Source organism: Bacteroides intestinalis DSM 17393, from assembly GCF_000172175.1.
Lineage (GTDB): Bacteria > Bacteroidota > Bacteroidia > Bacteroidales > Bacteroidaceae > Bacteroides > Bacteroides intestinalis.
Window position 1 is genome coordinate 230,687 of sequence record NZ_ABJL02000007.1, and the last position, 57,671, is coordinate 288,357.

37 protein-coding genes and 1 pseudogene (2 of these 38 running past the window's edge) are annotated in these 57,671 nt (G+C 41.5%); 5 read left to right on the top strand and 33 right to left on the bottom strand.

Going from position 1 to position 57,671, the window contains the following annotated elements:
• The 9 genes from BACINT_RS04950 to BACINT_RS04990 all read right to left on the bottom strand — a co-directional run.
• Window positions 1–2,161, bottom strand: partial view of a glycoside hydrolase family 31 protein gene (locus BACINT_RS04950; RefSeq protein WP_007661071.1) — the 5' portion only. Its footprint begins 461 nt before the window's first position; the window shows 2,161 of its 2,622 coding nt (coding positions 1–2,161); its start codon is at window positions 2,159–2,161; the stop codon falls past the left edge of the window.
• Window positions 2,162–2,176: 15 nt separating this feature from the next.
• Complete coding sequence (locus tag BACINT_RS04955) at window positions 2,177–3,538, bottom strand: glycoside hydrolase family 43 protein (RefSeq protein WP_007661072.1); 1,362 nt, start codon at window positions 3,536–3,538, stop codon at window positions 2,177–2,179.
• A gap of 18 nt (window positions 3,539–3,556) precedes the next feature.
• Window positions 3,557–5,497, bottom strand: a complete 1,941-nt coding sequence (locus BACINT_RS04960; protein WP_044154786.1) for a glycoside hydrolase family 97 protein — start codon at window positions 5,495–5,497, stop codon at window positions 3,557–3,559.
• Between the two features lie 253 nt (window positions 5,498–5,750).
• On the bottom strand, window positions 5,751–7,352 hold the full coding sequence (locus BACINT_RS04965) for a glycoside hydrolase family 43 protein (protein ID WP_007661074.1): 1,602 nt from the start codon (window positions 7,350–7,352) through the stop codon (window positions 5,751–5,753).
• A gap of 53 nt (window positions 7,353–7,405) precedes the next feature.
• Window positions 7,406–8,791, bottom strand: coding sequence for a glycoside hydrolase family 43 protein (locus BACINT_RS04970; protein ID WP_007661075.1), 1,386 nt, complete (start codon window positions 8,789–8,791; stop codon window positions 7,406–7,408).
• Window positions 8,792–8,829: 38 nt separating this feature from the next.
• Complete coding sequence (locus BACINT_RS04975; protein ID WP_007661076.1) at window positions 8,830–11,274, bottom strand: glycoside hydrolase family 31 protein; 2,445 nt, start codon at window positions 11,272–11,274, stop codon at window positions 8,830–8,832.
• Between the two features lie 131 nt (window positions 11,275–11,405).
• Complete coding sequence (locus BACINT_RS04980; RefSeq protein WP_044154870.1) at window positions 11,406–14,501, bottom strand: glycoside hydrolase family 2 TIM barrel-domain containing protein; 3,096 nt, start codon at window positions 14,499–14,501, stop codon at window positions 11,406–11,408.
• A 5-nt stretch (window positions 14,502–14,506) separates the two neighbouring features.
• Window positions 14,507–16,405, bottom strand: coding sequence for a glycoside hydrolase family 97 protein (locus tag BACINT_RS04985; protein ID WP_007661078.1), 1,899 nt, complete (start codon window positions 16,403–16,405; stop codon window positions 14,507–14,509).
• Window positions 16,406–16,732: 327 nt separating this feature from the next.
• Window positions 16,733–19,150, bottom strand: a complete 2,418-nt coding sequence (locus BACINT_RS04990; RefSeq protein WP_007661079.1) for a glycoside hydrolase family 127 protein — start codon at window positions 19,148–19,150, stop codon at window positions 16,733–16,735.
• Window positions 19,151–19,406: 256 nt separating this feature from the next.
• Here BACINT_RS04990 and BACINT_RS04995 point away from each other — a divergent pair, with 256 nt between their 5' ends.
• The 3 genes from BACINT_RS04995 (at window position 19,407) to BACINT_RS05005 (ending at window position 26,118) form a co-directional block, all read left to right on the top strand.
• Window positions 19,407–21,326 carry an alpha/beta hydrolase-fold protein gene (locus tag BACINT_RS04995; protein ID WP_044154872.1) on the top strand — a complete coding sequence of 640 codons (1,920 nt, stop codon included), beginning with the start codon at window positions 19,407–19,409 and terminating at the stop codon, window positions 21,324–21,326.
• 194 nt (window positions 21,327–21,520) lie between these two features.
• Window positions 21,521–23,605 (top strand): hypothetical protein, encoded by a 2,085-nt coding sequence (locus BACINT_RS05000; RefSeq protein ID WP_007661081.1) that lies wholly within the window; start codon window positions 21,521–21,523, stop codon window positions 23,603–23,605.
• 140 nt (window positions 23,606–23,745) lie between these two features.
• Entirely contained in the window at window positions 23,746–26,118 is a 2,373-nt protein-coding gene (locus tag BACINT_RS05005; protein WP_007661086.1) for a glycoside hydrolase family 127 protein, read from the top strand.
• 8 nt (window positions 26,119–26,126) lie between these two features.
• On the opposite strand, the gene BACINT_RS05010 is transcribed toward BACINT_RS05005, so the two are convergent.
• The 16 genes from BACINT_RS05010 to BACINT_RS05100 form a co-directional block, all read right to left on the bottom strand.
• Window positions 26,127–28,034 carry a glycoside hydrolase family 97 protein gene (locus BACINT_RS05010; RefSeq protein WP_007661092.1) on the bottom strand — a complete coding sequence of 636 codons (1,908 nt, stop codon included), beginning with the start codon at window positions 28,032–28,034 and terminating at the stop codon, window positions 26,127–26,129.
• Window positions 28,035–28,051: 17 nt separating this feature from the next.
• Window positions 28,052–31,159: a glycoside hydrolase family 2 TIM barrel-domain containing protein gene (locus BACINT_RS05015; protein WP_007661093.1), complete on the bottom strand. Its 3,108-nt coding sequence runs from the start codon at window positions 31,157–31,159 to the stop codon at window positions 28,052–28,054.
• Between the two features lie 692 nt (window positions 31,160–31,851).
• Complete coding sequence (locus BACINT_RS05020; protein ID WP_007661095.1) at window positions 31,852–32,826, bottom strand: DUF2059 domain-containing protein; 975 nt, start codon at window positions 32,824–32,826, stop codon at window positions 31,852–31,854.
• Window positions 32,827–33,239: 413 nt separating this feature from the next.
• Complete coding sequence (locus BACINT_RS05030; RefSeq protein ID WP_157448645.1) at window positions 33,240–33,644, bottom strand: TlpA family protein disulfide reductase; 405 nt, start codon at window positions 33,642–33,644, stop codon at window positions 33,240–33,242.
• Between the two features lie 32 nt (window positions 33,645–33,676).
• On the bottom strand, window positions 33,677–34,282 hold the full coding sequence (locus BACINT_RS05035; RefSeq protein ID WP_007661098.1) for a DUF4369 domain-containing protein: 606 nt from the start codon (window positions 34,280–34,282) through the stop codon (window positions 33,677–33,679).
• Between the two features lie 33 nt (window positions 34,283–34,315).
• Window positions 34,316–34,684, bottom strand: a complete 369-nt coding sequence (locus tag BACINT_RS05040; protein ID WP_007661099.1) for a hypothetical protein — start codon at window positions 34,682–34,684, stop codon at window positions 34,316–34,318.
• A 1-nt stretch (window position 34,685) separates the two neighbouring features.
• Complete coding sequence (locus tag BACINT_RS05045; RefSeq protein ID WP_007661102.1) at window positions 34,686–34,988, bottom strand: hypothetical protein; 303 nt, start codon at window positions 34,986–34,988, stop codon at window positions 34,686–34,688.
• Between the two features lie 574 nt (window positions 34,989–35,562).
• Window positions 35,563–35,850, bottom strand: a complete 288-nt coding sequence (locus BACINT_RS05060; RefSeq protein ID WP_007661107.1) for a hypothetical protein — start codon at window positions 35,848–35,850, stop codon at window positions 35,563–35,565.
• A 101-nt stretch (window positions 35,851–35,951) separates the two neighbouring features.
• Entirely contained in the window at window positions 35,952–36,701 is a 750-nt protein-coding gene (lepB, locus tag BACINT_RS05065; RefSeq protein ID WP_224321201.1) for a signal peptidase I, read from the bottom strand.
• The gene (locus BACINT_RS23580) at window positions 36,688–37,263 is read right to left on the bottom strand and encodes a hypothetical protein (RefSeq protein WP_007661109.1); all 576 of its coding nucleotides are present in this window, start codon (window positions 37,261–37,263) and stop codon (window positions 36,688–36,690) included. The genes lepB and BACINT_RS23580 overlap by 14 nt, the downstream gene beginning before the upstream one ends.
• Window positions 37,247–38,494, bottom strand: coding sequence for a 6-bladed beta-propeller (locus tag BACINT_RS05075; protein ID WP_007661110.1), 1,248 nt, complete (start codon window positions 38,492–38,494; stop codon window positions 37,247–37,249). Before BACINT_RS05075 ends, BACINT_RS23580 begins: the two co-directional genes overlap by 17 nt.
• Window positions 38,494–38,862, bottom strand: a complete 369-nt coding sequence (locus tag BACINT_RS05080) for a hypothetical protein (protein ID WP_007661111.1) — start codon at window positions 38,860–38,862, stop codon at window positions 38,494–38,496. The genes BACINT_RS05075 and BACINT_RS05080 overlap by 1 nt, the downstream gene beginning before the upstream one ends.
• Window positions 38,863–38,884: 22 nt before the next feature.
• On the bottom strand, window positions 38,885–40,660 hold the full coding sequence (locus BACINT_RS05085; RefSeq protein ID WP_021968015.1) for an O-antigen ligase family protein: 1,776 nt from the start codon (window positions 40,658–40,660) through the stop codon (window positions 38,885–38,887).
• 175 nt (window positions 40,661–40,835) lie between these two features.
• Complete coding sequence (locus BACINT_RS05090; RefSeq protein ID WP_007661113.1) at window positions 40,836–41,177, bottom strand: helix-turn-helix transcriptional regulator; 342 nt, start codon at window positions 41,175–41,177, stop codon at window positions 40,836–40,838.
• 101 nt (window positions 41,178–41,278) lie between these two features.
• Window positions 41,279–43,213 (bottom strand): hypothetical protein, encoded by a 1,935-nt coding sequence (locus BACINT_RS05095; protein WP_118307877.1) that lies wholly within the window; start codon window positions 43,211–43,213, stop codon window positions 41,279–41,281.
• Window positions 43,214–43,232: 19 nt separating this feature from the next.
• On the bottom strand, window positions 43,233–44,966 hold the full coding sequence (locus tag BACINT_RS05100) for a family 43 glycosylhydrolase (RefSeq protein WP_007661117.1): 1,734 nt from the start codon (window positions 44,964–44,966) through the stop codon (window positions 43,233–43,235).
• 161 nt (window positions 44,967–45,127) lie between these two features.
• Between BACINT_RS05100 and BACINT_RS24820 the strand changes: the two are divergent.
• Window positions 45,128–45,250 (top strand): annotated as a pseudogene (locus tag BACINT_RS24820) (MmcQ/YjbR family DNA-binding protein); the annotation flags it as partial.
• Between the two features lie 120 nt (window positions 45,251–45,370).
• Here BACINT_RS24820 and BACINT_RS05105 read toward each other — a convergent pair.
• Genes BACINT_RS05105 through BACINT_RS05115 form a run of 3 tightly spaced genes read right to left on the bottom strand, consistent with a single transcriptional unit; the run spans window position 45,371 to window position 47,432 of the window.
• Window positions 45,371–46,453 (bottom strand): hypothetical protein, encoded by a 1,083-nt coding sequence (locus BACINT_RS05105; RefSeq protein WP_007661121.1) that lies wholly within the window; start codon window positions 46,451–46,453, stop codon window positions 45,371–45,373.
• 11 nt (window positions 46,454–46,464) lie between these two features.
• A complete protein-coding gene (locus BACINT_RS05110) occupies window positions 46,465–46,872 on the bottom strand; it encodes a hypothetical protein (protein WP_007661122.1) in 408 nt (135 codons plus the stop codon).
• On the bottom strand, window positions 46,869–47,432 hold the full coding sequence (locus BACINT_RS05115; RefSeq protein ID WP_007661124.1) for an RNA polymerase sigma factor: 564 nt from the start codon (window positions 47,430–47,432) through the stop codon (window positions 46,869–46,871). Before BACINT_RS05115 ends, BACINT_RS05110 begins: the two co-directional genes overlap by 4 nt.
• A 570-nt stretch (window positions 47,433–48,002) precedes the next feature.
• On the opposite strand from BACINT_RS05115, the gene BACINT_RS05120 reads away from it, so the two are divergent.
• Entirely contained in the window at window positions 48,003–48,383 is a 381-nt protein-coding gene (locus BACINT_RS05120; protein ID WP_007661126.1) for an MmcQ/YjbR family DNA-binding protein, read from the top strand.
• A 32-nt stretch (window positions 48,384–48,415) separates the two neighbouring features.
• On the opposite strand, the gene BACINT_RS05125 is transcribed toward BACINT_RS05120, so the two are convergent.
• The 5 genes from BACINT_RS05125 to BACINT_RS05145 form a co-directional block, all read right to left on the bottom strand.
• A complete protein-coding gene (locus BACINT_RS05125) occupies window positions 48,416–48,871 on the bottom strand; it encodes a hypothetical protein (protein WP_007661128.1) in 456 nt (151 codons plus the stop codon).
• The gene (locus tag BACINT_RS05130; protein ID WP_021968013.1) at window positions 48,826–49,224 is read right to left on the bottom strand and encodes a hypothetical protein; all 399 of its coding nucleotides are present in this window, start codon (window positions 49,222–49,224) and stop codon (window positions 48,826–48,828) included. Before BACINT_RS05130 ends, BACINT_RS05125 begins: the two co-directional genes overlap by 46 nt.
• An 8-nt stretch (window positions 49,225–49,232) precedes the next feature.
• The gene (locus BACINT_RS05135; protein ID WP_021968012.1) at window positions 49,233–51,695 is read right to left on the bottom strand and encodes a TlpA family protein disulfide reductase; all 2,463 of its coding nucleotides are present in this window, start codon (window positions 51,693–51,695) and stop codon (window positions 49,233–49,235) included.
• A 331-nt stretch (window positions 51,696–52,026) separates the two neighbouring features.
• On the bottom strand, window positions 52,027–55,644 hold the full coding sequence (locus BACINT_RS05140) for a family 43 glycosylhydrolase (RefSeq protein ID WP_007661134.1): 3,618 nt from the start codon (window positions 55,642–55,644) through the stop codon (window positions 52,027–52,029).
• A gap of 29 nt (window positions 55,645–55,673) precedes the next feature.
• Window positions 55,674–57,671, bottom strand: partial view of an MG2 domain-containing protein gene (locus tag BACINT_RS05145; protein WP_007661135.1) — the 3' portion only. It continues 678 nt past the right edge of the window; the window shows 1,998 of its 2,676 coding nt (coding positions 679–2,676); its start codon lies off the right edge, out of view — the gene reads right to left on this strand; it ends in the stop codon at window positions 55,674–55,676.

Consider the following 57,671-nt stretch of genomic DNA (forward strand, 5'->3'; position numbering starts at 1 on the left):
GATAAACTTTCATTCGGTTAACACCGCTTTCTACCACCGGAGCCACCAGTATAGAAGGTCCGAACATGAACTGATAGTTTTGTTCCAGTGCAAAACGGTCTTCAGGGAAATCCATCACCAACGGACGCATCAAAGTAGAACCATTGAATGAAACCGCAGCATTTTGTGAATAGATATAAGGAAGAAGTCTATAACGTAAATCCAGATATCGGGCAATGATATGTTCCACCTTTTCTCCATATCGCCACGGCTCGGTATTACTCATATAGCCATGCACACGCATCAGTGGGAAAAATGTTCCTGCCTGTATCCAGCGGATCAACTGTTCATGATATCCGGTATTTGTATACTGGTCGCCTGGACGGAAAAAACCACCTGCATCATAAGTCCACCAAGGCAGCCCTGTCGCCATCTGCCCCAATCCCCCTACGATTTGCCGACGTAAGGTTTCCCAGTCATGTCCTACGTCTCCCGACCATGTGGCGGCTGCATAACGTTGCATTCCTGAAAATCCACTGCGAGTAAAAATCATAGCTCGCCTGTCTGAATCATCCTGACGTAAACCTTCATAGATTGTCTTGCTGACATACATCGGATATACATTCCGGTAAACCTCTCCCGGAGTTTGTTCACGATTGATGCGACGGTTCTGCAAATCATCATTCTCCGGTTCAGTGGCATCCTGCCACCAGGCATCAATACCATATTTCAATAATCCGGTACGGAAATTCTGCCAATAGAAAGCCGCTGCGTCCGGATTGAAAAAGTCAATCCAGTCACTGCCCGGTATGTAATATCCCTTTTCCTTGGCTTGTTTTCCCACTTCGGACTGAGCATCAATTTTAGACCATACAGAGATCATCAGACGCACATCCATCTCATGAAGTTCCTTCATCATACTTCCCGGATCAGGATATCTGTCTTCATCAAACTTCATGGCATTCCAGCCATATTTTCCCCAATATTGCCAGTCCTGTACAATTATATCGATAGGCAATTTCCGTTCCCGGAACTCACGGGCATTCTCCAGCAATTCCGCCTGAGTATTATAACGTTCCCGGCAATGTATATATCCCAGACTCCACAAAGGCATCATGGGGGCAGGTCCGGTCAGTTCCCGATAGCTGGCGATCACTTCATCTCCGTTACCAGCGAAAACCGTATAATCTAACATTTGGGCAACCGGGGAACGGAATACAGTCTCTTCTGAAACAGGACGCCAATATAACACAGGTTTATCATTACGTTCACCTTGCACTTCTATATCGTGCTTACCGGCTGTCAGCTCCACAATGGCAGAAGTAGTGGGAGGCAACCATAAATTATTGACATCCATAATCTTTTGTCCGTCAATAACCAGATAATACTTCCGTGCCATTCGTTGTCCCACATCCAGCAACAAAGAATAGCTACCGGAACGAGGTACTTCCACCGAAGCTGTAAACGAATAGGTTTGTCTGGTTTCCCTTACATTTCCACTCGTACCGGTGGTATTTACCGTAACAGCCTCTCCACTTGCATTAGCGGGAGTCAACTCCACAAATTGGTCTGCCGGATTAAAATCTGTCAATCCATAGTTATTCCACAGCAGCCCATAGCCTTTACTTGAAAGAATAAAAGGAATAGAAATCTGCGTATTTACCTGCGTCAAGCGCCGTGTCAATCCTCGGATATTTAGATAACCGTCCTGAAACTGACCTGTACCGTATATATATTCATCTTTCGGAGAAACAAAATGCTGTTCCACCTGATAGGTAGGTTCATTCTGTACAGAAGAAGCTTTCATGAAACGCCCATCAACTTTCTCTTGAAGAATGATGCGCTTATTCGCATCTTTAAAAGTCAAAACTTCCGTACCTTTGTCGAATTCCACTGAAATTTCATCCAGAGATAGAACCAGCGATTGCTTATCTTCTGTAACTTCATATTCAGGAACAGGAAGTTTTTCTGTATAGATAAGCTCTTCCATAGGCGCCGAACCCGGTTGGGAAAACTGTACCCGGACAGCATTTTGATTTAATGGTATCAGCGAAAGCACTCCCTGGTTCAGTTCAAGAACGACTTTCTCTTTTTGCTTTGAAACACATGCCGTATTCAACAAAGCAACACAGAACAACAGGATGATTCCTGTTGTTCTGATATACTTCCTTTTATTCCTCATAGTATTTAGTACAAGTTATTTAGAAAACATCCAATAATCAAAATACATAAGATTGGTAGCAGGCCGCCCCTTTACTATAAAATATAAATCATGTACTCCGGTCACTTTTGTAATGTCAATAGTCCGTAAGTCCCAACGATCACTTCCTCCTGTACGCGGTACCTTCATTGTCCCTATCAATTGCCCGTCGACACCATCCAGACGGATTTCCAGATTTACAGGATCATTATGCGTAGTTCCTATTCTGGCACTGAACTTCGTTGCACCGGTTGCCTTGAAATCTACACCGCGAACACAAGTATAACTACCATTCTTCATTGCCGTAACAAAAACACCCACCTGATCATTTTTGAAAGACTTGAATCCTTCGGAAAAAGCAATAGTCTCCGCTTCCGTTTTTACATACGGATTCAGTGTCGTAATCCCTTTGATAATACCCTCTGTCATCTTCAGTTGAGGAATAGATCCGTCTTTGTTGAATTTAAGCTCTTCCACACATACCGAACGATTGAATCCACCACCTCCGGGCAACTGTCCGTTATGATAGAAAAAGTAAGTTTTACCCTTGAAATCAATAACTCCCGGGTGGATGGTAAACGCTCCGCCACCGGCAGGCATCACTACTCCACCGTATTTCCACGGACCTGTAGGAGTATCGCTGGTTGAGTATCCGATATGCTCGGGCAGCGGACCTCCCGGCCAGAATAAATAATATTTCTTATCCCGTTTATAAAGCCAGGGGCCTTCTTCATACAGAGTGGCTCTCTGGGCATCGCCTTCGCGTTTACCAAACGATTCTGCTACCAAAGGTACACGTACAATATCCCCGCTGTAGGAAATCATATCTTCATTCAATTTCACATAATACAAATTCGGGTTTCCCCAATACATATAAGCTTGTCCATCGTCATCAATAAAAACCGTCGGGTCAATATCTCCCCATTCACTCTGAACCAATGGCTTTCCAAGCGGATCATAGAAGGGGCCGTAAGGACTATCAGCCACTGCCACTCCAATAGCACCTCTGTTATTGATTCTCGAAATCACAGGCACATACATATAGAACTTCCCACCTCTTTCGATACATTGCGGAGCCCAGGCATCCCCTTTGGCCCAACTGAAATCGGTATATGACAGAACAGCCCCATGATCGGTCCAGTTCACCATATCACTCGTGGTATACAATCGCCAGTCGTTCATCGTAAACCAGGTGGAATTATCCTCATCATGGGTAGTATAAAGATATACTTTATCGTTATATACCATCGGAGCCGGATCGGCCGTATAATTTGTCTGAATGATCGGGTTCTGTGCCAGTCCCGAAGTAGCCACCACCGTCAATAGCGATGAGAAGAATAAAGACTTCATTTTATCCATATTGCTTTTTTAGTTTGATTATTCTACAATTAATATTCCACCATTGCAAGGCATTGTCAATTGCAACTCCTGTTTCTTATTTACCTTTACTTGTTTTACATTTCCTTGCAATTCTTCATTATCACTGAATACCCGTACCTGATTGCCAGGCATAAACATCGGCAAGGCAATCTTCAGTTTTACAGTTTCTTTCTGGGCATTAACCCCTGCAATATACCATTTATCTCCATGCCTGCGAGCCATAACTACGTATTTTCCGGGATAGCCATCAATAAAGCGTACTTCATCCCATGTGGTAGGAACTTCTTTCATGAAGCCTATCGCCCATTCCGGAGCATCCGTCAGGTTATTCGGAGCCAAGGCAAAATGTTGCACCGGACTTTGGAACAATACTGCAGTAGCCAAAGCAAACACGTCAGAAGTCATACGCCGGCTTCCGCGCGGAGCATTATCCGAATTATAATATTTATTCAGTGCACTGCCGCCAAAGTCCATACTACCCACCGTATTACGGATAAACGGATGCAGGCAGGCATTGAATGCCTCAGCGTCACAGCTTCCCTGAGAGAAATGCAGGTTTTCACTCGCCAATACTGCTTCACTCGACGCATAGTTAGGATACATACGTTCCCAGCCGCGAGGCAAAGTACATCCGTGGAAAATCACCAGCAACCCGTATTCATTGGCATCAGCAAGAATATCTTCATAGAGTTGCATGGTAACTTGCTTGTCACCGCCAAAGAAGTCAACCTTTATGCCACGTATTCCAATACTTTGCATCCATTTCATTTCTTTACGACGGGCTATCGCATTGTCCATAATGCCACGGGGTGATTGTGGAGCATCATTCCAGTATCCGTTAGAGTTATACCACAGATAGAGACCTACCCCTTTCTGCGCTCCATATTTAGCCAGCTGCTCAATCTTATCATATCCAATCTGCGTATCCCACAATGCATCTACCAATACAGACTGATAACCCATTGCCGCCGAGAAATCAATATAGCGCAACTGCTCTTCATAATTCGTGCTTCCATCCATACCGATAATCCAACTCCAGGAACCTCTGCCGTACTCATATTTGCCGGACGCTGCATATAGTGGCTTTACCACATCAAAAGAAACCGTTGTTTCAACAATCGGAGCTAAAGTTTCGCCCAAAGTAATCGTCCGCCAGGGAGTTTCTCCCGGCAATGCAAGTCCGGGTGCAGTTGTACCGTTTCCGTTCATTTCACCTTCTTGAGGAAAACCGATTGTATACAGGCCATTTTCATGTCCCAGCAAACGGCTTCCGCAGTATTTGCTATCCACACCCGTTTCTGAAATAAGTATCCATCCTTTGTCACCATTACGGAACAGGCAAGGGAAAGTATATCCTTCACCCCATCCATTTTTACCCATGGAATCATCCGCTTTATAGGGAGTTTCGTAGCTGGGCGAAGTGCGGGCAAATCCTCCCATAGGTTTACTCTGCGGACACAGGAAAGTCGTACTCCCCTCAGGAAGCACAAAACCGGTCATTTCCTCTTTCACAACGCAGGACAAGGCCTTCTTCTGAGGATACATTTTATATCTGAAAGCAACATCCCGGTCACTTACGCGAAATATAACATCAAAAGCAACCTTATCTTGCTGGCTAAACTGGTATACAGCTTCTGTAGCCACATAGTGCACATTGCTCTGCTTTATATTAGGCAATGTATAGGTCTCGTCAATTTTGTTCGACCGGACATTCTGTCCCAAAGACATATCCCGGGAAAAATCACCGACATTAGTCACAAGCCCCAAAGGCGAAGAATGAATGAAAGGAGTACCATTATAGCTGACGCTATATGAAGGTTGCCCATTTTTATCGGAGATGGTTACCAATATTTTCCCATCGGGACTTGTAATTTGTTTCTCTTCCGCTTTGATTGCACCGCAAATTAATAGCGCCGCCATAACTAAAAAATGTTTCATAAGTATTAAGTTTTGAGGGAAAGTAGGCAAAAACCGCCACGTCCCGGATATACTTTTGTAAATAGATTTAAAAAACGCCATACGCTCTGTTTTCTAAGTTAGACATGCCCTACAGAGCATTCTGAAAGGGGATTGAGACTTGTGCTAAGTGTCGGGCATACTTGTGCTAAGTGTCAGGGATACTTGTGCTAAGTGTCAACGACACTCTTTAAGAGCTTCCCCTCTTCAGAACATCTGTCATTATTTATGCAAATCAGGAGGTAGAGAAGTCAAAGTAATCAACGTCGATATAACCTCCCAGCGACTTTGTTGCATAGTTGAAGATAGCAAACTTGCTTCCCATAAAGAGCCTTGTATAATCAAAGCGCATTTTGAAATCCGTTCCTATCTTTTTCCATTCCTTATTATCCAGGCTATAATAGAAAGTAGCAATATCGCGTTTCGGCATGAAGTCGCCTTCTATACGCAGATAAATGACGTCCTGATTAAAATCGACTTGTTCTTTTTCTTCTATATCCACACTGGCTATTGCCTTATTGGGAGTATTATCAAAGTTGACAACATTGGTAGACATAACCAGACGCTTTGCATCCCCTTCCTTCACCACTGACAAAAGCCCGGAATGTCCGTTGAATGCGCTGAATCCGGCTACATCCCCATCTTTCATATGAGAAACATCAAGAGAAATGGTAGCACTGCACTTCGGCCCTTCCATACGTTGCGTAATCGTATTCGGAGCTAAATACAGGTTATCAACCACCCGGCTGGTCTTCAATCGCAGATAACCCGGACGTTCCGTCAAAGACCACTTATCATCTACCGGATTATGATTCCATTGCCAGTAGAGTGAAAGCTTCTCATCGCTGAAGTCATCACTTCCAAGTATTCCTTTGGTATTTTCAGTCGGATATATCTCTTTTTCCATCGTCAAGGGTACATGACCGTTTTCATCTCCCAGCATCGGCCATCCATCCACCCAGCGGCAGGGCATCAGAGTAGGCACCCGGCCTATTCCTCCGCGGTCCTGAAAAATAACCCCATACCAGTCTCCTTCTTCCGAGTCAATAATACAACCTTGGCCTACTCCTCCGTAACCGTCAAAATCATGTTCCAGGATAACCTTTTTCTCATAAGGTCCTGTAATCGTGTCAGCACGGTAACATACTTCCCTGCGCACCCGACCGGGAATGCTCCAGTCCATGGAGATCATCAACAAATAGTACTTGCCGTTATACTTCACAACCTGGCTTCCTTCCAATAGCCCCTGTTCGTCAGCATCCCGCTCGAATATCTTCATACTGACTCCATCGGGCTTCACATCCGACAAGTCACTCTTCAATTCCTTCAGCTCACCGGTTCCATAGAATACATATACCCGTCCGTCATCATCAAAAAACAAAGAGGCATCATGAAAATGCTGCGTTCTCGACAATAGTTCCCACTTTCCGGCAGGATCGTCCGCCGTGAATATATACGACCGGTAGGGTACATCGTTTGGTGAGAACAATACATAGAACTTACCGTTATGATAGCGTATGGACGATGCCCATTGTCCGCGCCCATAAACAGTTCCACCAATCAAATCATACTTTGAGTTATCAGTCAACTTATCGAAAACATAACTCACTGTTTCCCAATTTACCAGATCTTTTGATCTCATAACAGGCCCGCCGGGCATCAGGTGCATGGTGGTACTTATCATGTAGTAGTATTCTCCCGCACGTGTAATGGATATGTCCGGTATATCGGCATAAACCACCGGATTACGAAACGTTCCCTTCACCGGCATTTCCGAACCAGAACACCCCATTAGTAATGAAGCAACAGTCAGCCATGCCAACATCATCTTTTTCATGATACAGATATATATTTATTTACGATTTATTTCTAACGCGGTTTCCCGGCCATCTACTTGAATCTCCAATAGTCCATGTTGAACATCTCTCCGTCTCCTCCTCTAAAAACGAGGTACAGATCGTGAACTCCACCCACCTTTTCCACATCGGTAACAAAGGTTTTCCACGTATTCCAGCCACCGGTATTACTGATATCGCACACCCCCAGCAATGTACCGTCAAGGTCATCCAAGCGGATTTCAATCTTTCCTTTGGTTATCGTGGCTGCACGGACTTCAAATGTCTTTGCCCCTTTGCCGAAGTCAACCGCTTTCACTTGAAGGAAGTCCCTGTTATGAATGGAAGTAACATACATCCCGCTTTTATCGTCCTTGGCGGTCTTAAGTCCCTGACTCCAAGCCATTGTTTCCGCCTCAGTCCGCTTATAAGGATTCAATGTGCCGACAGGCTCAACTGCAACACCGTCATCCCACCAGGGCAGTTCCTTGATTGTGCCATCGGGATTATACTCCAACTCGGCCACACATATGGAACGGCGTTCATGATGCTTGTCGGTTATCATGAAGTTCAAACGGTAGTTAAACCCGAACACATAAGATTTACCTTTATAATCAATGATGCCCGGATGGTTTCCGGAGGACTTTCTGTTAGGTTTCATTATATAACCCTTGAATTCCCAGGGGCCTACCGGGCTGGGACCCATTGCATAACCGATACCTTCCGGACAGCATGTACTTGCATAAGCCATATAATAGTGCCCATTCTTCTTGTATGCCCAAGGACCCTCCTGAAAATGATAAGGGTCTTTCTGATTTTCTATCTTCCGGATTAATTTATCTTTCGTGATTTCCCCCGCACAGGATATCATATCTTCATTCAGTTTCACATACCAGAGATTAGGATTTCCCCAATATAGATATGCCTGTCCATCATCGTCTATCAACACACTCGGGTCAATACTGTCATACTCGGCACCGATCAAGGGTTTTCCAAGGGGGTCGGTAAAAGGGCCAAAGGGATTATCGGCAACCAGCACACCGATGCCTCGTCCCTGCACGGGACAATACAAATAAAACTTTCCATTACGCTCGATGCACTGAGGAGCCCAGGCACCATTCTCAAATCCTCCCCAACCTGATACGGCAGGATCTGCCCACTTGAAATTATATAAATTGGCTATGGTTCCATGATCAGTCCAGTTCACCATATCGGTACTGGTGTACAGCAACCATTCTTTCATGCGGAAACCTGCCATTCCTTCGGGAGCATAATCCTCGTCATGGGTAGTATAAAGGTATACCATACCCTTATGTACCATGGGGGCAGGGTCGGCAGTGAATTTTGTCTGTATAATAGGGGTCTGGGCATTCAAATGTCCCAGAGGAGAAGCTATAAACAGTATAGCTACCGTCAATCCGGATAAAATAAGTTTCTTCATTACTTCTGGTATTTAAAAATCGATGTTTCCCAATAGTACTAGAATTTCACACTAACTCTTTTTCCGTTGTAGTTAACCACTTTCTGAGTTCCGTCTTGAAGTACGATTGTGAACTTTCTATTATTCAACATTCCCTTATATGCACCTTTTCGAGCCCCTATGGTTAACTGGCGTGATGTATTATTCCATACGACAGGAATCTCTGTATATGCTCCCAGTTCATAATTATAGTTATCAAATTCATCCTCATAAAGAACAAAAGAACCATCGGCACCGGCATATACTCTCAATTCAAGGTTATCCCACGGTTTTTCCGTTGCATACTGCACTTTAGGACCTATTGGAATAATACTGCCTGCCTTGACATACAAAGGAATGACATCGATAGTCGTTTCCTTTTCTATTTCCTGTCCACCGTCATGCTTTTCATTCGTCCAGAAATCATACCAGGTAGCACCCTCTGGCAAATATACCTTTGCGGACTTAGCCTGCATAAAGTCTACCGGAGCTTTATCCTCAAACTTCTGAGCATTATTTCTATTCCAACCATCATTCTCATTTACCTTCACTACCTTTTCCTGAGTGTACTGCGCACTGACTACCGGCGCTACAAGAATGGATTTGCCAAACATATACTGGTCTTTTATATCCCATACATTCTTATCACCGGCAAAATCCATTACCAAAGCACGCATAAAGCTCGATTGACGTTCAGTCACTTCCCAAGAAGTGGAATATATATAAGGCAACAAAGAATAACGCAGATTAATCATCTTTTCAATAGCATCATATACAGGTTCGCCTTTTTTCCCAAATTGATAAATTTCTCTCGGCGTATCAGCTCCATGCGAACGCATCATCGGAGTAAATGTCCCGAATTGTAGCCAACGTACATATAATTCCTGAAACATTGGATTCTTAGGTGCACTCCCGTCATTCCAACTCTTGTTATAATGTCCGGCAAAGAAACCACCTATATCAGTATTGAAATTAGGATTTCCGGTAAGGGTAAAGTTTAAGCCTGCCGGAATCTGATTACGCAGTGATTCCCAGGAAGATCCGATATCTCCCGACCATACATTGGCTCCGTAACGCTGCTGCCCGGCAAATACGGAACGGGTAAGAATAAACACACGTTTATCGGAAGTTACTGCACGTTGGTTATCATATACTCCACCTACTGTCAACAGCGGATAAGCATTGCGTACTTTACGGAACGAACCCAGATAAGTCTTCGTATTAAAGTCTTCCGGTTTCCAGTCTAAATGGTCAGGTTCTGTAGAATCCATCCACCATCCATCCATGCCTAATTTAAAAATGCCTTCATTCAGATATTTCCAGTAGATATCACGAGCTTTTGGATTATAAGCATCGTATACACGTACTCCGGAGGGATATTCCATATCGGGTGGCCAAGTTTCAAGTCCCGACTGAGGCCATGTAGAGAAGTTAAACAGCATACCTTTCTTATCCAGTTCTCTATAAGGTTTGGTCATTGGTCCAAACGAAGACCAGATAGAAATCAGCATGTGCGCATTCATTCCATGTACATCATTAATCATCTTTTGAGGTTCGTTGAACAACGGATTTTTGAAATCCATAGCATTCCACAAATAATTGTGTCCCCAGTATTGCCAATCCTGAATAATTCCGTCAAGAGGAACACCTAATTCACGATATTTTCTCACCACTCCTACTGTTTCTTCCTGACTTTTATAGCGTTCCTTGCTTTGGAAATAACCGTAAGTCCACAAAGGAAACATGGGTACTTGTCCGGTCAAAGCACGCATTTGTGCAACTACACCATCAGCATTTCCACCATACATGAAGTAATAGTCTATACAATCTCCTACTTCAGATTGAAAAGACGTCCCTTCCGCTTTATCAGCAAAGTTAGTTGGTGAATAATTATCCCAGAAAAGACCATATCCTTTCACTGACTGTACAAATGGAACCACGTCCTCCACATTGCCCTGTACAAGGTGTTTGGTTTGATTACGTTGTGACATTTTTCCATTCTGGAGGATTCCTAATCCATAAAGAGGTTCATCTTTATCTAAAATAAACGATTGCTTGATTGCAAACGTTTTGGTTCCCGCATCATCAAAATCGGTAAACTCGGGCTTTCCTTTTTCACTAAGCAACGGCTCTCCTTTCGCATTAAAGAAAGACACAACACCAGACTCCAAGTTAAGAGTAACCCCCATTTCACTACTTTTCAGTCTTACAATATTGCCTTCCTGAGTAACGGCAGTCTTCACCTTCTGAGGAGTTTCTATTACAGAAAGGCTCTCCTTTGTATACTTCCACCCATTAGGAGATTTTAGTATTCTTACAATTGACGGAGTATAGAATTGCAATTCTACATCTACAGAATTAACGGTCGCCTTAATTCCCTCAGGAATTTGCTGATAATCTTGCCCCGCAAGTGGGATACAACAACACAGCGCCATTAATATTAATACAATTTTAATTGATTTCATGGTATTTATTACATTTAATGATTAAAATTCGCATTCCATAATTTTGTACGATACAAAAATAGCTGCATATCACTATACACCTTTTTCAATATTAGATATTTGACTTTCAATATTAGATAAATTGATGGCTATCAATCATAATATTCCATCAAATAACCATAATAATAAGCTTGATTGCCATCCATTGTATATTCATCCAATGTTCTTGCCCCCCAAGAATCAGCACCTCCTACGCCATGAATATTCAAATCAATATTCACATTCACATAATCGCGTCCGGGTAGTTCATAAGCATGTCTGCTCTTTTCCAAATCTTCCTCACCATACGGCCACACACGAAAGCAGAGCGGTTGCAAGCCTGTCACTTTTATAGTCCGGTTCTCCTTATCATTCAGTGAAAACCAACGGACATCACACCTGTTTGCATTATCCTGTGGAAAAGCATAATCCGTAACAAAACTATTGAGATCCGTTGTATAATAACCGACTAAAGCAGCCGTTTTCCTATCCGGATAGTTCTCAAACTCACCACGACCATACCATTTGACATAATCCATGGAAGAGGGTAAACGCATCCTCATTCCAAACTTAGGCATCAATGGGATCTTTTCTTTTTTTGGTTTATAGAGAGCTTCAACTTGTATCTTTCCGCTCCCATTTACAGTATAGCGCAATTGATAAGCAGCACCTACCACAGGCAACGACATACTAACCTCCACTACAGCCAGCCCATTCTTCACAGAATAATCCACACCTTCGACTACACGTTCACCAGCAGCGTTTCTCCATATTCCTAAACGGTTATTATAACCATTATTCATCTGATTACTGTTCGCCGGTTTCCAGAAATAAGGTTCTAAAGGAGCATATAGAATTTCCGTTCCATCATTTTTCCAACTTGTCAAAGCACCGGATTTCACATCTACGATGAAACAATTCAATCCAGCCATTATCTCAATAGTAGCCTGTGATGCATTCACTTCAACACTTCCCCCTTCCGAAACAATAGACTCCGGTTTGGCCATATTCACCAAAAATTGTTCCTTACTAATAATAAAACCTTTTTCAGCCCAGCATGTACTCTGTTTCAGCTTGGCAAATACATTCAGGAAAAGCTCACCCGATCCCGTGAAAGAGGGAATATCCAAATGATCTCCAGCTACAAGCGGTACTTCTCCCGACTTTACAAGTTCACCATTCTGCAACCATTCATACTCATAATCGAACTCATCCAAAGCCGTAAATTCATACTTATTGGTAAGACGCACCTTATTCGGACCTTCAAGTGAAAAACCAATATTCTGATACACTTTCTGAACCTGATAGTAGTGTGGATGAGGAACACGGTCAGCCCCAATTAAACCATTAAAACAGAAATCCCCATTATTAGGAAAATCACCGAAATCTCCTCCATAAGCCCAAAATTCACCTTCCTTCAATAGCAAAGAACCTGAATTTTCCACTCCTTTCTTATATCCCGGATTTATCTTCTTTGCAATTCCCTGATCGACCCAATCCCAAATAGCCGCACCTGAAACGTGATCATTAGCCTCAATGACATCCCAATACTCCTGCAAATTGCCTACTGAATTTCCCATGGCATGAGCATACTCACGCATAAAGATAGGTTTATCACGTTTTTCCCGGGCATATTCCTTAAATTTTCCGGGAGTATAATAAGAAGGATCATTAAAAGCCGATACAGAAAGATCGGTATCGCTAAAAATAATACGTGAAGCATCTATGGCCTGTATTGTATCTGCCATGGTCTGCATATTGCGTCCGGCACCTCCTTCATTACCCAAAGACCAAAAGACCACACAAGGGTGATTCTTATCTCGTTGTACCAATGCAAGTGCCCTGTCTACATGCGCTAACGTCCATTCCGGGTTATCACCAAGTATTTTATTACCTAAACCATAATCATGACTTTCCTGATTAGCCTCATCCATCACATAGAAACCATATCTGTCACACAATTCATAAAACAACGGGGAATTAGGATAGTGTGCAGTACGGATCATATTAATATTGGCTTGTTTCATCAGTCTCAAATCCTTTTCCATAGTCTCACTGTCCACAAGTCGGCCGGTGCGTGGATGATGTTCATGGCGATTCACTCCCTTCAATTTAACAGGCTGTCCATTAAACTTAAATACATTTCCATCAATCTCGCATTTCCATATTCCTATATGTGATTGAAACTCCTCAACCACCTTCTTACCATCGTAAAGCCTAATTTCAACATCATACAAGTTTGGCTTTTCCGCCGACCATAGCTTCGGATTTTCCACAACAGATGACAAAGTATAGCAGCCTGTGGATGTTGCCGGCAAATTCTTTACAGGAGTGATTAACCGTTTCACAAATCTTTCCTCATTCCGATTCTTCCCTTTTAACAGAACCTCAAGACTCAGTTTTCCCGATTTACTGTCCGACAAGTTTCTTAACCAGACTTTTGCCTTAAAACCGGCAGACGAAAAATCATCTGCCAGATCGGTAGTCAGTGAATAGTCTTTTATATGGATTTTAGGGCGTACCCATAACTCTACCGGGCGATAAATCCCACTAAAACGCCACATATCCTGATCTTCCAGATAGCTGCCATCCGACCAACGGTATACCTCTACCGCCAGACGGTTTTGCCCCTCATTTACATATCCGGTAATATCAAACTCCGCCGGAGCCATAGAATTCTGGCTATATCCTACTTTTTCCCCGTTAATCCATACATACATAGCCGACTTAACTCCTTCGAAGTGCAGATACAATTGCTTATCTTTCATATCCTCCGAAACATCGAAAGTTGTCACATAAGCCCCCACCGGATTTCGATTCTCATAACTAAAAAAATGCTTGGGAGGTTCTCCCGTCACTTTCGGCTGGTCTTTCTTAAAAGGATATGTCCAATTGGTATAAATAGGTTTTCCATAGCCTTGTAACTGCCATGTCCCCGGTACAGAAATGTTATCCCAGCCACTCACATCAAAATTATTTTTATAAAAGTCCGACGGCCGACTTTGCGGATCGGGAGACCAATAAAACTTCCACCTCCCGTTCAAAGGCACAATCTCTTCACACGAGGATTTCCCGGACGGCAACGTCAATGTACTGTGATACTCCTCTTTATTGATATCTACTACGCGAGGATTTTCCCAATCAGGTACTTGCTGTGCACGCATCTGAAAGGTAAAACAAACAGTTAACAGAAATATATAAATTCTCATGTTTATCATTTTATAACAGCTACAAATCCTCCACGCGGCAAGCATTTTATCTCCACACTCATTTCGTCTTCTGACAAAGGAAGATCCTCTGCAATAGTAAAGCTTCTGTCATATATACCATCCTCAAACAAGGTTATTTTCTTACCGACAACGGAAAGGTCTTTCAGCAAAAAACAAAGGGTTCTCGGTTTATTGGTTCCATTAATCCCTGCAATATACCATACATCTCCTTTGCGCCGTGCCATAACAACCTCCATACCCGGATAGCCGGCCAAAAGCTTCGTATCATCCCAGGCTACCGGCAAATCCGATAATAACTTCTTTACAGGTTCCGGCATATCATAGTAAACCGAAGGCCTGTCTGGCATATGCTGCAAGGCCGACTCAAAAATTATCGGTAATGCCAATTCATGACCGTAAGAGGTGATATGCGGATGCTGAGAATCAGAGAAAGTGCCCGGAGTATAATCCATTGGACCTACGACATTTCTCGTAAAGGGTAAGGTAGCATTGTGTTCCGCAGCCCGATTCGTCAAAACTGGAGTGTTATTGTACCATTCCGCCCCATATACTCCCTCCACCGACATCATGTGAGGATACGTACGTTGCCATCCGCGAGGAATAGTGGCACCATGAAAGTTAAGCATCAATTTATACTTCACGGCATCTTCAAGCAGATCTATATAATAATTCATTGTAGAAACACTATCACCCGAGAAGAAGTCAACTTTAATGCCGGCAACTCCCATATCGCTTAACCATTTATATTCCTTTTCCCTGTCTGCCTTTTTATTCAGACGAAAGAGAGGACCGGGACCTATCCAATTCGTGCTCGAATTATACCAGACCAAAGGTTTAACACCTTGACTCAAAGCATATTTCACGGCATCTTGGATGTTTCCCCCATTTCTCATTACATCCCATTCCCAATCGATCAGATCATAAGGCCACTTCATCTTGACTGCTAGGTCAATGTATTCCTTCACGATTTGATAATCTTGAGAACCATGGTTGTATGCCCAATAAATCCATGACACCATTCCGGGTTTTATCCATTCCGTATCCTCCACCTTAGAAGGGTCAGACACATCCGTCACCAGTGTAGACTCAGCAATATCAGCTAAAGAACCAGCAATAAGCAATCGCCATGGAGACTCCCACACACCGCTAAAAGCAAGTTTTTTATCGCCCAATCGTACCTGATAATTATCGCGATTATCCCCGTTATACAGAAAAGAGCCACAATGCCCCCGTCTGATATTAGCCTCCGTAATCAGCACAAACACAGAATCCCGTGGCTCTATAAGCGCCGGATAGCCCCAAAGGTCAACCTCCGGACGATTGGCAAGCTTACCGTCAGTAGACAGCGGGAAAAACTTTTCATAACCCGGATCATATTGTTGTATCCATCTTTTACTCCCTTGTGGCAAGGCGTACGCCGTATATTCATTAATGATATGTTCTTCATCCGAAATAGCCTTAAGCCCATACTTAAATGCAATCCCATCGTTGTACACCCTAAACGTTACCTCCAAAGTTTGCCCTTCATTGTTTTCCAGAGAATAAACCCGTTCGGAAGCCTCATTCACACAATGGCTCCGTTTTCCTGTAATCATCCTATAATCATCAATCACGGATTTCGGTTCCGAAACTGATTTCAGTCTTAAGTTACCGGCAAACTTTTGCGCATCTGTTTCCAATCCCAGTTCGGAACGAAAAAGAATACTATCTCCCTTGTAATGCACAACGAAAGCGGCTTTTCCATAATCGCCATCCTTTGTTGTCACTACACCAACCTTTAAGGCTCCGTCAGGAGAAATAGTATCAAATGTTGCCGAGTGGCACGAACTGATTATAACAGCTATTACAATCCCCCATGTTTTTCTAAGTAAGTTCATAAACATACATATTTAGTTAGTACAACACCCCTGCCGCATGAAACTTTGTTTCCTTCCATGGAAACCCTGTTTACCCCCAATGATAACTTCATTTACACGCCGAAGTAAAGCTCGTTACATACCGTGGTAAAGAGCGTTACAATAAGGAGTAAATGGCGTTACATACTGCGGTAAACGTTTTTACATAGTGATATCAACTATCGGTAAATGCTATTTGCTGATAATCAATAAGCTATCCAAATTCGTTGATTAAGTTAATTCATTTCAGGCAGGTTATGAATATTTCTTCCTGGTCACGCTCACACCTACCCGATATGTTCCCCAAAAAGACTTTCATTTATCTGTCACCGTCGATTCTGGAACCAACAATCGTACTGCAAAAATCCCTCCTGCTGTAGTATCCGACTTACTCTGGAACCTAACCGTAATTTTATCTTTCGATTTCAGCAAAGTGGCCGGAATATTATATTCCACATTGCAGAACAAGTCTTTCTTCCATTTCCCGACAATATTTTCCGTAGCGATAGTTTGACCATCAACCAGAATATCAAAGCTTCTACTACCAGACTCAGCTCCCCAATAACGGACCATCAATGAGAGATTCTCATTTCCTTTCGTGGTCAGTGTATATTCGAAATATCCTCCATTACGGGCATCACGCCACGCCTCACCGGCATGTACTCCACGATGCGAATCCTGAGTTTTCATTGCATGATCCGACTCAGGTTGTTGCTCACCCGATGATACCATATCCACAGTACGCTTGTCGAGTATCATTCTCCCATTCTCTTCAGCTTCTACGGCTTGTTTATATTCCCTGAATGCGGGCTCGGGCATTGATAACCAATACATCATATAGCGGCTATCATGAATTCCATAGAATGGTTCAAGTATTAGATTCTTATATTTTCCCTGAGTAAACAAACCGGGAACAGTAAAACTAAAAGATTTTCCTTCGACCGGCTTCATACGATTCAATTTATTCAGAATATCACTTCTTTCCCCTATGATATAAGGTACATCAAAAAGTGAAACCAGAGATCCGTGTGCAATATGCTCCCAACGCCCGTCTCCGGCAATTAATCCGGGCATATTTTCCGTTCCCGTCCTCGCACCTAACAATATAGGGCCACGCATAATCGAGATAGCGTTAGGTACATTAGGCAGTTCTTCAATTCTCACGGTCATCGGAGTTTTTATTTCCACCACATCTCCTTTTGACCATTGGCGATCAATGGCTATATAAGAACCTGGCTGTGCATTTTTTGCATAATCAACTCCATCGCAGACCACCTGCATTTTTCCCTGCTCCACCCATGAGGGATAACGTATCAGCAGTTTAAACTGTGTTGCTTTGGAAGGATTAACAGTCAACGTAGTCCCTTCTTCATTCGGAAAGTCCGTTTCTTGTACAATCTTAATCTTTTTCTCTTTCCAGTTTAATTCGGAAGGTATAAAAAGATTCACATACAGAGCATTATCCACCGTATCATGGGTATAAATAAACTGCCCGTATTTACCATGATTCTCCATACCGGTACCTACACAACACCACATTGCTTCTCCCGGTGCCGAATAAACACGATAATGCGAGGGGCAAGCAGGTGTGAAATATACGTATCCCCCATGTTCAGGGTGCTGGGTAGAAAGGATATGATTATACAGGGCACGTTCATAAAAATCGGCATATTCCACTTTGGGATGGATACGGAACAGACCTTCGGTAAGTTTCAGCATATTGTTAGTATTACACGACTCCGGTCCCTGACGTTCATGCATATAATCGGAACATTTTCCTGCTTCGGGAAAATGCTCACCCCGACTGTTTCCGCCTAATGACAAAGAGCGATGAAAAACTACAGTCTCCCAGAAAAATTCAGCAGCAGTCATAAATTCATTGTAATCCGAAGCAGTTTTCGAATTAAGTTCGGCCACACGTTGATATCCCACGGCTTTAGGCACTTGTGTATTGGCATGCTTGTTATCCAGGTTATCAATGCGCCTTGTCATACTATCGAAAATCTGCTTGTGTGAAAAGCGCTTCGCCGTATCGAGGTATTTAGGATTGCCGGTCATTTGCCAGGCATCCGCATACACTTCATTCATACCACCGAATTCATTATCCAGCATACGCTCCATTTGCCGGTCGTCTAAATTAGAAATAACGTCGACACCCCAGTCACAGAACTTCAAGAAGATCTTTTTCGCTTTTTCATTTTTACCGTAAAGCCAGGCATCCCGCAGTCCGGCATAGGTTTTATGCATATTATACCAGGCCACCCAGTAGTTCCATACAATGCCTACATTTCCTTTTCTTATTTCTTCCGCAAACTTCTTACTGTTCGGAAAGCCGCAAATAGAACCGTCATCATTAGCCTGCTGTACACGCGCAAATTCAGAAACCATATAATCCATGCGTTTTTTGCACTCCTGATTACCTGTAGCGGCATAATGAATGGCTAAAGCGCTCAGATAGTGCCCACCGATATGCCCGTCAAGACCGTCTTTTTCCCAGTTACCATACGTTTCCGCTTTCTTAGGTAATCCTGCTTCACGCAGGAAAGGGGCCAGCAGACGATCGGTATCATATTGAAGCAGAACCTTAACGTTCAAATCACAGGCATGCTTAAAAGGGCCTGCAGTTATTCTCACATCTCCCAAAGGAAAAGTGTTCGGATAAAGCGCGTCCTGCGCAGCAAGGTTTGTAAAACTAATCGTTATCAGTAACAATAGAATCCATTTTTTCTTCATTTCCTAATCCTTATTTATTTCCATTTATAATCATACTTCCATACGATCTGGCACAATGCAAAAATAGGCCTATTGTATTATAGTCATTGTCAATTCCAGACATTTGATTTTAGATTTCAGATAAAACTTACCGCAGCTCTACTGTACTTACTCCGTACATTTTTCAAAAGATGTAACATCAGGAAAGAAACATGTAACATCATTATTGGGCTGAGAAAACAGAATGCTGTATGTTTGCGACATAAAATTCAGAACCATGAAAAACATTGCAATCATTTTAGTATGCGCATTGGCGTATTGCTTCGGGGTACAGGCACAAAGTACCATCCCCCACTCCCAGGCTGGTTTCGACGTAGAAAAGGCAGGAATAGCCCAAGGGAAAATAGAAACAGTGACTTATAACTCTAAAACCGTTGGTACGAAGCGGAAAGCATTGGTTTATACCCCTCCCGGCTTCAGTAAGAGCAAGAAATACCCTGTACTTTATCTGCTGCATGGTATCGGTGGCGATGAACTGGAGTGGTTCAATAATGGCAAACCACAAATCATTCTCGATAACCTGTATGCCGAAGGTAAACTAACACCGATGATCGTAGTACTCCCCAACGGAAGAGCCATAAAAGATGACCGCGCTACGGGCAATATCATGGCTCCGGATAAAGTGGAAGGCTTCGCCATTTTTGAAAAAGATCTGCTGAACGACCTGGTTCCTTTTATTGAGAAGACATATCCTGTAATCAAGAATCGAGAGAGCAGGGCCATCGCAGGACTGTCAATGGGTGGCGGGCAATCCTTAAACTTTGGTCTGGGAAATCTGGATAAATTTGCTTGGGTAGGAGGATTCTCATCCGCCCCCAACACCAAAGCACCCGAAGTGCTTGTTCCAAATCCGGAAGCTACCACACAGCAACTAAAACTGCTGTGGATATCCTGCGGGGACAATGACAACCTGATGTCTTTCAGCGAACGTACTCACCTCTACCTGCAACAGCATCGGATTCCCCATATCTTCTATGTGGAGCCCGGAGGCCACGACTTCAATGTATGGAAAAACGACCTCTACCTGTTCTCTCAATTGCTATTCAAGCCTGTAGATACGTCAAGCTTCGACAAATATGGCCTTCATGGAGCACGCGCAGAATCCAACGTACGGAACTCCAAATATCCGCAACTGACGGCAGACCACCGCGCTATTTTTCGCATAAAAGCCCCGGATGCACAGAAAGTACAGATAGACCTGGGACGGAAATACGATATGGTCAGACAGGAAGGAGGTATCTGGGAAACGGTAACCGATTCTTTGGGTGAAGGTTTTCATTACTATTCACTATTGATTGACGGAGTAGCGGTATCCGATCCCGGAAGTGAGACTTTCTATGGCATGGGACGCATGGCAAGCGGCATTGAAGTTCCTTTCAAGGGTGGAGAATATTATGCACTGAAGGATGTGCCACATGGTGATATCCGCATGAAACGCTACTATTCGGAAGTAAGTCGTTCGTGGAGACGCTTCTTTGTATATACACCTGCCGGATATGACACCCGCACGGCTGAAAAATATCCTGTTTTATACCTGTTGCATGGTGGCGGAGAAGATGAACGCGGTTGGGCTACACAAGGCAAAACCGATCTGATAATAGACAACCTGATCGCTGAGGGAAAAGCTAAACCGATGTTGATAGTGATGCTCGATGGCAATATGGCTTCTGCCGGGTTCAATGCCGGTGCCTTGAAAGCATTCGAAGCCGAGCTGATGCAGGCTGTCATTCCATTTGTAGAAGATAACTACCGTGTCAGAAAAGAAGCAGACAGCCGGGCACTTGCAGGCCTCTCTATGGGAGGCATACAAACACTTTATGCCGGCCTATACCATACAGATTTGTTCGCTCATCTCGGTGTATTCAGTTCCGGATGGCTACCTTTCTACCAGAAAATCGCAGATGGCCAATACGAATTTATCAACAAGAATAAAGCAGCAATAGACTCTCAACTCAGATTACTCTGGATCGCCATGGGAGGCAAAGAAGATATAGCCTACCAGAACTGCCAGAATATGCTTAAAGAGTTTGATACACTAAAACTGAAGTATACGTATTCCGAATATCCGGGTGGACACACCTGGCCGGTATGGAGAAACAATCTGTATAATTTTGCACAGTTATTATTCAATAAATAACAAAAGGCACATGAGAAAACAATCTATCTTCTTATTCAATACTTATAAGGATTATCACAAATATATCTGATTTTGAAATTCAAATATCTAATATCGAAAGCCAGTCATTCTTCGATAGCTTACTTTTGTCGCATAGTGTCCTATTGAACAAATAATAACATAAATATTTACGTATAAAAAAGATTAGATTGGTTATGAAAAGAATTCAAATCATTTTATTATTATTTGCTATTGTCCCCATGTTTGTAATAACAAAAGCAATAGCCGGTAATAATAATCAGCCCAAAACGTCCAAGTTTGTTTATCATGGAGCTGGTAATCCGTATCTACCGTTATGGGAACATTTGCCGGACGGAGAACCCCGTGTTTTTGAAGACCCCGACAATCCGGGAAAGTTTCGCGCTTACATCATCGGTTCGCACGATGTCCGTTTCGGCAGTTATTGCGGGCCGGACATCAGAATGTGGTCAGCACCCGTAGAAGATTTATCAAGCTGGCGTGACGAAGGAGCTATCTTTACCTATCAGGTAGAAGGACAATGGGATGTGATGTACGCTCCCGACCTTGTTGAAGTGAAAAGGAAGGACGGCACAAAAGAATATTATCTGTACCCGCATAGCCGCGGTAGAGACAGAGAAGCAATGGTTGCCAAAGGAAGCCGTCCTGACGGACCTTTTACCCCTATCAACCTGACCGCTGATGGTACAAAAACCCTACCCGGAAGTATTCTGGGATTCGACCCGTCGGTATATATTGAATATATCACAGACCCGAACGACCCGGATTATGAAATCGGATTCAGAGCCTATGGATATTGGGGATTTCAACGCTCATTAGCCGCCCAACTGGATCAGAACACCATGTATTCCGTACGCCCCGGAACAGAGGTTATCCCCTATTTCATGCCGGCAGGCGTCCGCAGAGGCAACAACCGTGGTCCGAAGAATATTTCATATCCGCACATCTTTCCCGGAGAAGACCTTGAAGCATTCAACTTCTTTGAAGCCTCATCCATACGTAAGATTGGAAATAAATATGTGACCATCTATAGCGGACATTCAGGTCCCGATTATGGATTGGGCAGTTCCAACTCCACTTTGCGCTACGCTTATGGTGACTCTCCGCTGGGTCCGTGGAAGAGCGGCGGCGTTCTGGTCGATTCGCGTGCACCGGTGCTAAACCAGGATGGTTCACGACTGCAAACAACTAATGCAGGACACAATACGCATGGAAGTATAGAACTCATCAACGGACAATGGTATGTATTCTACCACCGTCCGCCCCGTGGCTTCGGCAACGCCCGCCAGTCGATGGTAGCTCCAATCCATGTGGAATGGGATAAGAAGCCGGTATCGGAAGGCGGTAAAGTTTCCATCAGAGCTTACGACCCGTATGCAAAAGATAATATCTGGACAGCCAAAGACAGCCAGGGGAATGAATACAAAGGAGCGGAAGTAACTTCGGAAGGCTTCCATATATTTGGTCTTGATCCTTATCAGTATTATTCCGCAGGATTTGCATGTTATCTCTCCGACGGACGTATCCAACAGGATTCATGGGACATCTGGGATAACCACGCTCCTATCACAAACGTGAAGAACGGCAATATAATAGGATATAAGTACTTCGGTTTCGGCGGATTGAATAAAGATAAACTGGGCCTGAAAGCTTTCGAAGGAACCAAAAAGGGAAACAAAACAGCCTTCAACCTCTTCCTTGCACCGAAAACATCAAAGACATTTAAAGTGAATGTTTGGTTAGACGGTCCGTGGAATAACGAAACCTGGAAAGGAACGAAGATAGGTGAGATAGTTGTTCCCGCCAATTCGGCACAGGAAACAACACAGTTTACAATCGACGTATCGAAGTTTGTTGACCATTTGGACAAGAAACATGCAATCTACCTCGTTGCTGAAAGTCAGGAGACCGGCGATCTCTTTGATTTAGCCGGATTGGGATTCAGTTCCAACAAGAAGAAAATTGTTCGTCCGGTTGTCCCCAAAGTAAATATCGAAGTAAACGGAAAAGCAATCGAAGTACCGGAAACTCCTGTACGTTCCACCGAAAGCAATGGTATCACCGGCTATGACATCTATGAGGCTGTCTACAAACTTCCCGCCGGAACAACCGGAATACCTACTGTGTCGGCATCAGCAACTGACAAGAGTGTGAAAGTAGAGATTATCCAGACAACATCGGTTTCCGGAACTGCTATTGTGAAATTCGACTATAAAGGGGTGGTTAAAACATATAAGGTTGTGTTTAGCCCGCTTGCATAAGAAAACAAATAGCGATCAGAATATTATAGTCAAATAGAACTGATTTGCGAGAAATGAAATTCATAAATCATTGATATAAAGAGAATAATTTATGAAATTTGCAATACATTTCTATTTGACTATATAAACAGATTATAAGCATGAAAAAGTCATTTACCATTCTATTATTAATGTGTGCAGGCATAGGGGCAAACGCACAAGATAAGTTGTATCCCAACGAGTTTCCTCTCTCGCAAATAACACTCCTCGAAGGACCCTTGAAACATGCCCGTGACCTGAATATCGAGACATTGCTCAAGTACGACTGTGACCGCCTGATAGCTCCCTATCGAAAAGAGGCAGGACTGACACCCAAAGCAAAGTGTTATCCCAATTGGGACGGATTGGACGGACATGTGGGAGGACATTACCTCACAGCTATGGCGATTAACGCAGCTACCGGCAATGAAGAATGTCGCAAGCGCATGGAGTACATTATCAATGAAATAGCCGAATGCGCCGAAGCTAATTACAAGAACCATCCCAAGTGGGGTGTTGGCTACATGGGCGGAATGCCTAACAGCCAGAATATATGGAGCGGTTTTAAAAACGGCGACTTCCGCGTATACAGCGGTTCGTGGGCGCCTTTCTATAACCTGCACAAAATGTATGCAGGCTTGCGCGACGCATGGCTATATTGCGGCAACGAGCAGGCAAAGACTCTTTTTCTACAGTTCTGTAATTGGGCAATCGATATCACATCAGGTCTGTCGGACGAGCAGATGGAACGGATGCTTGGCAACGAGCATGGCGGCATGAACGAAGTGCTTGCTGATGCGTATGCCATTACCCGCGAACAGAAGTACCTTGACTGTGCGAAGCGTTTCTCTCATAAACGGTTATTTACTCCTATGTCCCAGCGGCAGGACTGTCTCGACAACATGCACGCCAATACGCAAGTACCCAAAGTTATCGGTTTTGAGCGTATATCAGAGTTATCGGGCAATGAAGATTATCACATGGCAAGTTCATTCTTCTGGGACATTGTAACAGGCGAGCGCAGCCTTGCATTTGGCGGGAATAGCCGTCGTGAACACTTCCCTGCCAAGGATGCTTGCATGGATTTCATCAATGACATCGACGGACCTGAGAGCTGCAACACCAACAATATATTGAAACTGACAGAAGACCTCCATCGCCGTAACCCGGAAGCGCGGTATGCCGACTACTACGAGCTTGCCACTTTCAACCATATACTCTCCACCCAGCATCCGGAACATGGAGGCTACGTCTATTTCACACCTGCCCGTCCCCGCCACTATCGCAACTACTCCGCTCCTAATGAAGCAATGTGGTGTTGTGTCGGCACCGGTATGGAGAACCATGGTAAGTACGGACAATTCATCTACACCCATGTAGGTGATGCTCTTTTTGTGAATCTATATGCGGCTTCGCAACTCGACTGGAAAGAACGCGGCATCACGCTACGTCAGGAGACGGCTTTCCCTTATTCTGAAAACAGTACTATTACTATTGCGGAAGGCAAAGGCACATTCAATCTTATGGTACGCTATCCGGGATGGGTACATCCGGGCGAATTCAAGGTCAGTGTAAACGGAAAGCCAGTCGATATCATTACAGGTCCGTCATCATACGTCAGCATCAATCGCAAATGGAAAAAAGGCGATGTGGTGAATATCAATTTCCCAATGCACTCATCCCTGCGTTACTTACCCAACGAACCGCAGTACATTGCTTTCATGCATGGACCTATCCTTCTCGGTATGAAAACCGGTACAGAGTCGATGGCTTCACTCATAGCAGATGACAGTCGTTTCGGGCAGTATGCAGGCGGTCCCAAACAGCCTATTGATAAAGCTCCAATCCTCATCAACAATGACATCGCCAGCATCCCGTCGCAGCTCACTCCTGTACCAGGTAAGCCGCTGCACTTCACACTGAGCACCCGCATGGAGAACAAGATTGAAGGAGAATTGCAGCCATTCTTCGAAATTCATGACTCTCGCTATATGATGTATTGGCTTGCTCTCACCGAAGGCAGTTATAAGCAATACATTGATAACATTGCCAAGCAGGAACAGGAGCGTCAGGCGCTTGAAGCAAGCACTGTCGACAAAGTGCAGCCAGGCGAACAGCAACCGGAGACCGACCACCAGATGGAAACCGACGAGTCATACACAGGCAACACAAATAATGTCTTCTACCGCGATGCCCGCAACGGACATTATTTTAGTTACCTCATGCAAACCGATGGTTTGACTGACCTCAAGCTACGCCTCAAGTATTGGGGAGTGGGCGAATGGAAAAGCCATGAGTTCGATATTTATATTGATGATGTATTTCTCCGTTCTATCAATAATACCGGCAAATACCGCATATCGGAGTTCAAAGCAGAAACCTATGACATTCCGGATACTCTTTTGCAGGATAAGAAACAAGTACGCGTCAAGTTTGTGGCAAAACCAAACAAGCAAATAGGCGAGATATATGAAGTAAGATTAATAAAACAGTAGCTGGATAGCTACTGTTTTATTTCTTTTCCAATACGGATACAAGCCCCGCCACCCGGCGCCAACTTTATACTCAAAACCTCATTCCGGGTTACTCTCTTTTTAGAAACCTTCATCGTTTCCCTGTTACTTAAATAATGGGCATTCTCTCCATCTTCTACAATTTCCGCTTCATAGTCTCCTTTACCTAAGAAAGACAGCGGCACACGTAAAGTTCTACTTTCTTCGTTAGTTGCAGCTCCTATCAAGAATACTCCATCTTCCGCTTGACGCATCATTACGATATATTCCCCTATTTCGCCATCTAAAGTCTTACTTTCCAGCCAAGGCATTTTCTGTGCAGACAAAAAGCGGAGTAAAGCAGGATATTTACGATAATATTCAGGAATATCCGGAATAATCGTCGCGCCGGAGAAAGTAATCAATGTCCGTGCAGCTTCCGATACCACTGTCGAAGGCACTTCCTGATTATTATCCGAACGTGTCGTTCTTCCTTGCCGAAGGTCAAACATACCGTTATTCATATCAATCGGGCCGGCTACCATATTTACAAATACCGAAGTTACAAAGGTTTTGGGATAGAAAATCTCGTGTCCGTCCAATTGAGCCTTGCAGTATTCACGTGTCACAGCATTGGGCCATGTCCGCATCTGCCCATAGGGATGCACCGGATAATCATGAAAATCTACCAATAGCTTATACCGTGCACACATTTCCGTTATACTCTTTGTTCTGGTATTCTTCTCTTCAGGGTTTCCGGCCATAAAACCATACTTCACTCCGGCAGCTCCCCACTCCCCGTATTGTTTCAAAGTTTCTTCCAACGGATAATTACGTCCTCCCACATCATTCAGATACAGCCAGATACCCACTCCTTTCTGCTTTCCATATTGAATCAATTTTCGCACATCCCTGGCCTTATCTCCCTTAACGGGGTCCGAACCCTGCTCAAACTCAGGTCCATACCAATTGGCATCAAGAACCAGATAGGCAAAACCCTGCTCTGCGGCAAAATCAACCGCTCTTTCCCAGGAAGGATAGGACATTGTATAATTAAACCCTTCCCACTGAGCACCATTCATACGCCAGTCCCACAATGCAACTCCCGGCTTCACCCACGAAAAATCATATTCTCCGGAAGGTTCCGGATTCAGCAATTCCACGAGATGAGAATCCACCAGATCGCCCGGCCGGTTGCCACAAAGCACCACACGCCATGCCGATTGATATCCTGCACGGAGTAAATGCGGTTTCGCAGAAACAGAAAACAAGCATCGCCCCTTTTCCGATTTCAGTTTCAAGGGTTCACCCTCATCCAGACAAGCCTCATGTACAGCCAGGTATAAATCTTCCGCAGCCTTCACCGTCATCACGGGCAAGCGCTCGCCATCTGTTTCGGTCAATCGTTCCGGACCGATATTATGCCTTTCTCCATTATAATACCACGCGGTATAGTCGCCTGCAAAATTAAAAGTGGTAAGTTCCAGTGCAGAACCCGCCCCTTGAGGCAACACATAGCGAAAAGCCACACCTTCATTATAAGCCCGCGCCACTATCTCCAAAGCATCCGATGATTCCGCTTCATTCACAAAAGACAACTTCATCTCATTGTATTTATCGGGCACTACGGCACGCTTTCCCCACAGAGGCTTCCAAACAGAATTCACTTTATTACGGATAACCTTTCCCATTTTCCATCCTTGGGAAGGAAAAGACACCCCATCCTCTGTTTTAAATCCCAATGCAGAAGCCTCAATCACTTGTTTACGCTTCACAGATAGTTGATAAGTCAGCTCACCGGCATCCGTTTGAATAATCGCTAACTGTATCTTTCCGTCAGGCGAATCAACCGTACATCTTTTTTCACCTGCATAACAATATGTTCCTATCAATAAGAACAACAAACACAATTTTCTCATAATCCGATTTTATCACATCAATAAACTTTATTAAATACCGGCTTCATTATAAAGCTGAATTCATAATTACCGTACGGCAAGCGGTATTGCGGATAAGCGATAGCTCCCCAACTATTTTCACAAGCCAGACCCAATTGAGCCTTGTCTATGCAAATATTCGTATAATCCACCGGGATTACTTCCGGCGAATGACGCTGATCTTTATTCAATCCGTCGTCCAAAGATTCAATCGTATAGTTCAGAGCTGATGCCGAGAACGGGGCTTCTGCAACAAATTGCAACCCGGAACCCGCTTCGTTCAGTTGTCTCCACCAACGTATATCAGTCTTAGTACCCGTTTCCTGCGGACGGATATATGGGTAGAATTGTTCAGCCACCGTCTGGCGGTAAATTCCCAAATCTGTTGCATGATTGCGGTCCGAATAGTTTTCCACAGGACCTCTGCCATAATAATTGATTCTATAGAATTCATCAGGCATCTGCATCTGCATGCCGAAGCGGAACATATCGGGCACTTTCTCTGCTTCACCGGCAGCCATTTTCTGAGTAACTTTTATCTCACCTGCATTATTTATCACATAAGTCAGATATAGTTTAGCAGAGACATCCGGCATTTCATATCCGGCTTCAACTACAACCGTCCCATTCTCCTGCTTGTTGGTAAATGAAGTCCTTTTAAGTTTAGGATTCAGCCATACCCTGTATTTGTGCTGCAATCTGGCACCATAATCATTGTCAGTAGGCGCACGCCAGAAATTAGGCACGAGCTGTCCGCCATCATTCATCAATTCCTTGCCTGCAACCTTATATCTGCTCAGGAAACCATTGTTCTTCGCAAACTCAATAATGAAATCCTCACCTTCAATAATCAGATAATTACCATCATTATTATTCACGGAGGGAGCAACGGATTCTATATTCGCTTTCTTCACATTCACTAATGCCATATCGGGTGCCTTATAGGGAGTGACGGGCATTTGAGCTTTTGCAACAGTAAATCCGGGAGATAATAAGGTTTCAGCCTTTTTAAGTTTATAAGATACATTCAGCAATAGTTCCTTGTCTTTATACGAGTTTATACCGGAGATGTCCAGTTTCAGTCTTGCCGATTGTTGAGGAGCTACATCAAGATTGCCAACAGTGCCGGCTTCTACCAATTCACCATCTGCCAATAACTGCCAATCCAGATAATAAGCGGAAAGATCACGGAAGAAATTCTCATTGAAGATTTCTATTTCTCCATTTTGCAGGTTGACGGGACGTGTCCAAATGGACTGATAAAAGTAACCCACTTCGTACATGTGCGGATTCGGTACCCTGTCAGGGCTTATCAGACCGTTATCACAGAAATTATTATCCGAACCATCGTACTTATTAAAATCTCCGCCATACGCATATATCTCTATGCCGTCCTTATTTTTCCAACGCACAGACTGGTCAACAAAGTCCCAGATGAATCCACCCTGAAATTTGGGATATTTGCGTATCAGGTCCCAATATTCTTTGAATCCACCCATAGAATTACCCATAGCATGCGCATATTCACACTGTATAAGCGGTTTAGTGGCATTACTCTTGGCATAATCCTCGCAAGCGCTATACCACAGATACATCGGGCAGAAAATATCGGTATAATAATCATGACCGGCCTGTTCATATTGCACGGGGCGCGTTGCATCTTCCGCTTTTATCCAACGATAGCAAGCTTCGAAATTAGGACCGGGACCGGTTTCGTTACCCAACGACCAGATAATGACCGAAGGATGATTGTAACTACGCTGCACATTACGCTGGTTGCGTTCCAGATGTGCTTTGGCAAAAGACGGGTGTTTAGAAAGCTGATTATTAGTATATAACATTCCATGCGCCTCTACATTAGCCTCAGCTACGACGTACAAGCCATACTCATCGCACAGTTCATACCAAAGATTGTTGTCAGGATAGTGGCATGTACGTACGGCATTGATATTGAACTGCTTCATAATCCGGATATCCTGCAACATACGCTCCCGCGAAACAACATATCCATAATCCGGGTCCATCTCATGGCGGTTGGCTCCCTTAATCAGTACAGGCTGCCCGTTCACAAGCAGTTGCGCATCTTTAATCTCGACTTTACGGAAACCTACTTTTACCGGAATAACTTCTAAAATATCATTGCCATTCTTCAAAGTAGCTGTCAGACAATAAAGATTGGGCATTTCCGCACTCCATTTAAGGGGATTCTTAACCTCCATGGCAGTCGAAAGATTGCCCGAACCATTCACCCGGGTGTTTGCAACGACATTACCTTTCGAATCCGATAGTTCCAATTCTACAGTACCCCGTCCTTTCATTTGGAGGGCAATATCCAACGAACCGTTGGCATACTGTTGGTCCAAGTCGGGAGTAACTCTGATGTCCTGTATATAGTTCTTGTTGCGGGTATACAAGTAGCAATCACGCCCCACACCCGAAAAACGGAAGAAATCCTGGTCTTCAAGATATGACCCGTCGCACCAACGGAACACCTGAAATGCAATCAGGTTTTTACCCGGTTTGAGATAACCCGACAAATCAAATTCCGCTTCCAATTTACTGTCTTCACTATACCCAACGTATTTACCATTCACCCACAAATAGATATTAGAAGTGACTGAACCAAAATGTGCAAAGATTTGCTTATCCTTCCACTCCGCCGGTATAACAATCTCCTTACGATAGGATCCCACATGATTGTTCTTTACGGGTATTTTCGGAGGATCTGTTCTGAACTGGTTCTTCCACGGATACCCAACATTGACATAAATAGGATCTCCATAGCCATTTAGCTCCCATACAGCAGGTACTTTCAGCTCATCCCACGCACTATCGTTATAGCCCAACCGATAAAAGTCGTCCGGGCGCTGGTCAGCATTCCTTACCCAATTAAATTTCCACATCCCATTCAGTGACAGGAAATTATCAGATTCTTCCTTCACACCTGCACGGGCAGCATCGGGCGATTCATAAGCAAAATAGTTGGCATGCATCGGAGCACGATTTACAGCATTTACCTCCGGATCTCTCCACTCATTCTTTTGTGATAAGGCAATTGTCTGAAATCCAATAGCCAAAGCAAATAAACTGAATAGCTTTTTCTTCATATCATTATTATTTAAAATATTTTTAATCAGTTAGTCCTGTCATACTTAATAAATCTTGCAGGTATCTACGGAAACTTTCACACTTATATTCCTCACAAATATAAGAGCGTTCTACCCTCCATGACTTTTAATTTCAGACATTTTATTATTGAAAATAGATAAATCCGGCCTTTTTTAGCTAAAAGCTACCTAATCTCAAAAGTCCGATTCCAAACAAACAGTTTCAATAAAGTTTTTCGATAAGTTGTCAGCACTCCAGCACCGATAACGTTCAAACCCCTTGTCAGCCGCAGTTTGATGACAGTGCTGACAAGGTGTTTGTAAGTGCTGACAAACGTTTTGTCAGCACTGTTTTTCAGTGCTGTTTTTACCTGTTTTGCAATATAACTTTCTGATTTATAACACTTAGTCCTATTATGTGCGATTTTCCCGAATTTGTATTCAAATAGTTCTTTCTTTATCGGTAAGTCGGGTCTGGTTGATATTGTATAGCTTCAGTCTTGATTGGGCTATGATTTCTCTCGGTAGTATCTGCGGAAATTCCAATGCCTTGATAGGAAACACAAGTTTCCGAGTGCAGGAAACGACAGTTTCCCCTAATAGGAACGACAGTTTCCTCTAATGGAAACGCGAGTTTCCTTTAATGGGAACTGTCGTTTCTCTTCATGGGAACTGCTGTTCCTTGATGGGGACTAATATATTTCCTTGGCTCTCTTCTTAGAAGACCGTAAGTAATCCTTTACTTTCACATTACAATATGTCTTGAAAATCCCATCATCATTGGAAGGTAACCTGTCTTTTTCATGAGGCAACTCAAGAATATCAATCACTTCTACACTTTTTTTCAGTTTGGGGAAAAGGAGACTGACATAGATATACTTGGAGTTGAACCCCTCTACAGTCAATAATCTGTCTTGGGGAGTTCCTCCGTCATATCCTCTCACGTGGTATTCATCACCCGTTTTTTTGTCAATTATCACAAACCCCGGACTATAGTACAGCCATTGCCAATTAAAATAGATAGGTTGCAGGAAAGTTACTTTCGTATCTTTGGCTCTTCTCTCAATGGAGTATAATGAAGGTTTCGTTCCCTCTGCTCTGTTATAAGGTCTCTTAGCCACCTCAATACTATCTTTCGGAAGCGCATAAGCTGCATCATATAGTTCCTGGTCCCGATTTCTCGTTTGCTCCATTGCATCCATGCTCTTGTCAGATTCCTGATGCAGTTCTTTACTCATATCCACTTGTAGCCGGCTGACCAATAACGGCATAGCTTCACGCATAATACTTATTGCCGACTCTCTATATCGCTTTCCCAAAGGGAATTCATAAAACGCAATGGTTTCTTGCAGATCCTCCAAAGCTAAATGTTTCTTGTAGATAGGCATGTATATCTCCATGACCATCCGTTCCATCTTCTCTCTCCACAACTTAGCAAATGTATCCCAATAATCAGCATCTTTTTGGGAGGCATTCATCCTTGCCACGGCCAAAGTCTGTGGCAGAATCTCATCAATAGAATTCAAAGCACCGGTAACTTTCATTAGCTTCTTCAAAGCTACTTCATATTCACTCGTCTCATCTGATTGTTGTGCGGAAACCGGTAAGACAAAACTCAACAATGCGACTACACACATTGCGACTTGAAAAATAATTTTGTTTCTCATAATATAGTTTTTAAATAATCTGTGATATTTATTGCATAGATAGTTCATAAAGTAAGTTTTAACACAATCACTTGCAACTTCATCATCTGATTATGGTTGTATCGAATAAATTATCATATATAATAATTGACTTATAATGTATCGCATTTCTTTATAATATTTTTTCTTCTTCAAAAAACAGTCCACTGTTATCATAACAAACACCCAAATAAGTAATGTTACAGGCGTCTTATACTCTTTTTCTAAAGGGTTCTTTAGAATAATATAAAAGTTTAAAGATACTAATAAGATTTCACTGAATACAATAATCAAATGTCTCATATTATCTATATTTACATTATATGCCCATTAGCGAACAAGTAATCTCCGTTATAGTTATTTCATTTATAGAATGCATACCTACCCTACGCCTTTCAGTTTTGGAAAAGACGATTCAAATCCTCTATACTGAAATTTCTTTTAAGAATTATTCCGTCGGGTGATATCAGCATCAATACCGGTATTTTATTTATTCCATACGAATTCACAAACGAATAATCCGCCAGTACTTGTGTCCAAGGAAGCCCTAACCGCTTAAGTGCTTTTTCCCAGTTTTTCCTATCACGATCTATTGAGATAGATAATAACTTTAGATTTTTGGAAGCATATTTCTCGCCCGCATTTCTGATTTCCGGTAACTCTGCAATGCAAGCCCCACACCACGAAGCCCAGATATTCACTAACACATAATGCCCCTTCCCTATATAATCCGACAAATACACTTTTGTGCTGTCTGGTAATTCCACTTTAGAATCAACAAAATTACTGCCTTCTTGCACACTAAGCAGCTTTGTTATAAACCGATTGTTTTTCAGCATGGAGAGGCATCGGCAAGCATAGCGTTTAATTCGTCAACGGTAATCTGTTCCTGAAAAATGCGAATCCAAAATGCAGGAATTATATTATCAAGATTCTCATAAACAGTTCTTTTTATAAATTCCTTTGTTTGTTTTATCACCTTTTCACGGGTAATTGCATATAATTCCTTTTTCCTTTCAGTTTCAACATTCAGACTATCCAATTTCTTAAAAGCATCTATACCAGCTTGATTCAGCACTTGATACTCCCTCCAACTCTTTTGAAATACATCATTAATTGGAGTGCCTTCGCACCAACCCTCCTTACCATCTGTACAAATACGAATATTCCCATTCTCAAGTACGGTGAAAATCCCATCCATACCATCAATGCATACAGCCGCCCAGCAAGGCTGTAGCAACTCTCCTTTAAAAATGAATTTTCCATTCACGACATTCGTACTATCAGCCTGCCGATTATCCTCTTCCACCATAATCAGGAAAACTTTTCGTCCTTCATATTCGTGATCTGTACTTCCTTCAATACTGTAATGTACTTGAGAGAAGGTTCTTCCTCCTACGAGAAGCAAGATTATTAATAGTACTATTTTCTTATCCATTTTAATATTATTATCAACGGTTCAGTAAAAAAACTACTCTTTTTCAATAATCCCTTCTTCCTCCAATTTCTTCTTCAACCAATAATAAGTATCAAGTTTACGATTCCAAACGTCATCGTTATCATCACTCAATAAACATGCTTTCTTCAAGATGCTTTCATGACTTTCTTCTGCAACAGGAGAGGCAACTTCATCCAATTCCGCAAATTCCACTTCTATTTCATCCCCTATTTTAAACTCTCCTCCATTCCATGTAACATGTATTCCTTCGGGCATTTTCAAACCTCCGATATTCCAGGAGCCTCCATCATATCCATGTTGCATTATCATAAGACTGACTCCACCATTTGGAATACCCGCTTTCCAAACAGCATCCCTCCATTTTACAATAATTCCTTTCATGCTATATAAGTCCTTTTCCTTGTAATTCCATTTTTAATTGCTCGTATCTCCTTTTCATCTCATTGCGATCACAATCTTCAATTGTCAAGACAGGCGATACCTTATCCGTAACGACCATTTTTATCAAGACTCTGTCACCTTCTTCCAACTTCTCTGTGAGCCAAGTGAGATAATGCAGACCATCACTTCCTTTTATTTTGATTCTGCCGGAAGAACATCCGAATGTCAAATCCGCAAATACAAAATAATCCGAAGCGGCAACTATAGGTTCTCGACCATTTATACTTATTTCAAAACCTATCATAATCACTTATTATACAAAGCTCTATCATTTTTTTTAATTTGATAATTTTTAATCATAACCACCCATATACCCACACAAAATCCCAATACACCGATAAAAAGTGAATGAATAATTGTAGGCTCTGCAATTCCAAACCATTGACACATGTATATCCGTATTATATACCCCGATATTAGTGCCATTAAAAGACCTAATGCATATTTAATAATTGCTTTTATCATTGATTTATTACATATTGCAGACACATTTAAAACTTCAAGCCTTTCGCTCCTTTTTTTAATTCTATCCGTTCAAAGTGCTATATATTCCCTTCTATGAAATGGAAACTCACAGCTAATGTTTGTTTTACCTATTTTTCTTTGATAATAGAAAAAAACACGAACAAACATATGAATAGCAACCATAACAGCTATCATAAGACATACGATCATCCAATATGTTATATCTTTTTCATTGAAAAGATACTGCAATAGAAAAGCAACTACTGCACCTCCTATAATGTATTTCAAAACAAATGAATACTTCATATTATTGATCATTAGTTATTATTTTAGTAGAATCACTCTTTTATCATTTACTGATCCTTAACTTCATCTTCGTCTACCCATTCAGACAATTTCTTGATTTTTTCTTCTAATAAATCAAGATCTTTGTTTGATATCGAATCATAGTCTTTGACTTCATAATACCAATTCTTAATATCAGGGTATTTTTTTCGAATCTCTTCAACCCTCACTTCCACCTCCTCAGGAGTCATTCCACCCTTCTGAGAAGGGCAGTCCTCAATGATAGTATCATCATTAGTGCATCCTTGCCCAAACAAACAGAATACAAATAATAAAAGACAAATTAAATGTTTCATAAAATTATTTTTGATTCATACACTACCATCACTCAATATATACACTTTATTCAGCATGCTCTCATCAGTTTCTTCTATAAAAAGAAATCACTTTATAAAACTCATAACTTCCTAAACATCCTTTCCCAACGAATTTTGCCCATATCTCTATCTTTAGAAAACCATATAAATTGCCCTGTCCCTAATATAAAATCTTCTGGTAATATTCCCCAAAAGCGCGAATCATAAGAGTCAACGCAGTTATCACCACGCATGAAATAATAATTATTTTTAAAACGGTAACTATGCATCAATGTATCGGCATGCATTACTGTGCCATTAAGGAGCTTCGGCATTATCCCTGTTTCATACTCTATGCAACGATTATAATGCCGAAAATTCAATGAATCAATAACAACTACCTCTTCCTGACGAGGAAGATATACACTGTCTGAAACTGCATCCCATTCCCAAATATAAGTTTCTCCCGGAATAGCTACACACCGCTTACAAAAATACAAGTCAAAGTTCATTCTCATTTGTTCCTCTCCTTTAGAATAGGGGAAGTTAAATACCACCACATCACCTACACGCACACTGCGATCGCCTTTTTTCCGACTTATAATATAATGTCCTAAACGGGCATTATCTTCTCTCACCAATCGCCTTCCTGGAATACGTAAAGAGATTATAATGTAATCTCCTGCAAGTAAGGTAGGCGACATGGAATAAGTGGGAATAACACACGATACCAACCAATAAAGCCGAATAAAAACATAAGTTTGCACAAAGCCTAAACACCACAAAATTCCACAACTCAAATGTTTCAAGCATTGCTTAGAAAACAATTCCACAAACTTAATTTTTATCAAAATATTCCATCTTACTTTTTACACCACTAAGATATATACGCGTCATATCTTGCATGTTCTTTTTAGGAAAGAAGAAAGAATTGAGTCTTCCAAATTCATCTATAAAAGCAAAAAATCTTTGTTCAGTTCCATTTTCTCTATGAAACGGGAACTTTATAGAATCAGTGGAAACATTCATATATCTAAAATTACTAAACTTATTTCTAAGAATTATTTGATTGGTACGAGTTGTTCTATATACCGGAAGCAGCAATATTTTATCCTTTCTAATATCTTCCTGAATCTTATATAACTCTGCAAGATCTTGATATATACATTCATCACACATATCCTCTGAAAAACAATATATCAAAATATTCTTTCCCGGAAAAACAGTAGAATTTATACTTCCCATTGATATATCTTTTATCATTTCAACAGAATATATCACATAAGATGATAGTACATCAGTTTTCTTACGCAAGGTACTCATTTCGCATTCATTCTTTATACACATATAAATAATCTGTATAATACAGGCTACAACAAATATAAAAAATGTTTTCTCAATTCTTGTATTCATAATAGAGTATTACAGGATTTGAATCTTCATTTAACTCCTTTATGCTTTCTCGATTTATCAATTTTTCAGATATATTATCCTCATCTATAAAATATTTCAGCTCGGCCAGATTATCATTTGAAATATAATAATATCCTCCCATACTATCTGCACACAAAAATTTCGGCAATTGAAAATATTCAGGAATCATTCGAAATAAAACATCATTTGCCACCCGAGAATAAGTAAAAGCTATTCGTTTTTTCTCATCGTATTGCACAAAATAGAGGATTCGTCCCATACAACTAAAATACAGCATAGAGTCACACTCAAAGACATCAGATATTTGATAGATTTTGTTCTGAGCAGACAGACGAGTCAGTAAAGACATCATACGCTTACCACGAACTCTTGGATTGGAAGTTGGAACTTTTTCATCTTTCAGAAAATCTTCTTTCTGTACCAATCGTTCACTTTCTATTGCTAAAAAAGGGAATACCGCATCGCCCTTTATACACATAATGGTATCCATCAAACCTAGGACAAATAGATCCTTATTTTCTCTAATGTTATAAAATATATTTCCATGAATGAGTTCATCATTCCAACCCTTATTATAATATACCGCATCAAACCATTGAGCTATTTTCTTCCCCGATTTAACATCTATCTGATACAATAAATAATAAATTGACTCCTTTTCTTCATTTCTGTTTGAGGCTTGAGCCGCATACAAACAACCACTATTACACATGATATAATCAATGTCAATACTTTTATCTATGATTATGCTCTCTTTATAAGAAGCTGAAAATATATCATACTTATGAATCCTATGCTTAGCCATATCATATATATAAATTTCCCCTGCGTCAGCATTAATTCCAAAATCATTGCAACTGACATATTCATCCGGTCCTGCACCCAAATTTCCGAATTTACAAACAAAACTACCATCTTTACAAAAAGCATATACTCCTTGCGCTCTTCGGTCTAGCAAATATAACTTATCCTTATAAACAAGCATTTTGCTTATTTCAGTCAGCATAACTTCTTTGTTATCTAAAATAATAGCCGTTACTTTCTTATAAAGATCAGAATACTTAAATTCAGATGTACATGTACTATCCAAATTAGCTATAAATATTTCACCTCTGTCTACCTTATGATTTTCATTTTTACACGAAAATAAGACAAACAGCAAAATACAGAATAGTATTTTATTAACAGCAGCACATTTAACACCCATCATTATTTACACTCTTTTTTATCAATATATTCATCATGCTTAATCATAGCACCTTCACAATCATAAAAATAATATTCAACTCCATCATCACAAAGACCTAGTCCTTTACCTTCACATTTATAAGTAATAGTCGCACGGCCATTTTTCTTCACACCACGACAATCTTGTATAGACATATCACCAGTTATATCAGTACGACATGTACCATCATCGTCTCCACCATCCGGGTCACCTTCGCCTCTAGAAACAGAAACCAAAGATGTCATTAACAAATCATTTGAATAATCTATATCCAACATAACTTTTACATTCAGTATAGATACTGCACACAACACAATCGTAAATACGATCAATTTTAGATTCTTCTTCATAATAATTTAAATAATAATTAGACTATTTATAAATACTCAGCAATTGGCTCATTTCTTTCCTCATCTCACTAATCGCATTGGAATAAACCTTAGGAGACTTAGTCATGACAATAATAGCCATTTGCCTTACTTTTTCTTTATTCAAGAACTCAGGCTCAGCATAAAGTTTTGCTAACAAATAATAAGGATAAAAACGCTCCGGGATTAAGAATAACGATTGTTTAAAACAATATTCCGCTGGCTGATAACAACTAGCCGCTTGATAATAAACCCCTTGCATATTCCAAATATAAGAATCACAACTTATTAATTTAGCACGTTCCAGCACATTACATGCCTCTAAATATCTACCTTCAGAATAGAGTGAGCTAGCATAACTCAATAGAAATTTTAGATTATAATTCAAATAGGAATACAAATATTCATAACCTTTAGATGCAGCTATATAATTCTGTCTACTAAATAATGTATCGGCATTATACCATCGTTCGTCAAGTTTATCCAAATCACGCATTCTATAAATTCCAAATCCAATACCACCACAAAGTAATAGCGAAAAAGGTAATATCAATAAATTCCCCTTCACCTTTTGCTCTCTTTTTTCATTCTCTGATACACATACAACAGAAAAGAGAACAGCCCCTATACCAAAAGGTAATATTTGTAGTGGATAAGAAAAAAAAGAAAATATTGCTAGCGAAAACAGCGCTCCACAAAAGCCATACTGTTTACTGGCAATCCCTCGTTTAAAAACAGATATACCAAACGATAAAATCAGTAACAATAAAACGATCCCACCTTCCAAACAAAATTGCAAATATTCATTAAATGCATATTCAGCATATCCTGCCACTCTTTTTTCCTCCATTGTACCATTACCTGCTGCAAAATAAGCAGCTTGCGCCTTTCCATAAACCATTTGGAAACTTCCCGGTCCATACCCCATAAGTGGCTTTTCCATCACCGCAGTACAGGTATTCTTCCATATTAAAAGGCGTCCTCGTGCAGAATCTGCTTTCAATTGAAAAAGCAATATAAAAATTAAAGCCATAAGCATACAAACAGTCAAAATAAAGCTTGCTGCCTTACGTGGAAATTGCCTAGCATAACTCCTACAAGCCATCAACCAACCTTTGTGCATTCCCCAAATCCACAATAGGCTAATTCCTATTGCCAACCAAGCCGAACGGCTCATAGTAGCAGGTACGATACAAAGCATCAGAGCTAATGCCCCCAACCAGCAATAACGTCGCCAACCTTGAGCAGACAACAAACTATGAAGACAGAGAGGAAGCAACATTGCCAGATATCCTGAATAAGGTCCAGGATTGAAGAACGGTCCCGTAATACAAAAAAGAAGATGATTAGAATGGCAGAAACTATAAAGTTGTAGCAACCCCCAACCAGCCAACATACAACCGATTCCAACAATCCCAACAGATACTATATTCTTTGATACCTGTAAAGAGGAAAAAATTATTCGTACCACATACCACAACAGTAATAGTATAGCAGCATAAATCACTTTCCAGTCCGCTAAATGCAATTGATAGTCATACCGCATTAAATAATAGAAAACTCCAGCAGTTATCAACACATCTGGCAGTTTGAATCGAAAATTATTTCCTTTTAGAATCGATAATATAAAAGCCAACAAGCTTGTTACTCCTATACTTACCACCAAAGGAAAAAGCAAGAAGTAGCAATCATTCGCCCCATAATTCACAAAAGTACTGCAAAGCACCCCGCAAAAAACAAAGGTAGAAACTATAGATATAGTTATTGACTTAAAACTCATATTCTAAAATTACAATTGACATCTAACTATTTTTTAGGTTCCACACTACTAGATTTTCAATATTACATAACGGCTTCTCATTTTAAATTTATTGCATAGATAGCCCTTTCATACAAGGAAACCAAAATCAAAGCGTATACAAAACCACTAATATGAAATTTGTATACGCTTTGAACTATATTTCTGATTTAAACAACCTTTTAATAAACTCCGGTAACGAATCACAATCTATTTTCATTTTCTTTTTTAAACGACAACGCCTCATACGGAAAGATCTTGGAAGGATATGTAATAATTTTGCAATCTCAATATTCTTCATGCCAACATATAGCAAAAGTATAATATGAATATCATCCCTCGAAAGCATTGGGAAATTTTGACATAATTTACACGTAAAGTTGTTTTGCAATAGGTTTACTGAATCTTCCAATTCCTCCCAATCCGTTTCATCTAGATAATTTTTGGATAATAACTTATTCAAAAGTTCCTTTTTCACTATAATCATATTTGTTTCCATAGTAATTCTCTATTTATTAACTTTATCATCCTACTTTAAATAATATTTATTTAATCACTGAGTAATATTTTTCTATATTTTAAATTATCAAATAAACATTGTCACCAATATCTCTGTTTCCCCTCCTCATATTCAAAAATCCTCTCATCACTCCCACGAGTATGATTCTTCAGATAGAGCAAAGCCCCTTTAGGAACCGTATAAAGCAAGGAATCGGAGGAAGGTATCTGTTCACCGATAGAAATCCACTCTCCTTTTGAAGAATAGAACAGTTCATACGTATCCCCCTCGCGCACATAATTATCCCGGTTACGGGGAGTAAATATTATTTTCTGGATTAAACAAGGACGCCCTAAATCGAGCCCTGCCCATCCACCGGTCGGCTGATAATAATCGAAAGAGGTATAAGGGTCGCCATCGTAAACATTCCGGTAATCATGCTTTCCATCTCCATTTTGCCCATTAGGAGTACCGATAACCTTACCCTGCAAAGCACAAGTGTCCGCCGGACCTTCATAAAATGCAACTTCCGAAACATTGCAGTAGCCATTTTCGGGCCCCACGTATCGTACGTATCGATAGAGCTTTGTATTATTTAACCTCACAACACTATACAAGCGTACCGGAGCCTCCTTCACTACGTACAAAGTATCTTTCTGAAGAAAATCCGCGCGGTTACTGCCCTCAAATGCCCCGCCAACCATACGTTGTGCAAAAGGCTCAATAAACTGATGATACTTATTCAGAAGCTTTATTTCTTCCACCTCATCCGAACCCTCAAAATAATGGATACCTCCGGTGCTTCCATCAAGGACAAACGGATTCGATACCGGAATGAGCCGCCCATGCTTATAAACAGACAGTTGGAGTACAACCCCTCCTTCCACATCATTAAAGGAAACATCATTTTCTCCAGGATGCGCCCACGCTATAGGCTCCCAATCCATCCATGCAGGGCTGCACAAATACACTACTTCAGCTTCCGGAACTTTATGAAAAAGTTTCTCACGAGGTATATTCAGCTTCCGGGCACGCTTACCACTATACAGTCTCGTCACATCTATAAAGTGGGGAAACCGGAATGAAGGATAAACCGCTTCCGCATCTTTCCGCATATCCTTTACTACATCTTCATTCCGACTGAATGTTTGCCGATAAATCTTGGATTTTATTCCCCAATATTTACGGACAGGTTCCAACATACCGGTTTCATACATATAATATGACTCACCATTCTTATCCAATATAAAATTCCAGAAGTGAGCCACATTTCCATCACCGCGCAAAGGCATATAATCGCAACCGCAAGGAATGCCTAAAGCCCTGAAAATATAAATCAGCATATCCGCCGTCTCACGGCAATTACCGGAATGCCAGTCCACAAGGTCGGGGCCGATATGCGGACCCTCTCCGAACTGCCCTGTAAAATGAAACTTTATCCGGGAAATGGAATCTATCAATACCCGCGAAACAAACAAAGGGTCTTGTACCTCAGGAAGTGCCCTGACGGAGTCCAATATAGGATTGAAAGCATTGTATACCTTCTCACGCCAAGGTTTTAAAGGCTCGTCTTCTATCCTGTAAGGCAAAATGTATTCGCAAAAATCAGCGAAAGATACATTCTTACCCCACGGCTGTTCGTTCCAGACTTTAAACGCCCATTCAATATTGTCTATCAGGAAACCGGCTGGAAGCTCTAAATCAGGCTTAACCGTTGATTTTCTAAGATTAATGCGTCCATACATTTTCCGGATTGAATCCTGCACTTCACCGGGGGTATACAGTCCGGTACCATAAAGTTCGAACTGTTTCTGATAATGCTCCACCTGCTCGCCTTCGTACGAGCAATAATACGGAAGATTCTCTATCAGAAACTCGGCCGCCCGCAATTTCAGCGTATCAGCCTCATACCTTTTCAGCACCTCTCCCAACTGAGGATTTTCCTTGATGACATCCTCTAAAACATGCGAAGGATTATTCTCCCCACACCCGCTTACCAAAGCTCCCAAAAGAAAATACAAGATATACTTTTTCATCTTCATACATGCATAAGGATTATTCATCTTCTTTCATTACATCACCACGGGTAATACCTCCTTCATTGAAACTGTCAACTGCAAAATAGTAGGTTTGTCCGACCTGCAAGCACCTCAATTCAATCTCAGTATCATTATACACCATATAGCTATTGTACAACTTCTCCGGATGGATTCCAAAACGAATACCATAGCCGGTTGCCCCTTCTACTTCCCGCCATTTCAATATGACGCTTCTTCTATCCTCTTTATTCCGACAAATACGATAAAATTTCGTTTGGGGCGGAGAAGGTTTATCCGACCGTCCAAATACACGTAAGCCGGAAACAGAGAATTTACCGGAAGGACAATAAATATTTGTAAGCCGGACATACCGCGTCTTCACGGCTTCTTTAAGTTGGATATAATCATGAGGAGCATCCTCTGTATTCACCGACTTGTCTACCAAAAAATTCCACTTTTTCCCGTCTACAGACTCCTCCAGATAGTATTGATAAAAGATACTATCTGACCGCCCGAACAAATGGGCATCATGGTCGGCAAAGTTTATCTGCACGGCGTTTATTTCGCACTCTTCACCCAAATCCACCGACAGGTATTCTCCTTTATCGGCCGTTTCGGCACTCCACCAGGTTCGTATATCTTCATCAACAGCACAACATGCCGGATATTTTCTGAGTTCGGAAGAAGATCTGACACTTTTATTATGGGACAATAGCATCCAACCGGGAAACAGTTCCTCAGGAGAAGTTATTTTATGGCCAGGGACAATCATCGGGTAATCTCCCAGCTCTGTATAAGCGTACATTACGCTATCTTCATCAAAAAAAACCGGATATAGAGACAATCTTCTTTCAAAATAATGCCGGGCGGTGACAGCAACAGTACCCACATGCCAGTAATTGCCATATTTATCCTGGAAAGTTCCACCATTTCCGGCACCAGTAGTAAATCCTTCCGGCTTGTAAACAAGCGGATTGTGCTTCGCCAAAGTAAAAGGTCCTAACGGAGTGTCGGAGACATATACCCCATCATTGGAAGTTTTAAACTGTATGCCGGGAGAAGCATACTGTAAATAGTATTTTCCACCACGCTTATTCATCCACATGCCTTCTAACCAAGGAGTCGCATCCATCCAGTCGTGACGATCACCGGGTGTCTCCCATCCATTGTCCCGTTGGCAACCTCTAATTAATGGAGAAGGCTCACCCAACAATTGAAATGTACGCGGATCCACTTCTACTCCGGTTAAAGAAACAGAATTACCCGCTCCCGCGTACAAGTATAATCTTCCTTCATCATAAAAAAGCATTGGCTCCAACATTCCCGGAGGAAAACTGCAAGCTACCGCTTCCCAGACTCCAGACTTCGGGTTATCAGTTTTATAAATGGTATCCGTAGCATAAGAAGCTGTGTAATACAGTTCACCCTGCATTTCCACAACTGTAGGCGCAAAACTTTCTGTAGGAAGATTTGTGTCACCAATTAATTTCCAATCTATTAAGTCAGAAGAATAATAATAGCCCCCCGAACCAAACAAAAAAAGATAGTAACCGTCTTCAAACTGAATAATACAGGGATTTGCAGCATCTCTGCGAGAAACATCATCGAGACAGAAACGGTAATTCAAATTGAGAGGATTGCTTATGGTACGGAATACAAGATTCTCCGTATCGGGTATCCGGCATCCTGCTACCACAACAATTATCACGACTAATACCCATATAGTTTGTCGGTTATACATAGCATTCATACATATTAAATTAACTTTTTATATGAACACAAAGTTAGGCTATTAATAAAGTACCCTTATTAGATTACAGATATTCGATTTTAGATATCAGATATTTAATCAGAAATTACCTCCAAAAGTGTTATATTTGCCTTCGTATACTGTTTAAAAATCTATCAGAAATGAACATTGAAGAATTTAAAGAATATTGTCTGTCATTAAAAGGTGTTCATGAGAAAATGCCGTTCTCGAATATTCCTGATAAATACAGTCGTGATGTTCTATGTTTTTATGTAGCGGATAAGAACTCGTAAGGAAGTCTTATGACATTGTTGTCAAAAGACTGACAAAGAAAGAACGGGAAATGCTACTATCAAGTGATGAATAGCATTCCCAACATTATGATATATATGAATCTTAAAGAGTTATGAAAGCTTTCTATATAGTCTCCAACAGTATCCACCAATAAGCAATATCAGTAATAATGTAATTCCAAAAGCCCAATAATTAACTACACGGGATTCAGCAACAAGCATATAATCACTGTCCAACAGACGAAAAGCATCTACTTTCCAAATGAGTGACTCATCTTTTTGCATGGCGGCATTGGTAGAAACCACCCTGCCCGGCATGAATAACTCAAACTGCACAGCATAACCAAACAATTCTGCAACCCGCCCTTTTTCCTCAAACAGATCATCCATTGGCTTTTTATTGTCCACATATAAGTTTGAGAAATATTTCGTTTGACTCAATTCATCCAGATAATTGCATATCTCTTCGGGCGATCCGTCATCATCGGCATCTTTTCCGGAAAAGTACTTCCCATAAACCGATTCCTTCAGATCTGCCAACTGATGTACAAAGTCCGTATCTTCTTTTATCGTAATGAAATGAAGAATTACTTCACAACTCAATTCATACTGACTACGGTTATACCATTTCCAGAATTTGGCTTCAATGTCATCCAACCTATTATTCTGTTCAATACCATTTAATCCGATCAAAGCCTCCTGATCTCCCCGGAACCATATCCGCTGCTCCTCTTTACTCATATAATTTTCGAGAGGTACCGGACCTTTATCGGGTAATTTACTGTAAGTAGCCGTATACTGATAATATGTATAGAACCAGCGGAAACTTTTCCGAAGTTTTTCAACCGGAACTACCAGAGGAATACTGTATTCCTTTCCATCCAAAGTACTGAAGCTCTCGGAACCTACCGTTGGATAAGTCCGGCAAACTTTCACATTCAGTTTGTCTTCATCTCCCCAACAGTTGAATTTAACAACAGAGTCCAGATTACTCACTTCCCATCCCGAATCTATCCGGAATAAAAACGGATTATGAGTCCTGTCTCCTGCAAGGAAAGCAGAGTCGCCATAAGCATACACCTCTCTGTGCATACTACCATCACTATTTACCTTAGAAACCATCCGGTAATAGGTACCACAGGAAGTCATACTGAGCAGCAAAACAATGGCTGCCATCCATTTATACGTTCTCATAATGATATAATTTAATAAGTTTTCTTTGTAAGTTCCATTATTCTCTTTTGTCTGAGCTTCTTATACTGCACATACTGTCCGGACAAGTAATCACTCTTTTCAGAAAGCCTCATCTTCTCCCAGCCTTCCGGTAGGGAATAAGCACTGTTTTCCTGGAAACGATACTCCTCTTCTACTCTGACACCATCGGGAACCGGACTAAGAAGAGTCTCACTCACCAACAAGCACAACAAAAGTCCTGCGGCTATCCCGGATACCCAACTGCCAATCAGCAGACTTTTCCTTTTCTTCTTTCGGGGAACGATCCTGCTCACTTGCTGTAAAATGGCAGTAGTCAGTTCATCCGGATTACTCAATATAGGCTGTACATTTCTCACCTCATCAAGCCATTCATTGTAAAGTTTATCATCTTGTTTCATAAGCCAGCATCTATTTGATTCATTTTGTTTCGTATATTCTTCCGGGCCAGGTAAAGAGTGGTTTTAATGATTCCGGCAGAAAGTCCGGTGATGGTTTGCACCTCCGGCACATCCAATTCCTCAATATCCCGTAATGTAAAAATCAACCTTTGCCGGGGAGACAGTTCATCGGTATATCTCAGGATTAGTTCACGCAGTTGCTTGTTCACCACTGCCAATTCTACATTATCATCTGACGAGATATTCACGGAAACGGAATAATCTGCTTCATTATCGAGTGGTGAATGGTACAGGGAACGCAGACGGTCATAACAAGTATTGCAAGTGATTTTATAAATCCAGGTAGAGAAACGGCACTCACCATTATATTTACCCAGTGCCAGCCACACCTTTACAAAGGTTTCCTGTACCATATCTTTAGCCTCATCTTCGTCGCACAACAATCGGAAAGCAAGCCGGAATACAAGTGGCTGAAACGTAGAAACCAGCAGAGAGAATGCTGCTGCATCCTCCTGCTGGCTCCTACTTATAAGCTCTTGTATTTTTTTCTGGTCCATCATAATAATATCTTCGTTTATTATATGATACGTAAGAAAAACCTTCCGGTCAATTACAAAGAGCCAAATATAGGAAATATCTTAAGTAGATGAGTATAATTACTATTTGCCATCGTATATTTTCTTTTCTTTGTTTATCAAGTTATCTTTTTAAATATAACATCAATCAGGTCTCACAAAGGAAAAAAAATATCTTCTCAAAATCGAATTATTCCTCTTTCGGAACAAACTCCTTATAACCCTGAAATATCCACTTTATAAAAGGTCGGAGCAACATTGTTCTTCTCAAGAAACATCACCATATAGATGGGTGCATAGACAATATTGACTACAACGCACAGATTGTCGTTATTGAATACGACAGTGTACCAGCTCTATAAAGTAGACACTAAAAACAATAGTATTCACACATATTAGATTAACTTTTTATATGAACACAAAGTTAAGCTACTAATAAAGTACTCTTATTTATCAGATTACAGATATTTGATTTTAGATATTAGGTATTTAATCAGAAATTACCTCCAAAATGCGTATATTTGCCTTCGTATACTGTTTAAAAATCTATCAGAAATGAACATTGAAGAATTTAGAGAATACTGTCTGTCATTAAAAGGAGTTCATGAGAAAATGCCGTTCTCGAATATTCCCGACAAATACAGTCGTGATGTTCTATGTTTTTATGTAGCGGATAAATGGTTCTGCTTTGTAAATATCGAAGTCTTTGACTTTTGCTGTATCAAATGTAATCCGGAAGAATCGGGAGAATTACAAACCACATATATAGGAATAAAGCCCGGATGGCACATGAATAAGAAATACTGGATCAGTGTTTACTTCAATCAGGACGTGCCTGACGAGAAAATTAAAGAACTCGTAAGGAAGTCTTATGACATTGTTGTCAAAAGCCTGACAAAGAAAGAACGGGAGATGCTACCATCAAGTGATGAATAGCACTCCCGACATTAATATGATACATAAGCTGACTATTTGCCAAGCATTTTCCACATCCTTTTATTTAACTCTTCATCATCCAATTTGGGAAACTCTTTCAGGATAAACTTCTTGCCATCGGCAGTAAACTCCACATCTCTCGTGTCGATCTTTGATATATATTCTCTCAAACGCTCCGCCTCATTAATCACAGTCTGCATTTTGGCAGAAGGGGTGAACGTCACATAATATCCATTAGGAATATAATCGGATCTCACCAGATATTCTATATGCCTACACCCTAATTTTAATAGTAAGTCTGCTATCAACTTCGACTTGTTTTGGGCATTGGTCATAAAAAAACGGTACTTCCCGATTTCATTATCACAAGCCTTCCCATAGCATAAATAAGCCCCAAGCAAAAAGGACAATTTCAGTTTCTCCGTTTCTATTTTTTCTCCGCTTACTTTTCCAGAATAAACCCTGTTACCCTGCGCTGTACAAGCCATTTTGGCTCATAATTATAATACTTATCCACCTCGGCAGACAATCCCGGTGAATATATCGCTATTTCCGGAACAATATTCTCGGTTTTTACAATAGATATATCTTGATAATCAGAATCAAAAAGAGAAGACAGAAATAGTACTGTAGACAACTCATTCAGCCGATATTTTTCAACTCTTTGATAAAAGGCATCCTCGCCTTTAACTTCGAAGGTGCGATCATACCCCATATATTCATCCAGAGTTCCCACCAAAAAGCACTCCTTATCATACTTTTCCACATCAAACTGCGCTTTCGCCAACAAGCTGAAAAATGAAAACAGCACAAACAACAGACAGCTATTTATTTGCTTCATAATATGAGTCATTTTTTACTTCCAAAACGTTGTTTCAGATATTTCTCCAGATTATAAGTTCCCGGAGAATTTCGCAATACAGTACCATCTTTTTCTATCCACTCATAATGAGGGATACCGTTGAAGCGGAACAATTGGCGGAGATAGTTGTAATCTGCCTGAGGAATACGATAACAAGCCTCACCTTTCAAATTCTTTTCCACATACTCATTATAAGTCTTTTCTGGACTTTCACGATCACTGGTGATGTATATGAACTGGAATTCCGGATGATCTTTATACTGTTGGCGCAAACCGGCAGTATGTTCAATACCTCCACGACAGGGACCACAGAACGTTGCCCAAAAATCTACAAATAAAGCTTTACCCGCATGGGCTTTAATGATATTACGGAAGATGTCCGTAGCGGGCCCTTCAGGCAGAGTGTAAGTACTATCGTTTTGTTGCGGAAACGCTTTGGCATACAAACGCTCCGCCTCGGCAAACATGAACGGATGGCCGATTAACTGTTTTTCTTTCTCCAACAGGCTACGGGCACCTTCTCTATCCAATTGTTTTAAATCAAAAGGAAGACTACGCAAAGCAATGATCTGCGAAACCAACGGAATATATCCGACTATGGTATCCAATCGTCCAGATTTTTCTTTTTGATATTTAAAGAAATCATTTATTTTCATTCTTTTTTCATCTTCTGCTTTTTGATTTTCATCAATAGATACAGAAACACCATCCATTACCTCGTTTTCCTTTCGATAAGCTTCAAATAAATCCTTATATTTTTCTCTAAGTTCTTCCCATATCTTCGTCTCCGCAATGAGTTCGCTTATCTCTCTTGTCACAGTCTTACCTGCTCTTTCTTCGCTATCTTTTCGCATTTTTTCTTGCTCGGGAGTCAATACTACACCATTCTTCTTCAAATAAGTAAGAACAGATTTTTCAGGATATTTATAGGCAATCTTTCCCATTTCAACAGTCGTTGTATCACCCATAGCCCTTGCAAAATTCATATACTCAAGGCGGTTGATAAACGTACTAAAATGCCTATCCGCTACGATAAGACTATCATTAAGCGGCATCTGTCGTAAGAAGTGGTAATAAGTTGAATCTTCCTTAACCTTCAGAACCTCGTTATCTTTATTCTCTCGTGCCAGATAATCTCTATCCATTACAAAGTCCAGCATCTTATAACCTTGGAAAATCATTGCCGCATTTTTCACCAAGCGTGCTGCCTTTCCCACATATCCGTTGACAGCTACAAGCGAGTCAGCCTGTTCTGACCAACGACGAAACATGGGTTCGCAACGCTCTGTAAATTGCGTAGGAGTCAGCTCTTTCTGCATCTTCGAGAAATCCTCATAACGGAACACGAATAAATCATTCGCATATTTCAGCGCCCTTCCTATATATGCAGTAGGCCCCATATAATGGAGATTGTGATAAGGATAATCATAATCACGGGCACGGCTACGCGCCATGATCGCTTCCCAATCCACATACATGGTTACAGTCTGTCCCGGCTCTATATAAAAAGGCAACCAGTTATTATTGAACACTACCGAACTTACCATAGGGTAGTTGACCTCAAATTTACACTCAAACCTTCCATTGGGTTGCAGAGTCACTACCATCGGATAGTCTTCCCGAGTCAGGTCATTGGAAACATAAATCAGACCGTTGGTAAAACCTAATTTCTGATCATAGCCGGCAATGTATCCTTGCAGGCAAACACTATCACGACGAAATACCGGACTCTCATTCTCTTCAACCTGCATCGCCTTCATGCTTCCCGCATCCCGTGAATAAAGCCGGGCGGGTTCTTTATCTTTCTTTATCCGGCACAGACCATTCTTTTGCGGAGTCAGTTCCAGTTCCACTTTATCACCCCGGTCATCTTTCAAAGTGAACAGCATGCTTTTGCCTTTCTGACGGATTGCTTCGTACTGATAGAAACGGTTGTCCATGACAGCAAGAGAATCGTATATGCCGAAAGCCCATTCATAATAGCCATCCATTCCCATCCAGTTGCCGGAAACTTTATCGAAAAGTGAGGCTTTGGCATCTTTCTTCTCCAAAGATATATAGAATGTATGCGACTCATCGCCTTCATCGTCATCGAGGAAATGAATCTCTTTTGTTGTTTCAGGAAGCGGTGGAAAAAGAAGCACAAAATCTAAAGTTCCCGAATCCGGAGTATATACTTCTTTATCCAGTTCAAAACCTTCGCTCCCCGTAAGATAATATTTCTCACCGGTATTCGCATCTTCCAGATAAGTGCTCTTACCCAGCATCACCCACCAATGTGGACGGAAAATAACATGGATATGCAACCTCGTTGCATCTGGAGTACGTTCAATACGAGTAATATTATAGATACTGCCCGAACGGAATTTAAACTTAGGATTGTCGATCACATTTTGTGCCTGAAGCATACAAGTGATACAAAGCAGGAGAAGGAAAATAAGTTTTCTCATGGTATAGTTGTATATAATTAATTTCTACTAAGACTCAAAGATTAATCACTCTGACAAATATAAGCAATAAAAAAGAAGAACTTTTATTTTGAATAAATATTTTTCAAAAACTAATATTTAAGAGTAAAGTATCCTTTTGAAAGGGCTACACCCTTTATATGAAAAGGTGTAGCCATGAGACTAAAAGGGTGTAACCATCCGGGCAAAAAGGTGTAGCCCTTTCAGAACAAGGCTACAAATACCTGTAGGCTGGATTATATCATCCTTATAAATACGTTTTCAAAGAAATTGATTGCCCACTTATGTAAACTAATCAGATTCTATCATCTGATTACTTCAGTATGGCAATCTTCTCTCTTCCCACAATATAAATTCCTGCAGGCAAATCCCGGATCACCTCACTTCTGCGCACCTGAGTGCGGAGCTTGATTCCCGTAATGGTATAGACATCTACCTGTGGATCTTTATCCACGGCCACATCTTCGATACCGGTGGGATCTTTGTAATCATCGGAATTAGTCAGATAGACTTTCTCTATGACAATGGGCTTTCCTCCTAACGCCCAAAAACCTACAATATAAATATGGCTCGGATCAAGTTTCACTTTGGGATTACCCTTATACATATTATTCAAATCAACAACCACTTGCTTACTACTCTTGATTTCATATTCGGCAGCTCCCGACCAATAGTTATTCTCATCAAACAAACGGAATGAAGCACCGTTGTCCGAGTTATCATTGCCCATTTTTGCCACAACGTATTTATATTCTGATAAATCAATACCGTTATCGTACCACCAGCCGCCGAAACCATACTGTCCGGTCACTAATGTATGCGTATTCTCATCAAAAGAGCCGGTCGCATAAATATTGGGATTAAACAATTCTGCTGTTAATGGAAAAGTGGAAGAAGTGACATGAATCGTCAAAGACTGACGGTCGCCCAATGGACCTTTGTAGCTGATAACTATATCACTTTCTCCATCCTGCAAAGCCATTATACGCCCATTAGTTACACGCACGACATCCGGATTTTGATTTTCATAATCGGCCGCCATAGTGATATCTTCCGTATGGCCATCGGCATATATTCCTTTCACTGTAATTGTAGAAGAACTTCCGGTAAGCAAAGTTAGCTCTTCATCTCCATCGATGGTCAATTCGGTTAAGGTTAGTGATTCTTCACTATAACCCTCAAAAGAATCGTCAAAATAGAACTCTTCATCAAACTCCGGTTCGGTAGAGAACCAGTCTACATCTACATAGCCACCTGTCTGGACAGTTGCATAATTAAAGATAGCGAACTTATTGCCTGTGAATACCGTCAGATCATACTTCATGTTCAGGTCATCTCCTAATTTTGTATAGGTCTTGTTGTCCAGGCTGTAGTAGAAACCTGCCTTACTCGTGCTGTAATTGGCAATAGCTCGCAGATAGATTACCGGTTCAGTGACTACCTCTCCTATCTGTTCCGACTTTGCAGCCGACGAAACTACAGGGGCAGTGGTATAAACCAACCGCTTCTGTCCATCTATGACTTTAATACCAATAAAAGCATAAGGGTCCTGAAATACTGCCAATCCTGCCACATCGCCTTCTTGCATTTTTCCTATCTCCATTCTGACCGTACCATAGGAATGCTCCAAATCCTGTGGATATCCCAGAATTCTTTGGGTCAATGTATTCTTGGCTTTATGCAGGCTGTCAGTAACATTTGCCGTATACAATCGCAAATAGCCGGCATGTTCAGTCAACGACCATTTTGATCTGTCTGCATTATGATTCCATCCCCATTGCAGTCCTAATTTATAATGCCTGAAATTATCATTTGTAGGCAATGACTTTATGGGGTATTCCCTACCAACATCGGGCTTACGATAGGTAGTGACTCCTTTTCCATTCTCACCGATTTCAGGCCAACCATCCACCCATTTTACGGGTTGCAGGTTAGGAAACCGTCCATAAGCACCTTTATCGTAGAAAAGCATAGTCCACCACTCTCCAGTCTGCGTTTCTACCAAAGCTCCCTGATGAATGTTGTCATCGTCTATCAGCTTCTTCTCCTCATAAGGTCCGTAGATGTCTTTGGAACGGAAAACAGTTTGGAAAGCAGGCCATCCTCCATACGTAGAGTAGATGTAATAATATTCACCTATCTTATACAAACGGCTCCCTTCGAGCCCTTCGCGGAAAGACCATTTAACCACATCCTTATCGTTACCGGGAATTTTATTGAAATCTGCATCCAATTCGGCTATGCGAAGCTGATTGATACCGTAAACTACGTATATTTTATCATTATCAAAAAGCAATCCGCAATCATAAAAACCGTCATTCAACTTCTTCTTTTCCCATTCACCTTCAATATCAGTAGTGGTCAATAGGTATCCACCTTCATCCAGTGTAGTAAACAGGAGATAGAACTTGCCGTCATGATATTGAAGCGCTGTTGCCCACTGTCCGCGACTGTAACGATTCTGACCATTTTCAAGATTATAACCATCGGATGCCTCTATCCGCTCCAACGGATTACAGCAATACTCCCAGTTCACCAAATCATAAGATTTCAGAATGGTAGCTCCGGGAAAAATGTACATAGTAGTGGATACCATGTAGTACACATCACCTACACGGATTACATCAGGATCAGGGAAATCACCGAAGATAACGGGATTGGTATATGTTCCATCTCCATTATCACTATGAGACTGATAAGTGAAATCGGGACGCGGATAATTCTCCTTTGCATATTCCTGATACCAGTGATAGGTAGGCCACGGACAAGCTTCCGGATCAGTCAGGAAAGTGTATGCCTCTCCTTCGGCAGGTGGAGTATCTTTAAACTTTGCCAGCAAATCGGCACCCGTAAAAATAAGCCAGCTCACATTGCCCGAATTATCTACAATATGTTTCATATTCGCTCCAAAACCCGGACCGCCAAATGTACCGGTATGGGCTTTCCCCCATGAAGCATTATATTTTGACGGCGCCCAATCCATTTCTGTTATCATGATAGGTGCGAATGTCGCTACCGGAGCTACAGAATCATCCCATCCCTGCTGGAAAGGTTCATATCCTCCTGTACTGGAACCACCGTCTCCATTTTCCCCGTCACTTCCCATCCAGCCCGGGTAAAGGTGAACAGCATAGCCAATATTTTCTCCCTCAATCGGATTAACAGCAAATCCTTTATACAACCCCTGATAACCCAAACCGGGTATCCAGAGAATATTATCACAGCCCTGTGCACGCATCGCATCTACCACCGACTGGAAATACTCTTTCAGTTTATCGAAGTGTCCCTGCGAACCGGCTCCATAAGTACCATCAGGACCAAGTATATTAATCGGCTCGTTGGCCAGTTCAAACATAATATTGGGATGATTCTTTAATTTCGGATGCTGGGCTACATGTGTCCATACTTTAATGAGATACTGATTATACTCATCTCCTACAGCTATCTTTTCCGGACAGACTCCGGGAGGACGCATCACCACATAAAGCCCTTTTGAGACGGCATATTCCGCCATCGGAATAAAAACCCTATCAAGATAGGTTTTGAACCGGTTGAAATCGAATGCTGAAATATCATTCTCTCCTTCTACATGAATTCCCGGAGAGTTCGACCAATACGGGTCCATGTGTAATCGAAGAAAGTTCATTTTCCAACCGGCATCTATAATGTCGTCAATCAGTCCTTGATTGTATTTCAAGCATTTTGCCACGTCATAATTGTCCCACTTCTGTCCCATCTCATTGAACCACGGACTATAGGTTTGTGCAAACCCATGTAAATTAACCTTATTCCCATGCGGGTCTACCAAATAACGGCCTTCGACATGCAATCTGGGCATTGGCATATCTTCCCATGCCCAAAGCGTGGAGGAAGACATCAAACAGCATAAAGCTATAAGAAATTCGTAAAATACATTTGTAATGTTTTTCATAAGCAATATTTTAAATAATTCTGAGAAAATTAATAAGAAGCATTATGCCGCGATACAATTTTCTCACCTGAATAAATGAGATTGCCTGAAGCGCAGACACCTTCTATCACTATCCCATAATCGGCAGCAGAATCAGCCGTATAGAAACTGACGTGAGCAGTTCCCGATTCATCAACCTGAACGCTCGGATTCCAGTATATCGTTGAACGCAAGTCAGGAGTGGTGGATTCTTTCTTCGCTTTGGTGTCATACGCCGGTGAGTAAAACTCTACAGTCTGCTGGTAGCCGACACTCGCAATAGTCTGTATGTTGCTGTTCATCTTATTTTTCTGCACAAACCCATTCTTCGTAGTGACTACTATGGCACCATTTCCCGCAGCCGACCCATAAAGAGGACCGACAGAAGTGGCAGGAGAGTAAAAAACATCTTTGATATCATCCACGTCCAACAGGTCAAAATCAAAATTTTCTTCGGGAACATTGTCCAGTAACACCATGACCGGAGCAAATCGATAACGCACCTCATTATTTGTGACAGTGATGCCCGGTAAACGTCGCAAAAGGTCGTATGTAGAAATAAAATGTCCTTTTTTTACATCCTCTTCTGTAAGCACCTTCGAAGTTCCTACCGAATAAAAGGGAGATTCCGTTTTTACAGCTCTCTCTCTTCTGGCTGTCACTATCACTTCCGCCAGATTATAGACTCTCATTCCATTTTCTATAGTATATTTTTGGTCCATCTTTGCCATATAGTTTTCTTCTATATGTGGTTTTTCAATGCGGGGAATAAATCCGATTTTAGGGGCAGGAAATGATTTATAGGGGTCCAGTTCTATAAAGACTTTTGAAGAACCTTTCTTGCTAAGAGCCTGAACTATATACTGAGTACCGCTGGGATATTCCAGCCTGTCGAATACAAACCGCCCATTCCGGTCAGGCTTCGCCAGTTCTGTCCCGATGAGCGAATCTTTAAGGGCAAGCAAAGAGATATTTCCCTCTTTCAATGCAGAAAACAAGCCCTCTACTTTACCGGAAACTTCGTCGCCCAATTCCAAATTGTAGGGTAATGTGTCGGTTATATTGCCTTTCAATACCTCCGGAATGTTGTATTTCCGCCAGCCTTGTGTCATCATCAGCAAATCCAGAGCATAGGAAGAACTGCGGCTGTCCTGCAAGTAACTCAACGGTGACTCAATGTGTCCTTTAAGATCGGAAGTGAGCAATAAAGTGGAAACAATGTTGGAAACGGTATCCGGCTTCACGTCTGTTCTGTCAACAACTGCAAGTGCGAAGTTGCCTGACATGGGGTTTCCGTTTATATCTTTAATCTGTATATCCATATCTACCTTCTCTCTTGCCAAGTAATTTTCGCGGTCAAGCCGGACTTCAGTCTGCACCAGCGCGCTTTTTTGCAGAGAAAACACTAAACGTTCGCTCAGAATATTTCTCCCTTCATCAACCAGCAGAAAATGAACGATACCTGCCGGGAAGAAGTTTTTTTCGAAGTCAACATAACTTTGTTTGTTATCCCAAGGCTGTGCATACAGAACGATGCCACGCAAATGTGCCACCAGCGTCAGCGAAGTCCCCAATGGGGTATCAGGTGATTTGGAAAGACTTACCCGCAAATAATCTTTAGACCAAAGTGTATTCAGGGAGATAGCATCCGGAGAAGGCTCGGGCAAATCAAAACGCTGGGAAACGCCTGTTCCGTCACTACAAACGGCATGATACTTTTTTCCGGGAACGTAATACATCCGGAAACTCCCCATACCCAAATGCTGGCTCTTGAAATCGGCACATACCTGACCTTCTTCGTCAAGTACCTGACCTTCTATCTCTGTAGACAAACCATCTGCATCAATAGCCTTAAATGCCATTTTGATTGTGGTGGACTGAGCTGCATGACCTCCTTCGGGAAAAAAAGCTACATCAAAGTTTTTACTCAATTCGGGGATTCTGAAATAGCGGTTGGAGATTTTGCCGTCATACACTGTTTGCAATAAAAATGTACGCGAAGCGGGAAT

Bases quoted from the DNA above. Each gene is read 5' to 3' on its own strand.
- BACINT_RS05090 (WP_007661113.1), bottom strand. From the start codon at position 41,177: ATGGAAACAAATATGATTATAGTGAAAAAGGAACTTTTGAATAAGTTA.
- BACINT_RS04985 (WP_007661078.1), bottom strand. From the start codon at position 16,405: ATGTTTATGAACTTACTTAGAAAAACATGGGGGATTGTAATAGCTGTT.
- BACINT_RS05105 (WP_007661121.1), bottom strand. From the start codon at position 46,453: ATGAGAACGTATAAATGGATGGCAGCCATTGTTTTGCTGCTCAGTATG.
- BACINT_RS05140 (WP_007661134.1), bottom strand. From the start codon at position 55,644: ATGAAAAACATTACAAATGTATTTTACGAATTTCTTATAGCTTTATGC.
- BACINT_RS05110 (WP_007661122.1), bottom strand. From the start codon at position 46,872: ATGAAACAAGATGATAAACTTTACAATGAATGGCTTGATGAGGTGAGA.
- BACINT_RS05060 (WP_007661107.1), bottom strand. From the start codon at position 35,850: ATGAAACATTTAATTTGTCTTTTATTATTTGTATTCTGTTTGTTTGGG.
- BACINT_RS05035 (WP_007661098.1), bottom strand. From the start codon at position 34,282: ATGGATAAGAAAATAGTACTATTAATAATCTTGCTTCTCGTAGGAGGA.
- BACINT_RS05095 (WP_118307877.1), bottom strand. From the start codon at position 43,213: ATGAAAAAGTATATCTTGTATTTTCTTTTGGGAGCTTTGGTAAGCGGG.
- BACINT_RS05075 (WP_007661110.1), bottom strand. From the start codon at position 38,494: ATGATGGGTGTTAAATGTGCTGCTGTTAATAAAATACTATTCTGTATT.
- BACINT_RS04995 (WP_044154872.1), top strand. From the start codon at position 19,407: ATGAAAAACATTGCAATCATTTTAGTATGCGCATTGGCGTATTGCTTC.
- BACINT_RS05125 (WP_007661128.1), bottom strand. From the start codon at position 48,871: ATGGCTTGTACAGCGCAGGGTAACAGGGTTTATTCTGGAAAAGTAAGC.
- BACINT_RS05120 (WP_007661126.1), top strand. From the start codon at position 48,003: ATGAACATTGAAGAATTTAGAGAATACTGTCTGTCATTAAAAGGAGTT.
- BACINT_RS04955 (WP_007661072.1), bottom strand. From the start codon at position 3,538: ATGGATAAAATGAAGTCTTTATTCTTCTCATCGCTATTGACGGTGGTG.
- BACINT_RS05115 (WP_007661124.1), bottom strand. From the start codon at position 47,432: ATGATGGACCAGAAAAAAATACAAGAGCTTATAAGTAGGAGCCAGCAG.
- BACINT_RS04965 (WP_007661074.1), bottom strand. From the start codon at position 7,352: ATGAAAAAGATGATGTTGGCATGGCTGACTGTTGCTTCATTACTAATG.
- BACINT_RS05130 (WP_021968013.1), bottom strand. From the start codon at position 49,224: ATGAAGCAAATAAATAGCTGTCTGTTGTTTGTGCTGTTTTCATTTTTC.
- BACINT_RS04990 (WP_007661079.1), bottom strand. From the start codon at position 19,150: ATGAAGAAAAAATGGATTCTATTGTTACTGATAACGATTAGTTTTACA.
- BACINT_RS04970 (WP_007661075.1), bottom strand. From the start codon at position 8,791: ATGAAGAAACTTATTTTATCCGGATTGACGGTAGCTATACTGTTTATA.
- BACINT_RS05100 (WP_007661117.1), bottom strand. From the start codon at position 44,966: ATGAATGCTATGTATAACCGACAAACTATATGGGTATTAGTCGTGATA.
- BACINT_RS23580 (WP_007661109.1), bottom strand. From the start codon at position 37,263: ATGAATACAAGAATTGAGAAAACATTTTTTATATTTGTTGTAGCCTGT.
- BACINT_RS05040 (WP_007661099.1), bottom strand. From the start codon at position 34,684: ATGAAAGGAATTATTGTAAAATGGAGGGATGCTGTTTGGAAAGCGGGT.
- BACINT_RS05085 (WP_021968015.1), bottom strand. From the start codon at position 40,660: ATGAGTTTTAAGTCAATAACTATATCTATAGTTTCTACCTTTGTTTTT.
- BACINT_RS05010 (WP_007661092.1), bottom strand. From the start codon at position 28,034: ATGAGAAAATTGTGTTTGTTGTTCTTATTGATAGGAACATATTGTTAT.
- BACINT_RS05015 (WP_007661093.1), bottom strand. From the start codon at position 31,159: ATGAAGAAAAAGCTATTCAGTTTATTTGCTTTGGCTATTGGATTTCAG.
- BACINT_RS05000 (WP_007661081.1), top strand. From the start codon at position 21,521: ATGAAAAGAATTCAAATCATTTTATTATTATTTGCTATTGTCCCCATG.
- BACINT_RS04960 (WP_044154786.1), bottom strand. From the start codon at position 5,497: ATGAAACATTTTTTAGTTATGGCGGCGCTATTAATTTGCGGTGCAATC.
- BACINT_RS05020 (WP_007661095.1), bottom strand. From the start codon at position 32,826: ATGAGAAACAAAATTATTTTTCAAGTCGCAATGTGTGTAGTCGCATTG.
- BACINT_RS04980 (WP_044154870.1), bottom strand. From the start codon at position 14,501: ATGAGAATTTATATATTTCTGTTAACTGTTTGTTTTACCTTTCAGATG.
- BACINT_RS05045 (WP_007661102.1), bottom strand. From the start codon at position 34,988: ATGATAGGTTTTGAAATAAGTATAAATGGTCGAGAACCTATAGTTGCC.
- BACINT_RS05005 (WP_007661086.1), top strand. From the start codon at position 23,746: ATGAAAAAGTCATTTACCATTCTATTATTAATGTGTGCAGGCATAGGG.
- BACINT_RS05080 (WP_007661111.1), bottom strand. From the start codon at position 38,862: ATGAAGAAGAATCTAAAATTGATCGTATTTACGATTGTGTTGTGTGCA.
- BACINT_RS05135 (WP_021968012.1), bottom strand. From the start codon at position 51,695: ATGAGAAAACTTATTTTCCTTCTCCTGCTTTGTATCACTTGTATGCTT.
- BACINT_RS04975 (WP_007661076.1), bottom strand. From the start codon at position 11,274: ATGAAATCAATTAAAATTGTATTAATATTAATGGCGCTGTGTTGTTGT.